The 56,244-nt window shown below is 70.8% G+C and carries 55 protein-coding genes (1 of these 55 only partly in view); 14 read left to right on the forward strand and 41 right to left on the reverse strand.

Features of this window, described 5'->3' with window-relative positions; genetic code table 11:
• Positions 1 to 76: 76 nt before the first annotated feature.
• From nuoN to QC283_RS30225, 14 genes are read right to left on the reverse strand one after another with little or no spacing between them, the layout of a single operon-like run.
• Positions 77 to 1,729 (reverse strand): NADH-quinone oxidoreductase subunit NuoN, encoded by a 1,653-nt coding sequence (gene nuoN / locus QC283_RS30160; RefSeq protein ID WP_279564899.1) that lies wholly within the window; start codon positions 1,727 to 1,729, stop codon positions 77 to 79.
• Complete coding sequence (locus tag QC283_RS30165) at positions 1,726 to 3,297, reverse strand: NADH-quinone oxidoreductase subunit M (RefSeq protein ID WP_279564900.1); 1,572 nt, start codon at positions 3,295 to 3,297, stop codon at positions 1,726 to 1,728. The genes nuoN and QC283_RS30165 overlap by 4 nt, the downstream gene beginning before the upstream one ends.
• Positions 3,298 to 3,302: 5 nt before the next feature.
• Positions 3,303 to 5,294: an NADH-quinone oxidoreductase subunit L gene (gene nuoL / locus QC283_RS30170; protein ID WP_279564901.1), complete on the reverse strand. Its 1,992-nt coding sequence runs from the start codon at positions 5,292 to 5,294 to the stop codon at positions 3,303 to 3,305.
• 14 nt (positions 5,295 to 5,308) lie between these two features.
• On the reverse strand, positions 5,309 to 5,608 hold the full coding sequence (gene nuoK / locus QC283_RS30175) for an NADH-quinone oxidoreductase subunit NuoK (RefSeq protein WP_279564902.1): 300 nt from the start codon (positions 5,606 to 5,608) through the stop codon (positions 5,309 to 5,311).
• On the reverse strand, positions 5,605 to 6,462 hold the full coding sequence (locus QC283_RS30180; RefSeq protein WP_279564903.1) for an NADH-quinone oxidoreductase subunit J: 858 nt from the start codon (positions 6,460 to 6,462) through the stop codon (positions 5,605 to 5,607). The genes nuoK and QC283_RS30180 overlap by 4 nt, the downstream gene beginning before the upstream one ends.
• Positions 6,459 to 7,100, reverse strand: a complete 642-nt coding sequence (gene nuoI, locus QC283_RS30185) for an NADH-quinone oxidoreductase subunit NuoI (protein ID WP_279564904.1) — start codon at positions 7,098 to 7,100, stop codon at positions 6,459 to 6,461. The genes QC283_RS30180 and nuoI overlap by 4 nt, the downstream gene beginning before the upstream one ends.
• Positions 7,093 to 8,469 carry an NADH-quinone oxidoreductase subunit NuoH gene (gene nuoH, locus QC283_RS30190; RefSeq protein WP_279564905.1) on the reverse strand — a complete coding sequence of 459 codons (1,377 nt, stop codon included), beginning with the start codon at positions 8,467 to 8,469 and terminating at the stop codon, positions 7,093 to 7,095. The genes nuoI and nuoH overlap by 8 nt, the downstream gene beginning before the upstream one ends.
• A complete protein-coding gene (locus QC283_RS30195; RefSeq protein ID WP_279564906.1) occupies positions 8,466 to 10,997 on the reverse strand; it encodes an NADH-quinone oxidoreductase subunit G in 2,532 nt (843 codons plus the stop codon). Before QC283_RS30195 ends, nuoH begins: the two co-directional genes overlap by 4 nt.
• The gene (gene nuoF / locus QC283_RS30200) at positions 10,994 to 12,343 is read right to left on the reverse strand and encodes an NADH-quinone oxidoreductase subunit NuoF (RefSeq protein WP_279564907.1); all 1,350 of its coding nucleotides are present in this window, start codon (positions 12,341 to 12,343) and stop codon (positions 10,994 to 10,996) included. Before nuoF ends, QC283_RS30195 begins: the two co-directional genes overlap by 4 nt.
• Complete coding sequence (gene nuoE / locus QC283_RS30205; protein WP_279564908.1) at positions 12,340 to 13,212, reverse strand: NADH-quinone oxidoreductase subunit NuoE; 873 nt, start codon at positions 13,210 to 13,212, stop codon at positions 12,340 to 12,342. Before nuoE ends, nuoF begins: the two co-directional genes overlap by 4 nt.
• On the reverse strand, positions 13,209 to 14,543 hold the full coding sequence (locus QC283_RS30210) for an NADH-quinone oxidoreductase subunit D (RefSeq protein ID WP_279564909.1): 1,335 nt from the start codon (positions 14,541 to 14,543) through the stop codon (positions 13,209 to 13,211). The genes nuoE and QC283_RS30210 overlap by 4 nt, the downstream gene beginning before the upstream one ends.
• On the reverse strand, positions 14,540 to 15,295 hold the full coding sequence (locus QC283_RS30215; RefSeq protein WP_279564910.1) for an NADH-quinone oxidoreductase subunit C: 756 nt from the start codon (positions 15,293 to 15,295) through the stop codon (positions 14,540 to 14,542). Before QC283_RS30215 ends, QC283_RS30210 begins: the two co-directional genes overlap by 4 nt.
• The gene (locus tag QC283_RS30220) at positions 15,292 to 15,846 is read right to left on the reverse strand and encodes a NuoB/complex I 20 kDa subunit family protein (RefSeq protein ID WP_018528252.1); all 555 of its coding nucleotides are present in this window, start codon (positions 15,844 to 15,846) and stop codon (positions 15,292 to 15,294) included. Before QC283_RS30220 ends, QC283_RS30215 begins: the two co-directional genes overlap by 4 nt.
• Before the next feature lie 12 nt (positions 15,847 to 15,858).
• Positions 15,859 to 16,218 carry an NADH-quinone oxidoreductase subunit A gene (locus QC283_RS30225; RefSeq protein WP_003974383.1) on the reverse strand — a complete coding sequence of 120 codons (360 nt, stop codon included), beginning with the start codon at positions 16,216 to 16,218 and terminating at the stop codon, positions 15,859 to 15,861.
• A 753-nt stretch (positions 16,219 to 16,971) separates the two neighbouring features.
• Here QC283_RS30225 and QC283_RS30230 point away from each other — a divergent pair.
• Together QC283_RS30230 and def are read left to right on the forward strand one after the other, a co-directional pair.
• On the forward strand, positions 16,972 to 17,820 hold the full coding sequence (locus QC283_RS30230) for a C40 family peptidase (RefSeq protein ID WP_279564911.1): 849 nt from the start codon (positions 16,972 to 16,974) through the stop codon (positions 17,818 to 17,820).
• A gap of 148 nt (positions 17,821 to 17,968) precedes the next feature.
• A complete protein-coding gene (gene def, locus QC283_RS30235; protein WP_279564912.1) occupies positions 17,969 to 18,595 on the forward strand; it encodes a peptide deformylase in 627 nt (208 codons plus the stop codon).
• A gap of 27 nt (positions 18,596 to 18,622) precedes the next feature.
• Here def and QC283_RS30240 read toward each other — a convergent pair whose 3' ends face one another.
• Positions 18,623 to 19,957, reverse strand: coding sequence for a geranylgeranyl reductase family protein (locus QC283_RS30240; protein WP_279564913.1), 1,335 nt, complete (start codon positions 19,955 to 19,957; stop codon positions 18,623 to 18,625).
• Between the two features lie 47 nt (positions 19,958 to 20,004).
• Here QC283_RS30240 and QC283_RS30245 point away from each other — a divergent pair, with 47 nt between their 5' ends.
• Positions 20,005 to 20,523, forward strand: a complete 519-nt coding sequence (locus tag QC283_RS30245) for a GNAT family N-acetyltransferase (protein ID WP_279564914.1) — start codon at positions 20,005 to 20,007, stop codon at positions 20,521 to 20,523.
• Positions 20,524 to 20,919: 396 nt separating this feature from the next.
• Here the strand turns inward: QC283_RS30245 and QC283_RS30250 are convergent, their stop codons facing one another.
• The 4 genes from QC283_RS30250 to QC283_RS30265 form a co-directional block, all read right to left on the reverse strand.
• Positions 20,920 to 21,615 carry a demethylmenaquinone methyltransferase gene (locus QC283_RS30250; RefSeq protein WP_279564915.1) on the reverse strand — a complete coding sequence of 232 codons (696 nt, stop codon included), beginning with the start codon at positions 21,613 to 21,615 and terminating at the stop codon, positions 20,920 to 20,922.
• Positions 21,616 to 21,851: 236 nt separating this feature from the next.
• Positions 21,852 to 22,301 carry an imidazolonepropionase-like domain-containing protein gene (locus QC283_RS30255; RefSeq protein ID WP_279564916.1) on the reverse strand — a complete coding sequence of 150 codons (450 nt, stop codon included), beginning with the start codon at positions 22,299 to 22,301 and terminating at the stop codon, positions 21,852 to 21,854.
• A gap of 7 nt (positions 22,302 to 22,308) precedes the next feature.
• Positions 22,309 to 23,508, reverse strand: a complete 1,200-nt coding sequence (gene mqnC / locus QC283_RS30260) for a cyclic dehypoxanthinyl futalosine synthase (protein ID WP_279564917.1) — start codon at positions 23,506 to 23,508, stop codon at positions 22,309 to 22,311.
• A gap of 88 nt (positions 23,509 to 23,596) precedes the next feature.
• Positions 23,597 to 24,346 (reverse strand): prepilin peptidase, encoded by a 750-nt coding sequence (locus QC283_RS30265; protein WP_279564918.1) that lies wholly within the window; start codon positions 24,344 to 24,346, stop codon positions 23,597 to 23,599.
• A 456-nt stretch (positions 24,347 to 24,802) separates the two neighbouring features.
• On the opposite strand from QC283_RS30265, the gene QC283_RS30270 reads away from it, so the two are divergent.
• Positions 24,803 to 25,090 carry a DUF6355 family natural product biosynthesis protein gene (locus tag QC283_RS30270; protein WP_279564919.1) on the forward strand — a complete coding sequence of 96 codons (288 nt, stop codon included), beginning with the start codon at positions 24,803 to 24,805 and terminating at the stop codon, positions 25,088 to 25,090.
• Between the two features lie 103 nt (positions 25,091 to 25,193).
• On the opposite strand, the gene QC283_RS30275 is transcribed toward QC283_RS30270, so the two are convergent.
• Together QC283_RS30275 and QC283_RS30280 are read right to left on the reverse strand one after the other, a co-directional pair.
• The gene (locus QC283_RS30275; RefSeq protein WP_279564920.1) at positions 25,194 to 26,972 is read right to left on the reverse strand and encodes a serine/threonine-protein kinase; all 1,779 of its coding nucleotides are present in this window, start codon (positions 26,970 to 26,972) and stop codon (positions 25,194 to 25,196) included.
• 109 nt (positions 26,973 to 27,081) lie between these two features.
• The gene (locus tag QC283_RS30280; protein ID WP_279564921.1) at positions 27,082 to 27,930 is read right to left on the reverse strand and encodes a menaquinone biosynthetic enzyme MqnA/MqnD family protein; all 849 of its coding nucleotides are present in this window, start codon (positions 27,928 to 27,930) and stop codon (positions 27,082 to 27,084) included.
• A gap of 291 nt (positions 27,931 to 28,221) precedes the next feature.
• Between QC283_RS30280 and QC283_RS30285 the strand changes: the two genes are divergently transcribed.
• The gene (locus QC283_RS30285) at positions 28,222 to 28,425 is read left to right on the forward strand and encodes a cold-shock protein (protein WP_030813734.1); all 204 of its coding nucleotides are present in this window, start codon (positions 28,222 to 28,224) and stop codon (positions 28,423 to 28,425) included.
• Between the two features lie 113 nt (positions 28,426 to 28,538).
• The gene (locus QC283_RS30290) at positions 28,539 to 29,174 is read left to right on the forward strand and encodes a class I SAM-dependent methyltransferase (RefSeq protein ID WP_279564922.1); all 636 of its coding nucleotides are present in this window, start codon (positions 28,539 to 28,541) and stop codon (positions 29,172 to 29,174) included.
• 47 nt (positions 29,175 to 29,221) lie between these two features.
• On the opposite strand, the gene QC283_RS30295 is transcribed toward QC283_RS30290, so the two are convergent.
• The gene (locus tag QC283_RS30295; protein WP_279564923.1) at positions 29,222 to 31,150 is read right to left on the reverse strand and encodes an AMP-dependent synthetase/ligase; all 1,929 of its coding nucleotides are present in this window, start codon (positions 31,148 to 31,150) and stop codon (positions 29,222 to 29,224) included.
• A 524-nt stretch (positions 31,151 to 31,674) separates the two neighbouring features.
• On the opposite strand from QC283_RS30295, the gene QC283_RS30300 reads away from it, so the two are divergent.
• Together QC283_RS30300 and QC283_RS30305 are read left to right on the forward strand one after the other, a co-directional pair.
• Complete coding sequence (locus QC283_RS30300; protein WP_279564924.1) at positions 31,675 to 32,970, forward strand: 3-oxoacyl-ACP reductase; 1,296 nt, start codon at positions 31,675 to 31,677, stop codon at positions 32,968 to 32,970.
• Entirely contained in the window at positions 32,970 to 33,872 is a 903-nt protein-coding gene (locus QC283_RS30305; protein ID WP_279564925.1) for a MaoC/PaaZ C-terminal domain-containing protein, read from the forward strand. Before QC283_RS30300 ends, QC283_RS30305 begins: the two co-directional genes overlap by 1 nt.
• Here QC283_RS30305 and QC283_RS30310 read toward each other — a convergent pair.
• From QC283_RS30310 to QC283_RS30365, 12 genes are all read right to left on the reverse strand, one after another.
• Positions 33,857 to 34,579, reverse strand: coding sequence for a TetR/AcrR family transcriptional regulator (locus tag QC283_RS30310; protein ID WP_279564926.1), 723 nt, complete (start codon positions 34,577 to 34,579; stop codon positions 33,857 to 33,859). The genes QC283_RS30305 and QC283_RS30310 overlap by 16 nt on opposite strands.
• A gap of 71 nt (positions 34,580 to 34,650) precedes the next feature.
• A complete protein-coding gene (locus QC283_RS30315; protein WP_279564927.1) occupies positions 34,651 to 35,994 on the reverse strand; it encodes a dicarboxylate/amino acid:cation symporter in 1,344 nt (447 codons plus the stop codon).
• A gap of 323 nt (positions 35,995 to 36,317) precedes the next feature.
• Entirely contained in the window at positions 36,318 to 36,617 is a 300-nt protein-coding gene (locus tag QC283_RS30320; protein WP_279565028.1) for a DUF4229 domain-containing protein, read from the reverse strand.
• Between the two features lie 131 nt (positions 36,618 to 36,748).
• Positions 36,749 to 37,273, reverse strand: a complete 525-nt coding sequence (locus QC283_RS30325; protein ID WP_279564928.1) for a GNAT family N-acetyltransferase — start codon at positions 37,271 to 37,273, stop codon at positions 36,749 to 36,751.
• A 38-nt stretch (positions 37,274 to 37,311) separates the two neighbouring features.
• Positions 37,312 to 37,971: a UdgX family uracil-DNA binding protein gene (locus tag QC283_RS30330; protein ID WP_279564929.1), complete on the reverse strand. Its 660-nt coding sequence runs from the start codon at positions 37,969 to 37,971 to the stop codon at positions 37,312 to 37,314.
• Positions 37,972 to 38,074: 103 nt separating this feature from the next.
• A complete protein-coding gene (mqnE, locus tag QC283_RS30335; protein WP_279564930.1) occupies positions 38,075 to 39,238 on the reverse strand; it encodes an aminofutalosine synthase MqnE in 1,164 nt (387 codons plus the stop codon).
• A gap of 44 nt (positions 39,239 to 39,282) precedes the next feature.
• The gene (locus QC283_RS30340) at positions 39,283 to 39,741 is read right to left on the reverse strand and encodes an Lrp/AsnC family transcriptional regulator (RefSeq protein ID WP_007443788.1); all 459 of its coding nucleotides are present in this window, start codon (positions 39,739 to 39,741) and stop codon (positions 39,283 to 39,285) included.
• A gap of 115 nt (positions 39,742 to 39,856) precedes the next feature.
• A complete protein-coding gene (locus tag QC283_RS30345) occupies positions 39,857 to 40,546 on the reverse strand; it encodes a UbiX family flavin prenyltransferase (protein ID WP_279564931.1) in 690 nt (229 codons plus the stop codon).
• A 108-nt stretch (positions 40,547 to 40,654) separates the two neighbouring features.
• The gene (locus tag QC283_RS30350; protein ID WP_279564932.1) at positions 40,655 to 41,656 is read right to left on the reverse strand and encodes a helix-turn-helix domain-containing protein; all 1,002 of its coding nucleotides are present in this window, start codon (positions 41,654 to 41,656) and stop codon (positions 40,655 to 40,657) included.
• On the reverse strand, positions 41,653 to 42,489 hold the full coding sequence (locus QC283_RS30355; protein ID WP_279564933.1) for a peptidoglycan-binding protein: 837 nt from the start codon (positions 42,487 to 42,489) through the stop codon (positions 41,653 to 41,655). Before QC283_RS30355 ends, QC283_RS30350 begins: the two co-directional genes overlap by 4 nt.
• Before the next feature lie 347 nt (positions 42,490 to 42,836).
• On the reverse strand, positions 42,837 to 43,742 hold the full coding sequence (gene mqnP, locus QC283_RS30360) for a menaquinone biosynthesis prenyltransferase MqnP (RefSeq protein ID WP_279564934.1): 906 nt from the start codon (positions 43,740 to 43,742) through the stop codon (positions 42,837 to 42,839).
• On the reverse strand, positions 43,739 to 45,196 hold the full coding sequence (locus QC283_RS30365; protein WP_279564935.1) for a menaquinone biosynthesis decarboxylase: 1,458 nt from the start codon (positions 45,194 to 45,196) through the stop codon (positions 43,739 to 43,741). The genes mqnP and QC283_RS30365 overlap by 4 nt, the downstream gene beginning before the upstream one ends.
• Before the next feature lie 91 nt (positions 45,197 to 45,287).
• Here QC283_RS30365 and QC283_RS30370 point away from each other — a divergent pair, with 91 nt between their 5' ends.
• Complete coding sequence (locus QC283_RS30370; protein ID WP_279564936.1) at positions 45,288 to 45,668, forward strand: PLD nuclease N-terminal domain-containing protein; 381 nt, start codon at positions 45,288 to 45,290, stop codon at positions 45,666 to 45,668.
• An 80-nt stretch (positions 45,669 to 45,748) separates the two neighbouring features.
• Here QC283_RS30370 and QC283_RS30375 read toward each other — a convergent pair whose 3' ends face one another.
• Complete coding sequence (locus QC283_RS30375) at positions 45,749 to 47,650, reverse strand: serine/threonine-protein kinase (RefSeq protein ID WP_279564937.1); 1,902 nt, start codon at positions 47,648 to 47,650, stop codon at positions 45,749 to 45,751.
• A 122-nt stretch (positions 47,651 to 47,772) separates the two neighbouring features.
• The gene (locus QC283_RS30380; protein ID WP_279564938.1) at positions 47,773 to 49,647 is read right to left on the reverse strand and encodes a protein kinase domain-containing protein; all 1,875 of its coding nucleotides are present in this window, start codon (positions 49,645 to 49,647) and stop codon (positions 47,773 to 47,775) included.
• 291 nt (positions 49,648 to 49,938) lie between these two features.
• Here QC283_RS30380 and QC283_RS30385 point away from each other — a divergent pair, with 291 nt between their 5' ends.
• Both QC283_RS30385 and QC283_RS30390 read left to right on the forward strand, forming a co-directional pair.
• Entirely contained in the window at positions 49,939 to 50,379 is a 441-nt protein-coding gene (locus QC283_RS30385; protein WP_279564939.1) for a peptidoglycan-binding domain-containing protein, read from the forward strand.
• 107 nt (positions 50,380 to 50,486) lie between these two features.
• Complete coding sequence (locus QC283_RS30390) at positions 50,487 to 50,930, forward strand: peptidoglycan-binding domain-containing protein (RefSeq protein ID WP_279564940.1); 444 nt, start codon at positions 50,487 to 50,489, stop codon at positions 50,928 to 50,930.
• 107 nt (positions 50,931 to 51,037) lie between these two features.
• Here QC283_RS30390 and QC283_RS30395 read toward each other — a convergent pair whose 3' ends face one another.
• From QC283_RS30395 to QC283_RS30410, 4 genes are all read right to left on the reverse strand, one after another.
• On the reverse strand, positions 51,038 to 51,958 hold the full coding sequence (locus QC283_RS30395; RefSeq protein WP_279564941.1) for a hypothetical protein: 921 nt from the start codon (positions 51,956 to 51,958) through the stop codon (positions 51,038 to 51,040).
• Positions 51,959 to 51,974: 16 nt separating this feature from the next.
• Complete coding sequence (locus QC283_RS30400; RefSeq protein WP_279564942.1) at positions 51,975 to 52,874, reverse strand: helix-turn-helix domain-containing protein; 900 nt, start codon at positions 52,872 to 52,874, stop codon at positions 51,975 to 51,977.
• A 261-nt stretch (positions 52,875 to 53,135) separates the two neighbouring features.
• The gene (locus tag QC283_RS30405; RefSeq protein ID WP_279564943.1) at positions 53,136 to 53,249 is read right to left on the reverse strand and encodes a DUF397 domain-containing protein; all 114 of its coding nucleotides are present in this window, start codon (positions 53,247 to 53,249) and stop codon (positions 53,136 to 53,138) included.
• The gene (locus QC283_RS30410) at positions 53,197 to 54,153 is read right to left on the reverse strand and encodes a helix-turn-helix domain-containing protein (RefSeq protein ID WP_279564944.1); all 957 of its coding nucleotides are present in this window, start codon (positions 54,151 to 54,153) and stop codon (positions 53,197 to 53,199) included. Before QC283_RS30410 ends, QC283_RS30405 begins: the two co-directional genes overlap by 53 nt.
• Before the next feature lie 105 nt (positions 54,154 to 54,258).
• Between QC283_RS30410 and QC283_RS39485 the strand changes: the two genes are divergently transcribed.
• Positions 54,259 to 54,885 carry a DUF7848 domain-containing protein gene (locus QC283_RS39485; RefSeq protein ID WP_336620673.1) on the forward strand — a complete coding sequence of 209 codons (627 nt, stop codon included), beginning with the start codon at positions 54,259 to 54,261 and terminating at the stop codon, positions 54,883 to 54,885.
• A gap of 45 nt (positions 54,886 to 54,930) precedes the next feature.
• Here QC283_RS39485 and QC283_RS30420 read toward each other — a convergent pair whose 3' ends face one another.
• Positions 54,931 to 55,305 (reverse strand): MerR family transcriptional regulator, encoded by a 375-nt coding sequence (locus QC283_RS30420; RefSeq protein ID WP_279564945.1) that lies wholly within the window; start codon positions 55,303 to 55,305, stop codon positions 54,931 to 54,933.
• A gap of 66 nt (positions 55,306 to 55,371) precedes the next feature.
• On the opposite strand from QC283_RS30420, the gene QC283_RS30425 reads away from it, so the two are divergent.
• Positions 55,372 to 55,707, forward strand: coding sequence for an EthD domain-containing protein (locus QC283_RS30425; protein WP_279564946.1), 336 nt, complete (start codon positions 55,372 to 55,374; stop codon positions 55,705 to 55,707).
• A 28-nt stretch (positions 55,708 to 55,735) separates the two neighbouring features.
• Positions 55,736 to 56,244, forward strand: the 5' portion of a protein-coding gene (locus tag QC283_RS30430; protein WP_279564947.1) for a MerR family transcriptional regulator. The gene runs 292 nt beyond the window's last position; 509 of the gene's 801 nt are visible here — the first part of the coding sequence; its start codon is at positions 55,736 to 55,738; its stop codon lies off the right edge, out of view.

Genomic DNA, 56,244 nt, shown 5'->3' on the forward strand with positions numbered 1-56,244 from the left:
GCCCCCCCACACCCGGCAGCGGCCCGGCATCCCCGAGAGGATGCCGGGCCGCTGCCACAGAGGCGCGAGCGCCGCGTCAGCGCACGAACACCCCCGCCTGCCCCGCCAGATCCAGGAAGTACTGCGGTGCCACTCCGAGCACCACCGTGACCGCCACACCGACGCCGATCGCCGTCATCGTCAGCGGTGACGGCACCGCGACGGTCGGGCCCTCCGGGCGCGGCTCGCTGAAGAACATCAGGACGATCACTCGGATGTAGAAGAACGCCGCGATCGCCGACGAGATCACACCGATCACGACCAGCGGGGCCGCACCGCCCTCCGCCGCCGCCTTGAACACGGCGAACTTCCCCGAGAAGCCGGAGGTCAGCGGGATGCCCGCGAAGGCCAGCAGGAACACCGCGAACACGGCCGCCACCAGCGGCGACCTGCGCCCGAGCCCGGCCCACTTCGACAGGTGCGTCGCCTCGCCGCCCGCGTCGCGCACCAGCGTGACGACCGCGAAGGCGCCGATCGTCACGAAGGAGTACGCGGCCAGGTAGAAGAGGACGGACGAGACGCCGTCCGGCGTGGTGGCGATGACACCCGCGAGGATGAAGCCCGCGTGCGCGATCGACGAGTACGCCAGCAGCCGCTTGATGTCGGTCTGCGTGATCGCGACGATCGCGCCGGCCAGCATGGTGACGATCGCCACGCCCCACATCACCGGCCGCCAGTCCCAGCGCAGGCCGGGCAGAACGACGTAGAGGATGCGGAGCAGCGCGCCGAAGGCCGCCACCTTGGTCGCCGCCGCCATGAAGCCGGTCACCGGTGTCGGCGCGCCCTGGTACACGTCCGGCGTCCACATGTGGAACGGCACCGCGCCCACCTTGAACAGCAGGCCCATGACGATCAGCGCGGAGCCGACGAGCAGCAGCGCGTCGTTGCCCATGGTGTCGGCGAGCGCCGGAGTGACGTTCTGCACGGTGCCGTCGACGACCTGCGCGATCGTGCCGTACGACATGGAGCCCGCGTAGCCGTAGAGCAGGGCGATGCCGAACAGGGTGAACGCGGAGGCGAAGGCGCCGAGCAGGAAGTACTTGACGGCCGCCTCCTGCGACATCAGCCGCTTGCGGCGGGCCAGCGCGCACAGCAGGTAGAGCGGGAGGGAGAAGACCTCCAGGGCCACGAAGAGCGTCAGCAGGTCGTTGGCCGCCGGGAAGACCAGCATGCCGGCGACGGCGAAGAGCAGCAGCGGGAACACCTCGGTGGTGGTGAACCCGGCCTTCACCGCCTTCTGCTCGCTCTCGCTGCCCGGTACGGACGCGGCCTGCGCGGCGAAGGAGTCGACGCGGTTGCCGTGCGCCTCCGGGTCGAGGCGCCGTTCGGCGAACGTGAAGAGGCCGACCAGGCTCGCCAGCAGGATCGTGCCCTGAAGGAACAGGGCCGGTCCGTCGACGGCGATGGCGCCCATCGCCGCGATGCCCGCCTTGGTCGTGCCGTATCCGCCCGCCGCGAGCGCGACGACCGCGGCGAAGGCGGCGACGAGCGCGACGGCGGACACGAACGTCTGCACGTGGTAGCGGGCTCTGCGCGGCACGAAGGCCTCGATCAGGATTCCGATGATCGCCGCGCCGAGGACGATGAGCACGGGCGACAGCTGCCCGTACTCGATCTTCGGTGCGTCGATCTTCGAGATCGGGTCGGCCGCCGCCGTTGTCCACAGGCTGTGGACGGCTGTTGCGCTCACTTGGCCGCCTCCACCTCAGGCTCGGGGTCCTTCTTCTGTACGTCGGACATGGTCTGCTCCACCGCGGGGTTGACGATGTCCGTGAGGGGCTTCGGGTAGACGCCCAGGCCGATCAGCAGTGCCACCAGCGGCGCCACGACCACCAGCTCACGCACCCGCAGGTCGGGCATCGCGGACACCGCGGGCTTCACCGGGCCCGTCATCGTCCGCTGGTAGAGGACGAGGGTGTAGAGCGCGGCGAGGACGATGCCGAAGGTGGCGATGATGCCGATCACCGGATAGCGCGTGAAGGTGCCCACCAGGACCAGGAACTCACTGACGAAGGGCGCGAGACCCGGCAGGGAGAGGGTCGCCAGGCCGCCGATCAGGAAGGTGCCGGCGAGCACCGGGGCGACTTTCTGCACTCCGCCGTAGTCGGCGATGAGCCGCGATCCGCGCCGCGAGATCAGGAAACCGGCGATCAGCATCAGGACGGCGGTCGAGATCCCGTGGTTGACCATGTACAGCGTGGCGCCGGACTGGCCCTGGCTGGTCATCGCGAAGATGCCCATGATGATGAAGCCGAAGTGGGAGATCGACGCGTAGGCGATCAGTCGCTTGATGTCGCGCTGGCCGACCGCGAGCAGCGCCCCGTAGATGATGCTGATGACCGCCAGGACGAGGACGACCGGCGTCGCCCACTTGCTCGCCTCCGGGAACAGGCCGAGGCAGAAGCGGAGCATCGCGAAGGTGCCGACCTTGTCGACGACCGCCGTGATGAGCACGGCGGTCGGGGCGGTGGACTCCTGCATGGCGTTGGGCAGCCAGGTGTGCAGCGGCCACAGCGGCGCCTTCACGGCGAAGGCGATGAAGAAGCCGAGGAACAGCCAGCGTTCCGTGCTGGTCGCCATGTTCAGCTCGCCGCTCGCCCGGGCCTCGGCGATCTCGGTGAGCGAGAAGTTCCCGGCGACCACGTAGAGCCCGATCACCGCGGCCAGCATGATCAGGCCGCCGGCCAGGTTGTAGAGGAGGAACTTCACGGCGGCGTACGACCGCTGGGTGGCGGCCGTCTTCTCGCCGTGCTCGTGGGCCCGGTCCCCGAAGCCGCCGATCAGGAAGTACAGCGGGATCAGCATGGCTTCGAAGAAGATGTAGAAGAGGAAGACGTCGGTGGCCTCGAAGGAGATGATCACCATCGCCTCGACGGCCAGGATCAGGGCGAAGAAGCCCTGCGTCGGCCGCCACCGGCTGCTGCCGGTCTCCAGCGGGTCGGCGTCGTGCCAGCCCGCGAGGATGATGAACGGGATCAGCAGGGCGGTCAGCGCGATCAGTGCCACCGCGATGCCGTCCACGCCCAGCTCGTACCGGACGCCGAACTCCGCGATCCAGGAGTGGGACTCGGTGAGCTGGTAGCGGTCGCCGTCGGGGTCGAAGCGGATCAGGACCGTGACCGCCAGCGCGAGCGTGGCCAGCGAGACCAGCAGCGCCAGCCACTTGGCCGCGGTGCGTTTCGCGGCCGGCACGGCTGCCGTGGCGATCGCCCCGACGGCCGGCAGCGCCGCCGTGACTGTCAGCAGGGGAAAGGACATCGGTATCAGACCGCCCTCATCAGCAGGGTCGCGGCGACGAGGACCGCCGCACCGCCGAACATCGAGACCGCGTAACTGCGCGCGAACCCGTTCTGCAGCTTGCGCATCCGCCCGGACAGGCCGCCGACCGAGGCCGCCGTGCCGTTGACGACCCCGTCGACCAGGGAGTGGTCTACGTAGACCAGGGAGCGCGTGAGGTGCTCGCCGCCGCGGACCAGGACGACGTGGTTGAAGTCGTCCTGGAGCAGGTCGCGCCGGGCGGCCCGGGTGAGCAGCGACCCTCGCGGGGCGACGGCCGGCACCGGACGGCGGCCGTACTGCGCCCAGGCGGCCGCGACGCCGATCACCATGACGGCGACCGTGGAGACGGTGACCGTCAGGGCGCTGATCGGCGCGTGGCCGTGGTCGTGTCCGGTGATGGGCTCCAGCCAGTGCAGGAAGCGGTCTCCGACGCCGAAGAAGGCACCCGCGAACACCGAGCCGAAAGCGAGCACGATCATCGGGATCGTCATGAGCCCCGGCGACTCGTGCGGGTGCGGCGGGCCCGCCGCGGCAGCGGCATGTCCGGAATCGGTCTCGCCGCGTGTCTCGGCGGCGGGCTCCACGTCGGGCTTCGCGGGCGACGGCGTCGGGGCGTTGCGCCAGCGCTCCTCGCCGAAGAACGTCATCAGCATCACGCGCGTCATGTAGTACGCCGTGAGGGCCGCGCCCAGCAGGGCGCAGGCGCCGAGGATCCAGCCCTCGGTGCCGCCCTTGGCGAACGCCGCCTCGATGATCTTGTCCTTGGAGAAGAAACCGGACAGACCCGGGAAGCCGATGATGGCCAGGTAGCCGAGGCCGAAGGTGACGAACGTGACCGGCATGTACTTGCGCAGTCCGCCGTAGCGGCGCATGTCGACCTCGTCGTTCATGCCGTGCATGACCGAACCGGCGCCGAGGAACAGCCCGGCCTTGAAGAAGCCGTGCGTCACCAGGTGCATGATCGCGAAGACGTAGCCGATGGGGCCGAGTCCGGCGGCCAGCACCATGTAGCCGATCTGCGACATGGTCGAGCCGGCCAGTGCCTTCTTGATGTCGTCCTTGGCACAACCGACGATCGCACCGAACAGCAGCGTGACCGCGCCGACGATGGTGACCACCAGCTGCGCGTCGGGCGCGCCGTTGAAGATGGCGCCGGAGCGGACGATCAGGTACACGCCCGCCGTCACCATGGTCGCGGCGTGGATGAGGGCGGAGACCGGGGTCGGGCCCTCCATCGCGTCCCCGAGCCAGGACTGCAGCGGCACCTGGGCGGACTTGCCGCAGGCGGCGAGCAGCAGCATCAGCGCGATCGCGGTGAGCTTGCCCTCGTCGGCTCCGCCTGCGAGTCCGGCCTCTCCGTGGTCGCCGAGCACCGGCCCGAAGGCGAAGGTGCCGAACCACAGGAACATCAGCATGATCGCGATGGACAGGCCCATGTCGCCGACGCGGTTGACCAGGAAGGCCTTCTTCGCGGCGGTGGCGGCGCTGGGCTTGTGCTGCCAGAAGCCGATCAGCAGGTAGGAGGCGAGACCGACGCCCTCCCAGCCGACGTACAGCAGCAGGTAGTTGTCGGCGAGGACGAGCAGCAGCATCGCCGCGAGGAACAGGTTCAGGTAGCCGAAGAAGCGGCGGCGGCGCTCGTCGTGCTCCATGTACGCGATCGAGTACAGGTGGATGAGCGAGCCGACGCCGGTGATCAGCAGGACGAACGTCATCGACAGCTGGTCGAGCCGGAAGGCGACGTCGGCCTGGAATCCCTCCACCGGGATCCAGCTGAACAGGTGCTGCGTCAGGCTGCGGTCCTCGGCGCCGCTGCCGAGCATGTCGGTGAAGAGGACGACACCGATCACGAAGGACGCGGCGGCCAGCAGTGTGCCGATCCAGTGGCCGACGGCGTCCAGCCGTCGTCCGCCGCACAGCAGGACCGCCGCTCCGAGCAGGGGCGCCGCCACCAGCAGCGCAATGAGATTCTCCACGATTCAGCGACCCCTCACAGCTTCATCAGGCTGGCGTCGTCGACCGAGGCCGAGTGGCGGGAACGGAACAGGGACACGATGATCGCGAGCCCGACCACGACCTCCGCGGCGGCGACGACCATCGTGAAGAAGGCCATGATCTGGCCGTCGAGGTTGCCGTGCATCCGGGAGAAGGCGACGAACGCGAGGTTGCAGGCGTTGAGCATGAGCTCGACGCACATGAAGACCACGATCGCGTTGCGCCTGATCAGCACGCCGGTGGCACCGATCGTGAACAACAGGGCCGCGAGGTAGAGGTAGTTGACGGGGTTCACTTCGACGCCTCCTCGGACCGCTCGGAGTCGGCCGGATCGACCGCCTTGCGCTCCAGACGCTCCTCGGACCGCTGCTCCAGCGCCTTCAGATCGCCCAGCGCCTCCATCGACACGTCACGGATCTGGCCCCGCTCGCGCAGCGTCCTGCTGACGGTGAGCTCGGACGGGGTGCCGTCGGGCAGCAGGCCCGCGATGTCGACCGCGTTGTGCCGGGCGTACACGCCGGGTGCGGGCAGCGGCGGCAGGTGCTTGCCTTCGCGGACGCGCCGCTCGGCCAGCTCGCGCTGGGTCGCCGCCCGTTCGGTGCGCTCGCGGTGGGTGAGCACCATGGCGCCGACTGCGGCCGTGATGAGCAGGGCGCCGGTGATCTCGAAGGCGAAGACGTACTTGGTGAAGATGAGGGAGGCGAGGCCCTCCACGTTGCCGTTCGCGTTCGCCTGGGCCAGGCCGCTGAACTCCGTGACGGACGCGTTGCCGATGCCGGCGATCAACAGGATGCCGAAGCCGAGCCCGGACAGCAGGGCCAGCCAGCGCTGGCCCTTGATGGTCTCCTTGAGGGAGTCCGCCGCGGTGACACCGACGAGCATCACCACGAACAGGAACAGCATCATGATCGCGCCGGTGTAGACGATGATCTGCACCACGCCGAGGAAGTACGCGCCGTTGGCGAGGTAGAACACCGCCAGGATGATCATGGTCCCGGCGAGGCAGAGCGCGCTGTGCACGGCCCTCTTCATGAAGACGGTGCACAGGGCGCCGATCACCGCGACGGTGCCGAGGATCCAGAACTGGACGGCCTCTCCGGTGGAGGTGCCGGCGGAGAGAGTCGCCGCGGCGGCGAGCTGCCCGGTCATCGGCGGATCACCTCCTCCGACGCCGGTTCGGTCCCGCCGAAGGTCGAGTCGCCCTCCTGGACGACCTCGCCCTTGGAGTGAGCTACCTGCTGGACCGTGCCGGGCGCGGCCTCGGTGACAAGGCCCCGGTAGTAGTCCTGCTCGTCCGTCCCGGGATAAATGGAGTGGGGCGAGTCGACCATGCCCTCCTCCAGGCCGGCCAGCAGCTGCTCCTTGGTGAAGATGAGGTTGGCGCGGCTGGAGTCGGCCAGTTCGAACTCGTTGGTCATCGTCAGCGCGCGCGTGGGGCACGCCTCGATGCACAGGCCGCACAGGATGCAGCGGGCGTAGTTGATCTGGTAGACGCGGCCGTACCGCTCGCCCGGGGAGTAGCGCTCCTCGTCCGTGTTGTCCGCGCCCTCCACGTAGATGGCGTCGGCGGGGCAGGCCCAGGCGCACAGCTCGCAGCCGACGCACTTCTCCAGGCCGTCCGGATGGCGGTTGAGCTGGTGCCGTCCGTGGAAGCGCGGTGCGGTGGTCTTCCGCTGCTCCGGATACTGCTCGGTCAGCCGCTTCTTGAACATGGCCTTGAAGGTCACGCCGAAGCCGGCCACGGGGTTCATGAAACCGGGGTCGGTCTCCTTGGGTTCCTCAGCCATCGGACGCCTCCTTTCCATCCGTGGATCCACCCACAGATCCGTCACTCTGAGTATCGGGCCCACCACTGACAATCAGCTCCCGCTCCCGGCGCGGACGGCGCCTGGGCACCGGCGGCAACTCCTGTCCGGGCATCGGCGGTACGGGGAACCCGCCGGCCATCGGGTCGAAGGCGGCCGGTTCCTCGGCGGGCGGTTCGGCCCGCTTGCCCTTCTCCCGGTACATGTCCACGACGAAGGACAGCACCAGCAGGGCCAGGACGCCGCCGCCGATGTAGAGGGCGATGTCGGTGAAGTCGTAGCCCTCGTTCCTGAGGGCCCGCACGGTCGCGACCAGCATCAGCCAGACCAGGGAGACCGGGATGAGGACCTTCCAGCCGAGCTTCATCAGCTGGTCGTAACGGACCCGGGGGAGGGTGCCGCGCAGCCAGATGAAGAAGAACAGCAGCAACTGGACCTTGACCACGAACCAGAGCAGGGGCCACCAGCCGTGGTTGGCGCCCTCCCAGAAGGTGCTGATGGGCCAGGGGGCCCGCCAGCCGCCGAGGAACAGCGTGGTGGCGACCGCCGAGACCGTCACCATGTTCACGTACTCGGCGAGCATGAACATCGCGAACTTGATCGACGAGTACTCGGTGTTGAAGCCGCCCACCAGGTCGCCCTCGGACTCGGGCATGTCGAAGGGGGCGCGGTTGGTCTCGCCGATCATCGTGACGATGTAGAGGATGAAGGAGACCGGCAGCAGCACGATGTACCAGCGGTCGTTCTGCTGGGCGACGATCTCCGAGGTCGACATCGACCCCGAGTAGAGGAACACCGAGGCGAACGCGGCGCCCATCGCGATCTCGTAGGAGATCATCTGCGCGCAGGACCGCAGTCCGCCGAGCAGCGGGTAGGTGGAGCCGGAGCTCCAGCCCGCGAGCACGATGCCGTAGATGCCGACCGAGGCGACCGCCAGGATGAACAGCATCGCGATCGGCAGGTCGGTGAGCTGCATCGTGGTGCGCTGACCGAAGATCGAGATCTCGTTGCCGGCCGGCCCGAAGGGGATCACCGCGATCGCCATGAAGGCCGGGACGGCCGCGACGATCGGCGCGAGGACGTACACCGCCTTGTCGGCGCGCTTGACGATGACGTCTTCCTTGAGCATCAGCTTGATGCCGTCGGCGAGCGACTGGAGCATGCCCCAGGGGCCGTTCCGGTTCGGGCCGATGCGCAGCTGCATCCAGGCGACGACCTTGCGCTCCCACACGATGGAGAAGAGCACGGTCACCATCAGGAAGGCGAAGCAGAACACCGCCTTGATGACGACCAGCCACCAGGGGTCGGTGCCGAACATCGAGAGGTCTTCAGCGGCGAGGTACGGGCTCATGCCTCCACCTCCTTGGGGGCCACGCCCGCGAGCGTCGCCGGACCGATGCGGACGAGGGTTCCGGGCAGCACCCCGGCGTCGGAGGCGACGCCGGTGCCGGCGGAGTTCAGCGGGAGCCAGACCACCCGGTCGGGCATGTCGGTGATCCGCAGCGGGAGTTCGACGGCTCCGGCGGGGCCGGTCACGGCCAGCAGGTCCCCGTCCTTGACGCCCGCCTCGGCGGCCGTGGCGGCCGACACGCGCGCGTGTGCGGCATGCCGGGTGCCGGCCAGCGCCTCGTCGCCCAGCTGGAGCAGGCCCTGGTCGAGCAGCAGCCGGTGCCCGGCCAGTACGGCCTCTCCGGCGGCCGGCCTCGGCAGGGCGCTCGCGCTCCCCAGCGGTTCGCCGGCCCGCGGCCCGTCCCAGGTACCGAGCCGGTCGATCTCCGCGCGCGTGGTGCGCAGATCCGGCAGGCCCAGGTGTACGTCCATGGCGTCGGCCAGCATCTGGAGCACACGGGCGTCGGCGGGCGCGAGGCGGCGGGTCATCTGGTCGGGCTTGAGCGCGGCCTCGAAGGACCGCACCCGGCCCTCCCAGTTCAGGAAGGTCCCGGCCTTCTCGGCGACCGCGGCGACGGGCAGCACGACGTCGGCGAGTTCGCTGACCTCGCTGGGCCGCAGCTCCAGCGACACCACGAAGCCGGCCTCGGCGAGTGCCGCACGCGCGCGTGCCGGGTCGGGCAGGTCGGCGACCTCGACGCCCGCCACCAGCAGTGCCTGGAGTTCTCCGCGGGCCGCGGCCTCGACGATCTCGCCGGTGTCGCGGCCGTAGCGGTGCGGCAGGTCGGCCAGGCCCCAGACGGCGGCGACCTCCTCACGCGCGCGCGGGTCGGTCGCCGGGCGCCCGCCCGGCAGCAGCGACGGCAGCGCACCCGCCTCGATCGCGCCGCGCTCCCCGGCCCGGCGCGGGATCCACACCAGCCGGGCGCCGGTCGCGGCAGCGGTCCGTACGGCGGAGGTGAGGCCGCCGGCCACGGCCGCCAGCCGCTCGCCGACGACGATCACGGCTCCCTCGGCGCGCAGCGCCTCCGCGGCCTGGGCGCCACCGGCCTCCAGGCCGACACCGCTCGCGAGGGCGTCCAGCCATTCGGTCTCGGTGCCCGGAGCGGCGGGCAGCAGGGTGCCGCCGGCCTTCTCCAGGCCGCGCGTGGCGTGCGTGGCCAGGGCGAAGACCTTCTGCCCGTGCCTGCGCCAGGCCTTGCGCAGCCGCAGGAAGACGCCGGGCGCCTCCTCCTCGGCCTCGAACCCGACCAGCAGGACGGCGGGCGCCTTCTCCAGCGTGGTGTACGTGACTCCCGTGGCCTGCCCGGACTCGGTCCGGGAGCCGCCCCCGAGGTCGTGGCCGCGTCCGGCGATCCGGGAGGCCAGGAAGTCGGCCTCCTCGGCGCTGTGCACGCGCGCGCGGAAGTCGATGTCGTTGGTGTCGAGGGCCACGCGCGCGAACTTGCTGTACGCGTAGGCGTCCTCGACGGTGAGCCGCCCGCCGGTCAGGACACCGGTGCGGCCCCGCGAGGCGAGCAGTCCCTGCGCGGCGATCTGCAGTGCCTCCGGCCAGGAGGCCGGCTCCAGGTCGCCCTCGGCGTTGCGCACCAGGGGCGTCGTCAGCCGGTCCCGCTGCTGCGCGTACCGGAACCCGAAGCGCCCCTTGTCGCAGATCCACTCCTCGTTGACCTGCGGATCGTTGGCCGCCAGGCGCCGCATGACCTTGCCGCGCCGGTGGTCGGTGCGGGTCGCGCAGCCGCCGGCGCAGTGCTCGCAGACGGACGGCGAGGAGATCAGGTCGAAGGGGCGGGAGCGGAACCGGTACGCCGCCGAGGTGAGCGCGCCGACCGGGCAGATCTGGATGGTGTTGCCGGAGAAGTACGACTCGAAGGGGTCGCCCTCGCCGGTGCCGACCTGCTGGAGCGCGCCCCGCTCGATCAGCTCGATCATCGGGTCGCCCGCGACCTGGTTGGAGAACCGGGTGCAGCGGGCGCACAGCACGCACCGCTCACGGTCGAGCAGCACCTGCGTGGAGATCGGCACGGGCTTCTCGTAGGTCCGCTTCTTGCCCTCGAAGCGGGAGTCGGCCTGGCCGTGCGACATGGCCTGGTTCTGCAGGGGGCACTCGCCGCCCTTGTCGCAGACCGGGCAGTCCAGCGGGTGGTTGATGAGCAGCAGCTCCATCACACCGTGCTGGGCCTTCTCGGCGACGGGTGAGGTGAGGTGGGTCTTCACCACCATTCCGTCGGTGCAGGTGATGGTGCACGACGCCATGGGCTTGCGCTGGCCCTCGACCTCGACGATGCACTGGCGGCAGGCGCCGGCCGGGTCGAGGAGGGGGTGGTCGCAGAACCGGGGGATCTCGATGCCGAGCTGTTCGGCGGCCCGGATGACCAGGGTGCCCTTGGGCACGCTGATCCCGACGCCGTCGATGGTCAGCGATACCAGGTCCTCCGGCGGGACCGCCGCCTCTCCTCCGCCCGAGGGGGCGTTGGTGGTCACAGTCATGCCTTCACCTCCGTGCGGTCGGCCCAGGCCGTCGACTTGGCCGGGTCGAAGGGGCAGCCGCGGCCCGTGATGTGCTGCTCGTACTCCTCGCGGAAGTACTTGAGCGAGGAGAAGATCGGCGAGGCGGCACCGTCGCCGAGGGCGCAGAAGGACTTGCCGTTGATGTTGTCGGCGATGTCGTTCAGCTTGTCGAGGTCGGACATCCGGCCCTTGCCGGCCTCGATGTCGCGCAGCAACTGGACCAGCCAGTACGTCCCTTCACGGCACGGTGTGCACTTGCCGCAGGACTCGTGCGCGTAGAACTCGGTCCAGCGCGTGACGGCGCGCACGACGCAGGTCGTCTCGTCGAAGCACTGGAGTGCCTTCGTGCCGAGCATGGAACCCGCGGCGCCCACTCCTTCGTAGTCGAGGGGGACGTCGAGGTGTTCCTCGGTGAACATCGGCGTCGAGGAGCCGCCCGGTGTCCAGAACTTCAGCCGGTGACCGGGGCGCATGCCGCCGCTCATGTCGAGGAGCTGGCGCAGCGTGATGCCGAGCGGGGCCTCGTACTGGCCGGGGCCCGCGACGTGTCCGCTGAGCGAGTAGAGCGTGAAGCCCGGGGACTTCTCGCTGCCCATCGACCTGAACCAGTCCTTGCCCTTGTTCAGGATCGCGGGAACCGATGCGATCGACTCGACGTTATTCACCACAGTCGGGCACGCGTAGAGGCCCGCGACGGCAGGGAAGGGGGGACGGAGCCGCGGTTGACCCCGGCGGCCTTCGAGCGAGTCGAGCAGTGCGGTCTCCTCACCGCAGATGTACGCGCCCGCGCCCGCGTGCACGGTGAGTGTGAGGTCGAGTCCGCTGCCCAGGATGTTCTCGCCGAGGAAGCCGGCCGCGTAGGCCTCGCGCACGGCCTCGTGCAACCGCCGCAGCACTGGGACGACTTCACCACGCAGGTAGATGAAGGCATGCGAAGACCTGATGGCGTAACACGCGATGACGATGCCCTCGATGAGGCTGTGCGGGTTCGCGAAGAGGAGCGGGATGTCCTTGCAGGTCCCCGGCTCCGACTCGTCGGCGTTGACAACTAGATAGTGAGGCTTGCCATCCCCCTGGGGAATGAACTGCCACTTCATCCCCGTCGGGAACCCCGCGCCGCCGCGTCCGCGCAGACCGGAGTCCTTGACGTACGCGATCAGGTCGTCCGGCGACATCGCCAGCGCCTTGCGGAGCCCCTCGTACCCCTCGTGCCTCCGGTAGACGTCCAGAGTCCAGGACTCGTCCTCGTCCCAGAAGGCCGACAGCACGGGTGCGAGCAGCTTCTCCGGGCTGGTGCCCTTGATCTCGGCTGCCACGGTCATCACTCCCCCTCCTCGGCGGTAGGCCCTGCCGGGTTGGAAGGGTCGGATGCCGATGTGTCCTGCGGCGCGTCGTGCGAGCTCAGGTGTTCCGTCGGGGACGGGTCGTGCACGGCCCGGTCCTGCGGCGCGTCGTGCGGTCCGCCGTCCCGCGGGTGCACCACGCGCGCGGCGGACGCCTCGCCCTTGGCCAGCTTCAGCCCGGCCAGGGAGGCGGGACCCGCGCTGCCGCCGGCCGCGACGGCGCCGTCCCGCTCGTCGGGGAAGCCCGCCAGGATCCGGGCGGTCTCCTTGAAGGTGCAGATCGGCGCACCGCGCGTGGGCGTCACCGGCCGTCCCGCGCGCAGGTCGTCGACGAGGCTCTTGACGCTCGCCGGGGTCTGGTTGTCGAAGAACTCCCAGTTGACCATCACGACCGGCGCGAAGTCGCAGGCCGCGTTGCACTCGATGTGCTCCAGGGTGACCTTGCCGTCCTCGGTGGTCTCGCCGTTGCCGACGCCCAGATGCTCCTGGAGGGACTCGAAGATCGCGTCGCCGCCCATGACCGCGCACAGTGTGTTGGTGCAGACGCCGACCTGGTAGTCGCCGCTCGGCCTGCGCCGGTACATGGTGTAAAAGGTGGCGACCGCGGTGACCTCGGCCGTGGTGAGGTCCAGCATGTCCGCGCAGAACCGCATCCCGGTGCGCGTGACGTGCCCCTCCTCGGACTGCACCAGGTGCAGCAGGGGCAGGAGGGCGGACCGGGAGTCCGGGTAGCGGGCGATGACCTCGCGCGCGTCGGTCTCCAGCCGGGCCCGGACGTCGTCCGGGTAGGCGGGCGCGGGCAGTTCCGGCATGCCCAGGCTGACGCCCCGCTCCGAAGAAGAGGTGGTCACCGGTCGACGCCTCCCATCACGGGGTCGATGGACGCCACCGCGACGATGACGTCGGCGACCTGGCCGCCCTCGCACATCGCCGCCATGGCCTGAAGGTTGGTGAAGGACGGGTCACGGAAGTGGACCCGGAAGGGGCGGGTGCCGCCGTCGGAGACGACGTGCACGCCGAGTTCGCCCTTGGGTGACTCGACCGCCGTGTAGGTCTGGCCAGGCGGGACGCGGAAGCCCTCGGTGACCAGCTTGAAGTGGTGGATCAGGGCCTCCATGGAGGTGCCCATGATCTTCTTGATGTGGTCGAGGGAGTTGCCCAGTCCGTCCGGTCCCAGGGCGAGCTGGGCGGGCCAGGCGATCTTCTTGTCGGCGACCATGACCGGGCCGGGCTGGAGCCGGTCCAGGCACTGCTCGACGATCCGGAGCGACTGGCGCATCTCCTCCAGCCGGATCAGGAAGCGGCCGTAGGAGTCGCAGGTGTCGGCGGTCGGGACGTCGAAGTCGTACGTCTCGTAGCCGCAGTACGGCTGGGTCTTGCGCAGGTCGTGCGGCAGGCCGGTGGACCTGAGGATCGGGCCGGTGGCGCCGAGGGCCATGCAGCCGGCCAGGTCGAGGTGGCCGACGTCCTGCATACGGGCCTTGAAGATGGGGTTCCCAGTGAAGAGCTTGTCGTACTCCGGGAGGTTCTTCCTCAGCTTCTTGATGAGCTCGCGGATCTGGTCCACCGCGCCGGGCGGCAGATCCTGGGCGAGTCCGCCCGGGCGGATGTACGCGTGGTTCATCCGCAGGCCGGTGATGAGTTCGTAGATGTCGAGAATCAGTTCACGATCACGGAAGCCGTAGATCATGACCGTGGTGGCGCCCAGCTCCATGCCGCCGGTGGCGACGCACACCAGGTGGGAGGAGAGCCGGTTCAGCTCCATCAGGAGGACCCGGATGACCGAGGCCCGGTCCGGGATCTCGTCCTCGATGCCGAGGAGCTTCTCGACGCCCAGGCAGTACGCCGTCTCGTTGAAGAACGACGTCAGGTAGTCCATGCGCGTCACGAACGTGGTGCCCTGCGTCCAGGTCCGGTACTCGAGGTTCTTCTCGATGCCGGTGTGCAGGTAGCCGATGCCGCAGCGGGCCTCGGTGACCGTCTCGCCGTCGATCTCCAGGATGAGGCGGAGCACGCCGTGGGTGGAGGGGTGCTGGGGGCCCATGTTGACGACGATGCGCTCGTCGTCGGTGCGGGCGGCGGACTGGACGACCTCGTCCCAGTCGCCGCCGGTGACCGTGTAGACGGTCCCCTCGGTGGTCTCGCGCGCCGAAGCCGCGGACGTTGACTGTGTGCTGCTCACGAGTACGACCTCCGCTGGTCCGGAGCCGGGATCTGGGCACCCTTGTACTCGACGGGGATGCCGCCGAGGGCGTAGTCCTTGCGCTGCGGGTGGCCTTGCCAGTCGTCCGGCATCATGATCCGCGTCAGGGCCGGATGACCGTCGAAGACGATGCCGAAGAAGTCGTACGTCTCGCGCTCGTGCCAGTCGTTCGTCGGGTAGACGGAGACCAGCGACGGGATGTGCGCGTCGTTGTCGGGCGCGCTGACTTCGAGGCGGATCAGCCGGTTGTGGGTGATCGAGCGCAGGTGGTAGACGGCGTGCAGCTCGCGGCCCTTGTCGTGCGGGTAGTGGACGCCGCTGACGCCGGTGCAGAGCTCGAAGCGCAGGGCCGGGTCGTCGCGCATGGTGCGGGCGACGCGGACCAGGTGCTCCCGCTCGATGTGGAAGGTCAGCTCGTCGCGGTCGACGACCGTCTTCTCGATGGCGTTGTCGGGCAGGAGTCCCTGCTCCTCCAGTGCGCCCTCGAGTTCGTCGGCGACCTCGTCGAACCATCCGCCGTAGGGCCTGCTCGCCGGCCCGGGGAGCCGGACGGAGCGGACCAGGCCGCCGTAGCCGGAGGTGTCGCCGCCGTTGTTGGCGCCGAACATGCCGCGCTGGACGCGGATCTCCTCGCCGCCCTGGCCGCGCTGGCCGGGGAGGTTCTCCGCGGAGAGGTCCTTCTCCGGGTTCACCCCGTTCGCGTCACCCGGCGTGCCGTTCGCGTCACTCACCGCAGCAGCCCCTTCATCTCGATGGTGGGCAGGGCCTTGAGCGCCGCTTCCTCCGCCTCGCGGGCCGCTTCCTCCGCGTTCACCCCGAGCTTGGAGCTCTGGATCTTCTGGTGGAGCTTGAGGATGGCGTCCATCAGCATCTCGGGCCGCGGCGGGCAGCCGGGGAGATAGATGTCGACCGGGACGATGTGGTCGACGCCCTGGACGATCGCGTAGTTGTTGAACATGCCGCCCGAGGAGGCGCAGACCCCCATGGAGATCACCCACTTCGGGTTCGGCATCTGGTCGTAGACCTGCCGCAGCACCGGCGCCATCTTCTGGCTGACCCGGCCCGCGACGATCATCAGGTCCGCCTGCCGCGGCGAGCCCCGGAAGACCTCCATGCCGAAGCGCGCCAGGTCGTAGCGGCCGGCGCCGGTGGTCATCATCTCGATGGCACAGCAGGCGAGGCCGAACGTGGCGGGGAAGACGGACGACTTGCGCACCCAGCCCGCGGCCTGCTCGACGGTGGTCAGCAGGAAGCCGCTCGGCAGTTTTTCTTCGAGTCCCATGTCAAAGGCCCCTCAGTCCCATTCCAGGCCGCCGCGCCGCCATACGTACGCGTACGCGACGAAGACGGTGAGCACGAAGAGCAGCATCTCCACGAGCCCGAAAATCCCCAGGGCGTCGAAGGTGACGGCCCAGGGGTAGAGGAAGACGATCTCGATATCGAAGATGATGAAGAGCATCGCCGTCAGGTAGTACTTGATGGGGAAGCGCCCGCCGCCGGCCGGCGTGGGGGTCGGCTCGATGCCGCACTCGTAGGCCTCGAGCTTCGCCCGGTTGTACCGCTTCGGACCGATCAGCGTGGCCATGACCACGGAGAAGATCGCAAAGCCTGCCCCGAGGGCTCCCAGTACGAGGATGGGCGCATACGCGTTCACCGCTCCTCGCTCCTCTCAGTCGGCACTGACTGCTGGCGTTTGCAGCGGACTCACAGCCGCCCCAACAGCCCCACGAGCCCCGCTCGTCCCGGCGAAGATCGCGAACATGTGAAGCAGGTCACAAGCCCAACTGCCTCGCATCCTATGCCCGCCACTCTGTGATCTGCGACACGGGGTATTGCACAAGCTTTGTGATCTCCACCACCTGACGAACGATCATGAAGTCGGATGAGCGGTGATCTTCACACAGGAAGCGTTCAGGTGATCACCAGAGGTGACATTTTCGCTCGTCACCGCTGGCCAGAGGGTGGCAGCAGCGGGCGTCTCAATATCAAGATGCTTCTCTTGCATGCAAATTGGCGCTGGACTCGTCGGCTTGATAGAGGACGCGTTCACACCTCGGAGGGAGGGGCGGACGCGATGTGGACACGTGCACGCGTTCACGAGCGCCACGGGACCCGGCCGCGCGCCATGGACGCGGCCGACGGGACAAGCGTTCCGTGACCTGCGTCACACGCATGAGAGGTGTCTGAGAACCGGGCTTGGCCAACTGTCCCAACAAGTGGTAAGCGCGGGGCAATTCGGGCGTAACGATCAAAGTCCGTGATCACAGCCTGGTTACGGGCCGCCCACAATGTCCGTTAGGGCGTCAATAAGAGACGACACGCCCGGGATTCGAGGCTCGATTGAACAACTGTGGCGGAGCACACGTTTCTTGAAGGTATGGAGGAGCTCCTGATACCGGTTGTCCCTATGTCCCACACCGCTCACATACGCAGCCACCGGAAGCCCCGCCGCAGCGCGTCGACCATCGCGATGCGGGCCGGAGTTGCCGGTGGCGTCCTCAGCACCCTGGCAGTGGCCGGGGCGTCGGGTGCGGCCCACGCGGCCGAACCGGTGACGCAGACCCTCGAACTGCCCACCCTGACGGCTGACCTGGCCGCTCAGGTCGCCCAGTCCGCGGACGTCACGCAGCAGGCGGCCGCGAGCTACGAGCTGCAGGCCGAGCGTGACGCGGCCGCCGCCCAGGCCGCCAAGCAGGCCAAGACCGACCTCGCCGAGGCCAAGAAGAAGGCCGAGGAGGAGAAGAAGAAGAAGGCCGAGGAGGCCGAGCGCAAGGCGGCCGCCGAGCGCGCCTCCCGCAACGCCGAGCGCGCCACCCTGAGCGCCTCGGTGGACACCGGGTCCTCCGACAACAGCTCGGACAACTCGGGCAGCAGCATCGGCAGCAACTCGTCCACGGCCACCGGTTCGGCCGCCGCGGTCGTCGCCTTCGTGCAGTCCCAGGTCGGCGACGCCTACGTCTCCGGCGGCACCGGCCCCAACTCGTGGGACTGCTCCGGTCTGGTGCAGGCCGCCTTCAAGTCGGTCAACATCGACCTGCCGCGCGTCTCCCAGTCCCAGTCGACCGCCGGCACCCAGGTCGGGCTGGGCAACCTCCAGCCGGGCGACATCCTGTACTGGGGCGGCGCGGGCAGCGCGTACCACGTGGGCGTCTACGTCGGCGACGGCATGTTCGTCGGCGCGCAGAACTCCTCCACCGGCGTCGTCAAGGCGTCGCTGGACTACGACCCGCCGAGCGGCGCGGTGCGCGTGCTGTAGTCCACGCACGCACACACCCGCACCACGCGGACACATCCGCACGAAGGGCCGCAGCCACTCAGGGGCAGCGGCCCTTCGGCCTCTCCTGGCATGCTCGGCGCGGGCCGGTCTCCCACCGGCCCGTCCACGAGCCGGAGGAGAGAACGTCATGCCGAGTGTGTTCGTACAGGGCCGGCCCACCGCCGCCTCCTACCCGCCGTTCGCGCCCGAGGCCCGGCGCGGGTCGGTACGGCGGGTCACCGAGGTCGGCGAAGAGGTGCTGCACAAGCCGTGCCGGGACGTCACCGAGTTCGGGCCGGACCTCGCCGCGCTCATCGACGACATGTTCCGCACGATGTACGTGGCCGAGGGGGCCGGGCTGGCGGCGAATCAGGTGGGCGTGGCGCTGCGCCTGTTCGTCTACGACTGCCTGGACGACGACGGTGTCCGACATGTCGGGCACATCGTCAATCCGGTGCTGGAGTCCCTCGATCCGTCCGGCAGGCGGCTGCTCGACGAGGGCGAGGCGTGTCTGTCCGTGCCGGGCGCCGTCGTGACCGTACCGCGGCCCGACCGGGCCGTCGTGCGGGGCCTCGACAGGGACGGCGAGCCGCTTCTCGTCGAGGGCACCGGCTACTTCGCCCGCTGTCTCGCCCACGAGACCGACCACGTGAACGGGCACGTCTACCTGGACCGGCTCTCCGCCCGGGAACGGAAGGCGGCGCTGCGGCAGTCGGCGGACCGGCGCGAGGAGGTCCTCGCACGCCGGGCCGCCAACGCCGCGGCTCTCGACTGACCAGGCCGGTCAGGCCGAGCAGGCTGGTCAGGCCTTCGGCGCGACCTTGCTCAGTCCGTTGATGATGCGGTCCATCGCGTCGCCGCCCGTCGGGTCCGTCAGGTTGGCGAGCATCTTGAGGGTGAACTTCATCAGGATGGGATGGGTGAGGCCGCGCTGGGTCGCGATCTGCATGACCTTCGGGTTGCCGATGAGCTTCACGAAGGCGCGGCCCAGCGAGTAGTAGCCGCCGTAGGTGTCCTTCAGGACGCGCGGGTAGCGCTGGAGGGCGATCTCGCGCTGGGCCGGCGTGGCCCGCGCGTGCGCCTGGACGATGACGTCGGCGGCGATCTGGCCGGACTCCATGGCGTAGGCGATGCCCTCGCCGTTGAAGGGGTTCACCAGTCCGCCGGCGTCGCCGACGAGCAGCAGGCCCTTGGTGTAGTGGGGCTGGCGGTTGAAGGCCATGGGCAGGGCGGCGCCGCGGATCGGGCCGGTCATGTTGTCGGGGGTGTAGCCCCAGTCCTCCGGCATGGACGCGCACCAGGCCTTCAGGACCTCGCGCCAGTCCAGCTCCTTGAAGGAGTCCGAGGTGTTGAGCACGCCGAGGCCGACGTTCGAGGTGCCGTCGCCCATGCCGAAGATCCAGCCGTAGCCCGGCAGGAGGCGGTCCTGGGCACCGCGGCGGTCCCACAGCTCCAGCCAGGACTCCAGGTAGTCGTCGTCGTGGCGGGGCGAGGTGAAGTACGTACGGACCGCGACGCCCATCGGGCGGTCCTCGCGGCGGTGCAGGCCCATCGCCAGGGACAGGCGCGTGGAGTTGCCGTCGGCGGCCACGACCAGCGGGGCGTGGAAGGTGACCTCCCGCTTCTCCTCCCCCAGCTTGGCGTGCACGCCGATGATGCGGCCGGTGCGGTCGTCGAGGACGGGGGCGCCGACATTGCAGCGCTCGTACAGGCGCGCGCCGGCCTTCTGGGCCTGCCGGGCGAGCTGCTCGTCGAAGTCGTCGCGCTTGCGGACGAGTCCGTAGTCAGGGAAGGAGGCGAGTTCCGGCCAGTCCAGCTGGAGGCGGGAGCCGCCGCCGATGATGCGCAGGCCCTTGTTGCGCAGCCAGCCGGCCTCCTCGGAGATGTCGATGCCCATCGCCACGAGCTGCTTGGTGGCGCGCGGGGTGAGCCCGTCGCCGCAGACCTTCTCCCGCGGGAACGCGGTCTTCTCCAGCAGGAGGACGTCGAGTCCGGCCTTGGCCAGGTGGTACGCGGTCGTGGAGCCGGCTGGCCCCGCGCCCACGACGATCACATCGGCGGTGTTGTCGGAGAGGGGCTCGGTCACGGCGGGATCTCCCCAGAGTTCGGAATATGCGTGCCGACGGGCACTGGACATGGGCAGTCTATTCAGCGTTACCGATCACCCGGCTGAAGGGCTGCCCCGTGAACCGAGCCACCCCCGCTGTACGGTTGCGCGTCCCCACCGACGAGGACGCCGTCGCCTGGCACCGGATCTTCGACGACCCGGACGTCATGGAGTTCCACGGCGGGAGGTCCGCGGAGCTGTCCGTCTACGAGGAACTCACCGCCCGCCAGCGCCGGCACGACGCCGAGCACGGCTTCTGCCTGTGGACCATGGTGGACGAGGACGGGCGGGTCATCGGCTTCACCGGCGCCCAGCCGTGGCCGCAGGACTGGGGCCCCAAGGGCGACATCGAGATCGGCTGGCGCCTCGGGCGGGCGCACTGGGGCAAGGGGTACGTCACGGCGGCGGCCCGGCAGACGCTGGAGCGGGTGCGGGCGGCGGGTGTGGCGGAGGTGGTCGCGATGGTCAACGCCCGCAACACGCGGTCCATCGCGGTCACGGAGCGGCTTGGCATGACGCTCGCCGAGGTCTTCACCACCCCCGCCTCCCAGCAGCAGGGGCACTGCTACCGGCTCCCGCTGCGACACAGCGCATGACGGAATGTGACCTACTGTCACAGTGAGCCACTTGGCGCTTCCGGCCGGTGCGCGGCGGAGTTACTCTGCCGGGTACCGCTGGGGGGTGACGTCCGTGCGCCTGGTAGCCAAGAAATCCGACGTTCGTGTACCGCGCCTGGTCGGCCTGATGGCCGTGGACGCGTGGGAGGCGGCCCGGGAGCGGGGACTGACCCCGCACGCGACGGACCGGCCGGGCCCGCCCCGGGGCGGGCCGCGGAGGGAGCTTGCCGAGCCGGGCGGACCACCGAAGGAGCCGGGCGGACCGGGGGAGCCGAGCGAGGCCGGGCCGTCCTACTGCGCGGTCCTCGGCTCGCCTCTAGGTTCATCGGGTCCCGCTCAGCGGCTACAGCCCGCCCTGAGGGTCCTCGAGCCCCCTCAGCTCTCCTTGAAACCCCGGTGCAGCGCCACCACGCCGCCCGTCAGGTTCCGGTACGCCACCCTGGACCAGCCGGCCTTGCCCAGCCGTTCCGCGAGCGCCGGCTGGTCGGGCCAGGCGCGGATGGACTCGGCGAGGTAGACGTACGCGTCGGGGTTGGACGACACCGCGCGGGCCACCGGCGGCAGGGCGCGCATCAGGTACTCGGTGTAGACGGTCCGGAAGGGCGTCCAGGTCGGGTGCGAGAACTCGCAGATGACGACCCGCCCGCCGGGCCGCGTCACCCGGTACATCTCGCGCAGTGCCGCGTCCGTGTCCTGCACGTTGCGCAGCCCGAAGGAGATGGTGACCGCGTCGAAGACGTCGTCCTTGAACGGCAGCCTCATACCGTCACCCGCGGTGAACGGCAGCCACGGGTGCCGCTGCTTGCCGACCTGGAGCATGCCGAGGGAGAAGTCGCAGGGGACGACGTAGGCACCGGTGCGGGCGAAGGGCAGGGAGGAGGTCGCGGTACCGGCCGCGAGGTCCAGGATCTTCTGCGCGGGGCGGGCGTCGACGGCTCTGGCGACCTCCTTGCGCCATGCCCGGTCCTGGCCGAGCGACAGCACGGCGTTCGTCAGGTCGTACCGTTCCGCGACGTGGTCGAACATCGAGGCGACTTCGTGCGGCTGCTTGTTCAGGGAAGCGCGGGTCACGGGCCCATTGTTGCAGCACGGGCTCACCTCACCACCGCACGGGCTCGCCTCACGGCAGCGGGCGCGGCCTGTTCCGACCGGCGGCGTCCTCGACCCACCCAGGGACGACGCGGACACGGACGACGCGGACACGGACGACGCGGCGACCGACCGCAGCGGCGTGACGCAGGAGGCGGGGGCTTTCGGGGAAGCGTTCGGGGAAGCGACCGAGTAGACGTCCGGCTGACGAGCGCCGTTCAGCGACGCCGGTGCACCAGGCGTCCCGCACACACGGTGGCGATGCACGCGCCGCCGTCGTCGAGGACGGCGAGGTCCGCCCGGCCGAGGTCGACGAGGGCGGTGGGGCGGGACCGGGCGAGCACCACGACGTCGTTGCGCTCGGCCGCCGCCCGCAGTCCGGGCGCGCCGGCGTGCTCCTCCAGGACCGCCACCGCGCCGAGTTTCAGCACGGCGTGGATCCGCTCGCGCGGCGTCGGGGCGTCCGGCAGCGGTCCCTCGTGGACCCGTGCGGGGCCGAGCACACCGGGCCAGCGCCGTACGCGCCCGCCCGGGAACCGCTCCACCAGTTCGGCGAGCGGTCCCACGGCGGCGATCCGGACCCCCTCGACGGCGACGGCGCCGTCCCTGACCGGTTCCGGATCGTCCCAGACGTACCGGACCTCGTCGGCGGCGTGAATCGTCAGCACGGCGGCGTCAGTTGGGGGCCAGCAGCTTCAGCTCGGGGTGGGCCGTGCCGCCCTCGATGGCCGTGGACGAGATGTGGGACACGACGCGCTCGTCGACGGGGTCGTTCGCCGGGTCGTCGTGCACGACGAGGTGCTCGTACGTGGTGGCGCGCTGCGCCGGTACGCGTCCCGCCTTGCGGATCAGGTCGATGATCTCCAGCCGGTTGGAACGGTGCTTGGCACCGGCCGACGACACCACGTTCTCCTCCAGCATGATCGAGCCGAGGTCGTCGGCGCCGTAGTGCAGGGAGAGCTGGCCGACCTCCTTGCCCGTCGTGAGCCAGGAGCCCTGGATGTGGGCGACGTTGTCCATGAACAGCCGGGCGATGGCGATCATCCGCAGGTACTCGAAGAGCGAGGCCTGCGTGCGGCCCTTCAGGTGGTTGTTCTCGGGCTGGTAGGTGTACGGGATGAAGGCGCGGAAGCCGCCGGTGCGGTCCTGCACGTCCCGGATCATGCGCAGGTGCTCGATGCGCTCGGCGTTGGTCTCGCCGGTGCCCATGAGCATGGTGGAGGTCGACTCGACACCCAGCCGGTGCGCGATCTCCATGATCTCCAGCCAGCGCTCGCCGGACTCCTTCAGCGGGGCGATGGCCTTGCGCGGACGCTCCGGGAGGAGTTCCGCGCCGGCGCCGGCGAAGGAGTCGAGCCCGGCCTGGTGGATCCGGGTGATGGCCTCCTCGACCGACACCTTCGAGATCCGCGCCATGTGCTCGACCTCGCTCGCCCCCAGGCTGTGGATGACGAGCTCGGGGAACTCCTTCTTGATGGCGGCGAAGTGCCTCTCGTAGTACTCGACGCCGTAGTCCGGGTGGTGGCCGCCCTGGAACATGATCTGCGTGCCGCCCAGCTCGACGGTCTCCGCGCAGCGGCGCAGGATGTCGTCGAGGTCGCGGCTCCAGCCCTTGGCGGTGTCCTTGGGCGCGGCGTAGAAGGCGCAGAACCTGCACGCCGTGACGCACACGTTCGTGTAATTGATGTTGCGCTCGATGATGTACGTGGCGATGTGCTCGGTACCGGCGTACCTGCGCCTGCGTACGGCGTCGGCGGCGGCGCCCAGCGCGTGCAGCGGGGCGTCGCGGTAGAGCGCGATCGCCTCTTCGGGAGTGATCCGCCCACCGGCGGCGGCGCGGTCGAGGATGGGCTGAAGGTCGGCCTTCTCGGTCACCGGCGTCCCTTTCGCAGAGTTCGTAAGGGTTGTGGACGGACCAGGCCAGCCTACGCCAGCCCTTTCGGCCGGTGATCCGCAGGCGTCCTCAGGCCGCGTAGGCCCCCGCGAGGACGCCGAGGAAGGCGCCCGCGATCAGGAACGGCCCGAACGGGATGGCCGTCCTGCGCCCCGCCCGCCCGGCGACGACCAGGGCGCCGCCGTAGAGCGCGCCGAGCAGGAACCCGGCGAAGGTGCCCAGCATCACCGTCGCCCAGCCGTACCAGCCGAGCATCGCACCGGCGCCCAGCGCGAGTTTGACGTCGCCGAAGCCCATGCCGGCCGGGTTGATGAGGAACAGCACCAGGTAGCCGGCGCCGAGGGCGAGGGCGCCCAGCAGGGCGGTGGTCCACTCCCCGGCGTGCTCGGGCACGAGCGCGGTGAGCCCGAGCAGGACGAGTGCCGCGCCGGCGAGCGGCAGCGTGAGGGGGTCGGGCAGGCGTCGTACCCGCAGGTCGACGACGGCCAGCAGCACGCCGGCCGGCGCGAGCAGTAGCCAGACGGCCACCTCGGGCCGGGTCCCGGTGGCGGCGGCGAGGGCGGCGCAGACGAGGGCGGTGACGGCGGCGAGGGCGGCGGGACCGGGGCCGTACGACGCCTCGTCGGCCGGGCACTTCCCGCACCGCGCCCGCCCGAGCCAGCCCCGGACGGGATGCGCGCCGCCGGGACACCGGTCCCGCCACGCCTGGCCCGACGGGACGGAGAAGCGGTAGGCGGCGCGGGGCAGCAGCGTTCCGGTCACCGCGCCCCAGAAGGCGGCGACGACGATGACGACGACGGCGAGGAGATCGAGACTCATCCGGCCGCTCGGCTCAACCCGCCGCCGGGACGCCGTCGCGTCAGGTCGGCGGCGGCTCGTCGAGCAGCGCCTCGGTACGCGGCGGGCCGCACCGGCCGGGCGGAGCAGTTCACGCCGGACTCCCCTTGCGGTGAGGGACTGGGTGAGGGACCACTGGAGCGAACCAACGCTATCCAACGGGCTGGTGCGGACACCAGACGGGCATCCGTCACGGCTGCTCCGCGAGCCCTCGCGCTCGGCCGGCAGGGCCGGCACACCCGCCCTCGGCCCGGCGCACGAGGAACCGGCGAAGACCAGCCGCTCGGCGCAGCAGCGAATCGATTCGCCGGGTGAACGGTGCCACCGAGGACCGGAACGGCTGCTCCGAGCTGCCACTCTCGGGCGTCGACACCGGATCGGCCGGCACACGATCGCCGATCCGGACTCCCGTCCCTCTCCTACTGTCTGGAGCTCCCCATGCGTCTTCGTCGCCTCGCGACCGGTGCCCTTGGTTCCGTCGCTCTCCTTCTCGCTTCCGCCGGTGCGGTCACCATGAGCGCCGGTCCGGCCGCGGCGAACCCCTGCGGCTTCTACGAGACCCACTCCGACGCCTACTACAACCACTGCACCTCGGACGGCTCACGCATCGTCATCGAGATCGACGACTGGGGTCCGAACAGCGAGCAGTGTGTGGGTCCGGGCGTGACCTGGATCGGTCCCGCTTCCGGTGTCGACGGCGCTTGGTACACCGGCCGTACGTGCTGATCCGGGTGGTTTGAAAGCACTCGGGCGGATCCGTTCGGGGAACGGTCACCACGACCGTTCCCCGAACTGCCGGCGGCGCGCCCCGGTGGGTGGGCGCCGCCGTCTACTCGACCTTCGACAGCCGCGCCTTCGGCCGCCCCGAGCCCTTGCTGTCGGACTGGTACTGGAGGTCGTCGCCGACCGGTGTGAGGCGGACGGCGTGGAGGGCCTGGACGCAGACCCCGCGGTTGCCCTTGGCGCCCACGGCGCTCGTGACGATCTCCTTCTCCGTCACCTTCTTCAGGGTCAGTACGTCGTCGCAGATGCCGTCCAGGAGGTCGGTGTGGCGCAGGGTGCCCACTTCCTCGCCCACCTCGGCGTCGCGGACGGTCAGACGGAAGGTGCCGAGCGGCAGGTTGCCGTCGACCGCGATGGCCTGGCCCTCCCAGGTGCCGACGTAGCGCTGGGGGACGGCGCGCGGGGAGGACGGCGCGTGGGTGGCGGTGTCACCGGTTCCCGGGGTGTTCTCTCCGCCCTGACCCGGCAGCAGGTCCAGGACGAAGACCGACCCGACCGTCACCGCCGCCAGTGCTCCCGCCACCGCGAGCGCCACGGTGCAGCTGAACCGCCGCCCGCGTCCGGCGACGCCTCGTGTGGAGGTCGCCGCGACGGAGAGGGCGAGCCTGCCCGGTGCGGGGTCGCCGTCCCTCGGCCCGGGTACGGGCGCGCCCGGCGAGGGCATCACCGGCGGTGGCCCGAAGGCACCGGCGGTGGGCGCCGCCGCGTCCTCCGCCCTCGCCGATCCCGCCGTTCCCTCCGCTCCCTCCGCTCCCGCCGTGACCGACGGGCGGCTGAACCCCAGCGGGCCCGAGGCCGAGGCCGGTCCCGCCGCCCACTCCGAGGCGTGATCCGAGGCGTGATCCGAGGCCGGTCCCGGGACCGGTCCCGAGGCCGGTCCTGCCGCCCGCTCGGGTGACCGCTCGGGCGCCCGCTGGGCGGCCTCCAGGTTCAGCAGTCGCACGGCGCTCCGGCTGACCTGCTCCACCAGCTCCCCCGGCAGCCAGCCGCCGGACACGAGCCGCGCCGCGCCCTCGGGTGCGAGGCGTCGGGCCAGGTCGCCCGGGGCGGGGCGGGCGGCCGGGTCCTTGGCCAGGCACGCCGCCACCAGCTCCCGTATCTCGGCGTTCGCCTCCCCGTCCAAGGCGCCGAGCTGCGGCTCCTCGTGGACGACCTTGTAGAGGAGCGCGGCCGACGAGTCTCCCGGGAAGGGCGGCGCGCCCATCGCCGCGAAGGCGAGGACGGCACCCAGCGAGAACACGTCCGCCGCGCCCGTCACGCCCTTGCCCAGGATCTGCTCGGGCGACATGTAACCGGGCGAACCGATCGAGACGCCCGTCGAGGTCAGGGAGGCGGTGCCGTCCGTCGCGCGGGCGATACCGAAGTCGATCAGGAGGGGGCCGTCGAGGGTCAGCAGTACGTTGGACGGCTTCACGTCCCGGTGGACGAGGCCCAGCTCGTGCACCGCCGCCAGCGCCTCGCCCAGACCGGCGCCGAGCGCCCGTACCGAGTGGGCCGGCAGCGGGCCGTGGGCCGCTACGGCCGCCGTCAGGGACGGACCGGCCGCGTACGCCGTGGCGACCCACGGCACGCGTGCGTCGGGGTCCGCGTCCAGTACGGGCGCGGTCCAGGCGGCGCCCACCCGGCGCGCGGCCTCCACCTCGCGCCGGAAGCGGGCCCGGAACTCCTCGTCGAGCGCGAAGTGCGGATGCACGATCTTCACGGCGACCGTGCGGCCGCCGGCGCTGCGGCCCAGGTAGACCCGGCCCATGCCGCCGGAGCCCAGTCGGCCGAGCAGCCGGTAGGGCCCCACAGCGGTGGGTTCATCGACTTCGAGCGGCTGCATGGCGTCCACCTCTCCCCCGTACGCCAGCCAGTGCCTGCCGGTACCTGCCGGTACCTGTGTGCAGGGTAGTGGGCCGCCCGCCCGGAACCCCGTGCGAATGCCGTACGCGTCAGGGCTGGAGCAGGTCCACCTTCACGTCCGCCGGGAAGCCGGTGCTCGGGCCGACCCGGCGGGCGAACTCGGCGACCGCGTCCAGCTGCGGGGCACCGAGGCGGAAGTCGAGCGTGGTGAAGTACTTCGCGAGGGTCTCCTCGTCGAAGGCCTCCCAGCGGGCCGCCTGCTCGGCGACCTTGTCGACCTCCTCCAGGGAGAGGTTGCGGGAGGCGAGGAAGGCCTCGTGCACCTTGCGGGTGATGACCGGCTCGCGCTCGGCGTAGTCGCGCCGGGCCGCCCAGACCGCGAAGACGAACGGCAGTCCCGTCCACTCCTTCCACAGCGCGCCCAGGTCGTGCACTTCGAGGCCGTAGCGCGGGCCGTCGATCATGTTCGCGCGCAGGGCCGCGTCGCCGATGAGGACGGCCGCGTCGGCCTCCTGCATCATCAGGCTCAGGTCCGGCGGGCAGGTGTAGTAGTCGGGCTGGACGCCGAACCGCTCGGCCAGCAGCAGCTGGGCGAGGCGCACGGAGGTGCGCGAGGTCGACCCGAGGGCGACCCGGGCACCGTCCAGCCGGTCCAGCGGGACCTGCGAGACGATCACGCACGACATCACCGGGCCGTCGCAGCCGACGGCGATGTCGGGGAAGGCAACCAGATCGTCGGCGTTCTTGAGGAATTCGACCAGGGTGACGGGACCGATGTCGAGATCGCCCTGCACCAGCTGCTCGCTGAGCTTCTCCGGGGTGTCCTTCGTCAGCTCGAAGTCGAGGAGCGTGCCTGTTCTCGCGAGCCCCCAGTACAGAGGCAGGCAGTTCAGGAACTGGATGTGGCCGACGCGCGGCCGGGTGCGAGAATTGTCCACATCGCGAGGCTAGCCCTCCCCCGGTATCCGCCCGCCGCCGACCCCCGGCGTCAGCCGAACGGCCCAGGTGTTCAAACATTCGGGTGAAGTGATCTTGGCCTCTGTTGCGCTCGGGGCCCTGCGTGCTAGGCTCACAGCAAGTTGCAGTTTGGTTTCCCTTGCAGTACAGAGCCTGCGGAGCATGTGACCGCGGGCTCTCGTCGTTCTCAGACATATGCAGTTGTGCAGAATTCCAGTCTTCACACTTGCTGGTTCTGGAGCAGGGCAACCCTTTGGGCCCAAGGAGGGCTTATGGCTACCGGAACCGTGAAGTGGTTCAACGCCGAAAAGGGCTTTGGATTCATCGCCCAGGAAGGCGGCGGCCCCGACGTCTTCGTCCACTACTCCGCGATCAATGCGACCGGCTTCCGGTCCCTCGAGGAGAACCAGCAGGTGAACTTCGACGTCACGCAGGGCCCGAAGGGTCCGCAGGCGGAGAATGTCACTCCTGTCTGATTGACAGCAGTACCCAAGGAGCCCCGCGCCGACTTCGGCGACGGGGCTCCTGCCCTTTGGATGAATTCTCGGTGACGTATCCGGTTGTCGGCGCCCGCCGCTAGGTTCCCGCCATGACCGGCTTCCTGGACACCACCCGGACCTTCTACGACACCATCGCCGAGGACTACGCCGACCGCTTCCGTTCCGCGGGCGCCGGCGGCCCGCTGGACCGGGCGCTGATGGGCGCCTTCGCCGAGCTGGTGGGAACGGCGGGGCAGGTGGCCGACCTCGGCTGCGGTCCCGGCCGGGTCACCGCCCATCTCGCCTCGCTCGGCCTGCGGGTCTTCGGCCTCGACCTCTCCGCCGCGATGCTCGCGATCGCCCGCCGCGAGAACCCGGGCCTGCGGTTCGAGCAGGGTTCCATGCTGGAGCTGGACCTGCCCGACGGCGCCCTCGCGGGAGCCGTCTCCTGGTACTCGTCGATCCACACGCCGCGGGAGCGGCTGCCGGACCTCTTCGGTGAGGTGCGGCGGGTGCTGGCCCCGGGCGGCCACCTGCTCCTCGCCTTCCAGGCCGGCGACGAGCCCCTCCGCCTCGACCGCCCCTTCGGCCCCCCGGTCGCCCTGGACTACGAACGGCGACGGCCCGAGGCGATGGCGGAGCTGCTGGAGAAGGCCGGGTTCACCGTCCTGTCCCGGACGGTGCGGGTGCAGGAGGAGGACACCTCCTCGAAGGCCCCACAGGCCTGCCTGATCGCCCGCCGCTGACCGCCGGTGGCCGCCCGCCACCGACCGCCCGGCGGCGGCTTGGTGGTCTACGTCTCGTACAGCGCCTCGACCGCCCCCGCGAAGTCCCGCATGATCTCCTCGCGCCGCAGCTTCATCGAGGGGGTCAGATGGCCCTCCCACTCGGTGAAGTCCCTCGGCAGGACGGCGAAGCGGCGGATGGACTCCGGACGGGAGACCAGCTTGTTGGCGTCGTCGACCGCGCGCTGGAGCACCGCCAGGACCTCCTCGTCGTCGGTCAGCAGCTCCGGCGGCACCGGGTGCTTGCCGTTCATGCGCCGCCAGTGGGTGAGGCCGTCGGGGTCGAGGGTGAACAGGGCGGTGACGTAGGGGCGGCGGTCGCCCAGCACGATGCACTGGGATATCAGGGGGTGGGAGCGCAGCCAGTTCTCCAGCGGGGCCGGGGCCACGCTCTTGCCGCCCGCGGTGATCAGCAGCTCCTTCTTGCGGCCGGTGATCGTCAGGTAGCCCTCGTCGTCCAGGCTGCCGATGTCGCCGGTGGCGAACCAGCCGTCGGGGGCGGCCGGGACGACGCCGCCCGCCTGGGTGTCCCAGTAGCCGTGCAGGACCTGGTCGCCGGCGATGAGGATCTCGCCGTCGGCGGCGATACGGACGCGGGTGCCGGGCAGTGGCCAGCCGACCGTGCCGAGGCGCGGCTTCAGCGGGGGTGTCACCGTCGCCGCGGCCGTCGTCTCGGTGAGGCCGTAGCCCTCGAAGATCTCGATACCGGCTCCGGCGTAGAAGGCGGCCAGGCGGCGGCCGAGCGGGGAGCCGCCGCAGATGACGTAGCGGACCCGGCCGCCCATGGCGTTGCGGATCTTGCGGAAGACCAGCGGGTCGTAGAAGGAGCGGGCGGTCTTCAGGCCGCGGCCCGGGCCGCCGCTCGCGCCCGTCTGGCGGTCCTCCATGGCCTCGCCGTAGCGCACCGCCACCGAGACGGCGCGGTCGAAGGCCGAGGCCCGGCCGCCCGACTCGGCCTTGGCGCGGGCGGTGTTGAAGATCTTCTCCAGCATGTACGGGATGGTCAGGAGGCAGGTCGGGCGGAAGGCCGCCAGATCCGGGAGCAGGTCCCGCGGCTTCAGGCTCGGCGCGTGACCGAGGCGGACCCGGGCTCGGACGCAGGCCACGGCGACCATGCGGCCGAAGACGTGGGACATCGGGAGGAAGAGCAGGATCGAGGGCTCCTCGCCCGTCTTCGCCTTGAAGACGGGGTAGAGCAGCTCGATCGCGTTGTCCACCTCGGCGAAGAAGTTGCCGTGGGTCAGGGCACAGCCCTTCGGGCGGCCGGTGGTGCCCGAGGTGTAGATCAGGGTGGCGAGCGTGCTCGGGCTCAGCATGCCCCGGCGGACCTCCACCTCCGCGTCCGGCACCCGCGCGCCCAGCTCCGCCAGCCGCTCGACGTGCCCCTTCTCCATGACCCACAGGTGCTTGAGGTCGGGCATGCGGTCCAGCTCGGGGCCGAGGGCCGCGGCCTGCGCGGTGGTCTCGGTGACCAGGGTGACCGCGCCGGAGTCCTGGAGGATCCAGCGGGTCTGGAAGAGGGAGGAGGTCGGGTAGACGGGGACGGTGACCAGGCCGGCCGCCCACGCGGCGAAGTCCAGCAGCGTCCACTCGTACGTCGTCCGGGCCATGATCGCGATGCGGTCGCCCGGCGCCATACCCTCGGCGATCATGCCCTTGGCCACCGCCAGCACCTGCTCGGCGAACCCGGCCGCCGTCACGTCGGACCAGGCCCCGTCAGGGGACCTGCGGCTGAGGACCACCTGGCCCGGAACCGCGGCCGCGTTGTCGAAGGGCAGGTCGGCGAGGGAGCCGCGGCGCACCGGCGGGGCGAACGGTGGTACGTACGCCTCCCGTACGGCCCCGTCCAGCCGCCGTGTCTCGGGCGCCACCAGGGTGGGGCCGGGGGCGTCGGCGTAACCGGCGGATGCTGCGAAGGAGGGAAGCGGGGTGGACACGGGCGGCTCCTGGGACGTGCAGCGGCGACAACTGCGTCCGCTGTCACCGCTGTCACTGTTGACACTGCTCTGCTGCGTGGACGTACGTACTTCAAGACGTACGCGTCTCAAGACGTACGCGTCTCAAGACGTACGTGCTTCATGACGTACGTGTCTCAAGACGTACGTGCCTCATGACGTGGGTGCCTCGCGCACCGACGTGTTCGTCGCCGGGCGCCGAGGCGCTCATCGTTCATCGCCGGGTTCCTCGGACACGGGTCCACCGGCGGTCGGTCCCGGGATCGTACGGCCCCCTCGTGGGGAGTTGGTGCGGGTTCCGGGACGGTCCCGCGCTGGGGGTGTGCAGTCTCGGGGGTTACCTGCCAGTAAGTCACATTCGTTCCGTTATGACTGCGCCACTCCGGCCGCGCACCGCGAAGGACCTCACTTCGAGCCGCCTCTCACCCGTGACTTAGACTTACCACCGGTAACCTTACTCCGGAGTAAGCAATGCCCGGAGCATGTCACGGAGCTGGGAGTCACCCATGGCCGACCGCTATCTGAGCATCACCGGCACGGCGCCCGGCCGTTTCCTCACCCGGCGCCTCGGCCTGCCGCAGCCCGCCCCACTCGAACGCCACTCGCTCAGCGGCGGCCTGCTGCACCTCACGGCCGGCGAGACGGACCTCGACCTCGCGCCCGTACTGGCCCGCACGGGACTCGGTCCGGACGACGCCGGCCACCCCGCCGCCGTCGTCCTCGACGCCACCGGCGTCCGGGACGTCGACTCGCTCGCCGGGGTACACGCCGCCCTGCACCCCGTCGTACGGTCCGTCGCGACGAGCGGCCGGGTGGTCGTGCTCGGCGCCCCGCTCGACCCGGCCGACCACCACCAGGCCGCCGCCCAACAAGCGTTGGAGGGCTTCACCCGCTCGCTCGGCAAGGAGATCGGCCGGGGCAGAACGGTCAACCTCGTCCGGCTCACCGACGCGCACGCCGCCGAATCCACCCTCCGCTTCCTCCTCTCCCCCGCCTCCGCCTACGTCAGCGGCCAGGTGATCGAGGTCTCGGCCGCGAACGGGACCGCCGCCGCGCCCGACGACTGGGAGCTGCCCCTCGCCGGACGCACCGCCCTGGTCACCGGCGCCGCGCGCGGCATCGGCGCGGCGGTCGCCGGGACCCTGGCCGGGCAGGGCGCACATGTCGTCGTCCTCGACGTGCCGCAGGCCGAGGAGGAGGCGCGCAAGGCCGCCGAGCGCCTCGGCGGCACCGCTCTCGCCCTCGACATCACGGCCGCCGACGCGGGTGGACGCATCGCCGCCGCCCTGCCCGGCGGACTCGATGTCCTGGTCCACAACGCGGGTGTCACCCGGGACCGGCGCCTGGTCAACATGCCCGCCGAGCGGTGGACTTCCGTCCTCGACGTCAACCTCGCGAGCGTCCTGCGCACCACGGACGCGCTGCTCGCGGCGGGCGCGGTGAACCGGGGCGGCCGGATCGTGGCGACGGCGTCGATCGCGGGCCTCGCGGGCAACGCGGGCCAGACCAACTACGGTGCGAGCAAGGCGGGGATCGTCGGCCTGGTCCGCTCCCTCGCGCCGCGCGCGCTCGCCGGGCACGGGGTGACGGTGAACGCGGTCGCCCCGGGCTTCATCGAGACGAGGATGACGGCAGCGGTCCCGCTGTTCATCCGCGAGGCCGGCCGCCGTATGAACTCCCTCGCGCAGGGCGGGCTGCCGGTGGACGTCGCCGAGACCACCGCCTGGCTCGCCCACCCTGCCTCGGGCGCGGTCAACGGCCAGGTCGTACGGGTCTGCGGCCAGAGCCTGCTGGGGGCGTGATGACACCCGCGGCAGCCACGCCACCCACCTCCCCCACCCCACCCACGAAGACGACGCACACGCTGACCGGCGTCCCCGCCCTCGCGCCGCTCCTCGCGCGCGGCGCCCTGCTGTCGCCCCTCAAGCAGCCCCGCCCGGACGCGGACTTCCCCCGCACCCGGCTGGTACTGCCCGGCCTGCGCGTGGACCTCGCGCGGCTGGCCGCGTACGAGCGGGTGTGCGGATTCCCGACCGGCGCGGACGCGCTCGCGGTGACGTATCCGCACGTGCTGGGCTTCCCGTTGGCCATGCGTCTGATGAGCGGCCGGGACTTCCCGCTGCCGCTGCTGGGGCTCGTCCACACGTCGATCGGCATCATCCGGCGGGCCGCCATGCCCGCGAGCGGGGAGTACGAACTCACCACGTACGTCGAGGGCCTGGTGCCGCACCGACGCGGTACCGAGGCGTCGGTGGTGACGGAGGTGCGGGCCGGCCGGGACCTGGTGTGGGAGTCGCGCAGCACGTACCTGGCGCGGCACAGCACAGCCGGACACGCTCCCGCGGAATCGTCCGCCACGCCCCCCGGCCCCCTCCCCACCCGCGCCGAGTGGCACCTCGCCGGTGATGTCGGGCGGCGCTACGGTGCCGCCTCCGGTGACCGCAACCCGATCCACCTGCATGCGCTCACCGCCCGCCTGTTCGGCTTCCCCCGGGCCATCGCACACGGCATGTGGACCGTGGCCCGGTGCCTCGCCGAGCACGGGACGCCGGACGCGGCCGTGGTACGGGCGGAGTTCCGTGCGCCGGTACTGCTGCCGGGGACGGTGACGTACGGGGCGCAGGGCGGGCGGTTCGAGCTGCACGGCGGTGCGGGGCGGCGGCCGCACCTGTCGGGCGAGGTCGGCCCCTACCCGGCGACCTGAGCCACCGGGTCCGGCTCGGCCTGGTCCGCATCGGACTGATCCGGCTCGGACTGATCCGGCTCGGGTTCCTCCGGTGGGGACCAGGGCCGGCCCGTCATCAGGTCGCCCAGGCCCGCCCAGGCGAAGTTCATCAGGGTCGCCGCCGCCTGCTTCGCGGTGACGCCCTCCGTGGCGCCCGCCCAGTCGGCGAGTGACTCGGCGGCGCCGACCAGCGCCTCGGCCAGTCCGGCGACCTCACCCGCGGGCAGGTGCGGGTCCCGGTGCGCGTCCCGCGCCGCCGCGGCGATCAGCTGCGTCACGAAGGCGACGATCTCCTCGCGCATCGACGCGACCTCGGCCGCGAACCGCTCTCCGTGGGTACGGGCATGGAGGTGCAGCACCCGCCAGGCGTCGGGGTTTCGCGCGGTGTGGGTGAAGAACGCCCGCAGCCCCGACCAGAGTTGCCCGTCGGGCGGCAGCCCCGGACGCACCCCGGCCCGGACCGCCTCGGTGAGGGCCCGGGCCTCGCGGCGGATGCAGGCGGAGAAGAGGTCGTCCTTCGAGTTCAGGTAGAGGTACACCAGCGGCTTGGAGACACCCGCCAGTTCGGCGATCTCGTCCATCGACGCCGCCATGTATCCGCGTCGACCGAAGACGCTCACGGCGGCGTCCAGCATCTGCTGCTCACGGACCGCACGCGGCATCCGCTTGGTCTTCCCTGCACCCATGCGAATCAGCGTACGGTCCGTGCGGCGGTGATCCGGACGTCAGCGCGACGCCGGCACCCGGTGAACGTCGGTCAGACAGCGGCCGGAACCGCGTCCGACGTCTGCTTCTCCTTGTCCGACTCCTTGCCCGACTCCTTCTCGGGCTCCCGCTCCGGCTCGTCGATCGGCGAGCTGTGCGCCGCGTCGTAGGCCTTGTGGTCCAGCAGTCCCTCGCGGGCCGAGACGATGACCGGGACCAGCGCCTGTCCGGCCACGTTGGTCGCCGTGCGGATCATGTCCAGGATCGGGTCGATCGCCAGGAGCAGGCCGACGCCCTCCATGGGCAGGCCCAGGGTGGACAGGGTCAGGGTCAGCATGACCGTGGCGCCGGTGAGGCCGGCCGTGGCGGCGGAGCCGACCACCGAGACGAAGGCGATCAGCAGGTAGTCGCCGACGCCGAGGTCGATGCCGAAGATCTGCGCGACGAAGATCGCGGCGATCGCCGGGTAGATCGCGGCGCAGCCGTCCATCTTGGTCGTCGCGCCGAACGGCACGGCGAAGGACGCGTACTCCTTCGGCACGCCGAGGCGCTCGGTGACCTTCTGGGTCAGCGGCATGGTGCCGACGGAGGAGCGGGAGACGAAGGCCAGCTGGATCGCGGGCCAGGCGCCCTTGAAGAACTGCAGCGGGCTGACCTTGGCGACGGTGGCGAGCAGCAGCGGGTAGACCACGAACATCACGATCGCGCAGCCGACGTAGATGTCGGCGGTGAAGGTGGCGTACTTGCCGATGAGGTCCCAGCCGTAGGTGGCGATGGCGTTGCCGATGAGGCCGACGGTGCCGAGCGGGGCGAGGCGGATGACCCACCACAGGGCCTTCTGGAGGAGTTCGAGGACGGACTCGCTCAGGTTCAGGATCGGCTGGGCCTTCTCGCCGAGCTGGAGGGCGGCGATACCGGCGACGGCGGCCATGAAGACGATCTGGAGCACGTTCAGCTCGGTGAACGGCGTGATCACGTCGGTCGGCACGATGCCGGTCAGGAAGTCGATCCAGGACCCGGTGTTCTCGGGCGCCGCGCCGTCGGCCGGGGTGAGGCCGGTGCCGGCGCCGGGGTTGGTGACCAGGCCGATGGTCAGGCCGATGGCCACCGCGATCAGCGAGGTGATCATGAACCAGAGAAGGGTGCGGGACGCCAGGCGGGCCGCGTTGTTGACCTTCCGCAGGTTGGTGATCGACACCAGGATCGCGAAGAAGACGAGCGGTGCGACGGCCAGCTTCAGCAGGCCGATGAAGGTGCCGCCGACCTTGTCGAGGGTGGTGACCAGCCAGGAGAGGTCCTGGCTGCGGGCCAGCCAGCCCAGCAGGACGCCGAGGACGAGACCGGCGAGTATCTGGGCCCAGAAGGGCACCTTGAAGTACTTCGTGAGGGAAGACACGGACGGGCTCCGTAAGGGGGGACGGGACGCTGGACGGACGCGCGGGGCTGACGTGGAGAAACGACGGATTCGGGGGGAACGTCAGGGGCGACAGTTCGCGGACGCGCACCGACAGAGGTCCACGTGCAGGCGCGCCACGAGCGCGAGGCTCGGCGGCGTGTGGGGCGCGGCTGCGTGCTTCATGCACACGACTTTAACACCTGCGCTTTGAGTCCCCCAAAGCCTCACTTTGAGAGGCGAGAGGCGCCTATTGCCCGTAAAACGCAGATCGCCCCGGTTTCCTGTGCAGGGGGAAACCGGGGCGTGCGTGTGCGTGACGTTCGTTACGAGGTCTGGCCCTGCGCCCGCGCCGCGTCGTCGGCGGTGTCTTCCTGGCCGCGGTTGGCCTCGAGGTTGGCCTTCATCCGCTCCACGCGGCCGACGACCTGGACCGAGGCCCGGTCCCGTTCCTTGCGGAGCGCGACGTAGCTGATGGGGGCCGAGAGCAGCAGGGAGAGCAGGAGGATCCAGATGCCGTTGGAGTCGCCGAGACCGCGCGGGAACACGCCGGCGTAGACGAGCCCCCAGACGGCCACGAGGCAGCCCACGAAGATCCCGAGGCGCATCAGCGTGTAGCGGAGCATCTCAATCCACTCTTCCGTTTCTGGCACAAAGAGGCACTGTCCAGTGAAACATGCCGGGCTGCCGGTCCCGCACGCGGGTCGGACGTCCTGCGGACGGGTCCCTGCGGACGGGTCCTGCGGGCGGGCCGGACTCAGGCCAGTGGCAGCAGCATGAAGACGTCGTCGCGGTCGTCGCCCGGCGCCACCCGGATCGCGCCGGGCACCCGGCCGACCTCCTTGTAGCCGCAGGACTCGTAGAACCGCTCCAGGCCGAGGCCGCCCCGGCAGGTGAGCCGGATCGCCTCGACGCCGCCGACGGTGCGGGCCGCGTCCGCGGCGGCGGCCATCAGGTCCCGGCCGTAGCCCCGGCCCTGGTGGCGGGGGTGGACCATCACCGTGTAGAGCCACAGCCAGTGGGCCATCAGCCGGTGCGTGTTGAGGGCGAGGAACGCGGTGGCGGCCACCCGCCCCTCCTCGTCGTGGCCGACGAGCAGGCGGATACGGCCCTCGGCCATCCCCACCATGTGCTTGACCAGCTCGGGGCGGATGTCCTCCCGCGTCACGGGGGGTACGAAGCCCACGGAGCCGCCCGCGTTGGAGACGTCGGTCCACAGGTCGAGTACGCCGTCGCGCAGGTCGGGGGTGACGGGCGGATCGAAGGCAAAAGTAAGGGACACAAGCCCATCTTAACCATTACGAGAGTGTTGTGCCGCCCTTACGCGAGTGCTTGTGCCGCCACCCGCAGATCCGAGACCAGACCCCGGTACGCGCCGTCCCGGTCCTCGGTGGGCGCCCGCAGTACCGCCGACGGGTGCACGGTCGGCACCAGCCGTTCCGGGTGACCGTGGATCTCTTCCTCCAGCACCGTGCCGCGCACCTGTGTGACGCGGAAGGAGGAGCCGAGCAGCGCCTTGCCGGCCGTGGCGCCGAGCACGACGATCAGTTCGGGTTCCACGCGGGCCAGCTCGGCGGCCAGCCAGGGGCCGCAGGCGGTCATCTCGCGCAGGGTGGGCGCCTTGTGGATCCGGCGCTTGCGGGGCTCGGCCCGCGTGAACTTGAAGTGCTTGACGGCGTTGGTGACGTACGCGTCCGCCGGGTCGATGCCGGCTTCCGCCAGCGCGCGGTCGAGGAGTTTCCCGGCGGGCCCGACGAAGGGTTCGCCCTGCCGGTCCTCCTGGTCGCCGGGCTGCTCGCCGACCAGCATCACGCGGGCGTCCGCCGTTCCGGCGCCGAACACGGTCCGGGTGGCGTCCCTGTGCAGCGGACAGCCCCGGCAGTCGGCGGCGGCCTTGCGCAGGGCGGGCAGGCCGCCGCGCGCGGGGACGAAGGGTTCTGCGGTGTAGCGGTCCTCTGGGGCGGTCGTCCGTGGGTTCACGGCTACCGGGTACCCCGCTTCTCACCGACCGAGTCGGGTGGTGAGTGGGCGAGGAGGGCCCTCCAGGGGGCGGAACCCTGGAGGGCCTTAGGGCTGAGGCCCTTCACACCCGCATCGGCTGCGGCGAGTCCCTGCGTGCCGCGTCGGGGCCCTCGAACTCCCGGAGGATCTCGTACCGCGTGTTGCGCTCGACCGGCCGGAAACCGGCGTCGCGGATCAGGTCCAGCAGATCGTCGCGGGTCAGTTTGTTCGGCGTGCCGAAGTCGTCCGCGTCGTGCGTGATCTTGTACTCGACCACCGAGCCGTCCATGTCGTCGGCGCCGTGCTGAAGGGCCAGCTGGGCGGTCTGCACGCCGTGCATGACCCAGAAGACCTTGACGTGCGGGACGTTGTCGAACAGCAGCCGCGACACCGCGAAGGTCTTCAGCGCCTCGGCGCCGGTCGCCATCTGGGTGCGGGCCTGGAGCCGGTTGCGGACCTTGCCGTCCTTCATGTCCACGAAGTCGTGCTGGTAGCGCAGCGGGATGAAGACCTGGAAGCCGTTCGTCTCGTCCTGGAGCTCGCGCAGGCGCAGCACGTGGTCCACGCGGTGGCGCGGCTCCTCGATGTGGCCGTAGAGCATGGTGCACGGGGTCTTCAGACCCTTCTCGTGCGCCAGGCGGTGGATGCGCGACCAGTCCTCCCAGTGGGTGCGGTGGTCGACGATGTGCTGCCGCACCTCCCAGTCGAAGATCTCGGCGCCGCCGCCGGTCAGGGACTCCAGACCGGCGTCGATCAGCTCGTCGAGGATGTCGGAGGCGGACATCCCGGAGATGGTCTCGAAGTGGTGGATCTCGGTGGCCGTGAACGCCTTCAGCGAGACGTCGGGCAGCGCGGCCTTCAGTTCCCGCAGCGAGCGCGGGTAGTAGCGCCACGGCAGGTTCGGGTGCAGGCCGTTGACGATGTGCAGCTCGGTGAGGTTCTCGCCCTCCATCGCCTTGGCGAGCTTCACCGCCTCCTCGATGCGCATCGTGTACGCGTCCTTCTCCCCCGGCTTGCGCTGGAAGGAGCAGTACGCGCAGGAGGCCGTACACACGTTGGTCATGTTGAGGTGGCGGTTGACGTTGAAGTGGACGACGTCGCCGTTCTTCCGCGTCCGCACCTCGTGCGCGAGGCCGCCGAGCCAGGCCAGGTCGTCCGACTCGTACAGCGCGATGCCGTCCTCGCGGGTCAGCCGCTCCCCGGAGCGGACCTTCTGCTCCAGCTCCCGCTTGAGCCCGGCGTCCATGCGATACCTCTTTCTGAGACTGACTCGTCAACCGTACGCCCCTGCTACTGGACCTCTTCCGGCAGCTCGCCCACCCGGTTCTCCCACTTGGTGGAGAGCACGATGGTGGTGCGGGTCCTGGACACGCCCTTCGTGCCCGACAGCCGGCGGATGATGCTCTCCAGGCCGTCCACGTCGGCCGCGCGCACCTTGAGCATGTAGGAGTCGTCGCCGGCGATGAACCAGCAGTCCTCGATCTCCCGCAGCTCCTTGAGCCGCTGCGCCACGTCCTCGTGGTCGGCGGCGTCGGAGAGGGAGACGCCGATCAGGGCCGTGACGCCGAGGCCGAGCGAGGCGGCGTCCACGGTGGCCCGGTAACCGGTGATGACGCCGGCCGCCTCCAGCCGGTTGATGCGGTCGGTGACGCTGGGTCCCGACAGTCCGACGAGGCGCCCCAACTCCGCGTACGAGGCCCGGCCGTTCTCCCTCAGGGCCTGGATGAGCTGCCTGTCCACCGCGTCCATGCGATCGAAGCCTTCCACTGAAGAGTTCTGAAGATGTGGGTAACAAACGTGTGGGGGGAGGTGGTGCGGTTCTCGGGTGTTGTTCGGTGATCCGCGGCTGGTGCCCGGATGGTGCTCAGCCGGTGGCGCGTGCCCCGCCGAGGTCACCGCGCCAGCGGCGGTAGAGGTCGTGCCCGACGTCCGCCGCGTCGAGTACGCGCCCGGCGACGAAGTCCACCAGGTCCTGGATGTGCGTCGCCCCCGCGTAGAAGGCCGGCGAGGCGGGCACCACGGTCGCGCCCGCGTCGTCCAGTGTCACCAGGTGCCGCAGCGTCCGGCCGTCCAGCGGGGTCTCCCGTACGGCCACGACCAGCTTGCGACGCTCCTTCAGGGTCACGCTCGCGGACCGCTGCAGCAGGTCCTTCGACAGCCCGAGCGCGACGCCCGCGACGCAGGCCGTCGACGCGGGCACGATCAGCATGCCCTTGACGGGGTACGACCCCGAGGACGGCCCGGCCGCGAGGTCGCCCGCGCTCCAGTACCGCACCCGGTCGCCGGTGAGGTCGACGTCGAAGGTGTCCGGCTTGCCGTCGGCGCCGCGGGCCAGCCACTCCCGCAGGTCTTGCTGCCAGTGGGCGTCCCGGAAGGAGATGCCGGTCTCGTCGAGCAGGGTGAGCCGCGAGGCCCGGCTGACCACCAGGTCGACGCTTTCACCGGCGTCGAGCAGCGCGCGCAGCACCGAGGCGGCATACGGGGTGCCGGAAGCGCCGGACACCCCCACGATCCAAGGCTTGCGCGGCGTCTTTCCTGGCTTGACTGGGTTCACGGCACCGAGCCTATCCGGCGTCGCGGAGTGTGAACCCGCCAAGGGTGCCCGGCCGTACCGGACCGGGTTGCCCGCTGTGCCTTCCGCCGTTCCGAGACGGGTCCGGGGTCAGGTGCCGAAGCACTGCTCCGGCCCACCGTCCACGGGCAGCAGGCAGGCCTGCGCCGCCGTCGGTTCGCCACCGGTCATCAGGGTGTAGACGTAGCCCTCGGCGTCGTGCCGGTCCCGGATCACCGCGTGCCGGGTGGGACGGCCCGGGACCCTCAGCTCGATCCGGTCCCCGACCCGGCCCAGCCAGACCCGCGCCCAGAACGCGTCACAGTGCTCACTGTGCCGGATCTCCATGCGGGCCCCGCCGGAAAGACTCGCCTGCGCCACGGCGCCGAACGCGGAGCCCGGCTCGGTACAGCCCTGGGACTCGGAGTCCTCCCCGTCGCACGCCGTGCCCCGGCAGCCGGGCGGTGCCGGAGCCGGCTCGGCGGGCCCCCGGACCAGCGGGACGGCGGTGAGTACGACGGCGGACAGCAGGGCGGAGAGCCCGACCGGCCACCAGCGCTTCCCGATCCGGCGCCAGTGGTGCCAGTGGCGCCATCGGCGGGGCGCCACCGCGCCCGGCTCCGGGGCCGTCGACGAGCCGGCCCCGGAGCGCTCTGGTGCCCGCGCAGTCCGTGTGGCCCCCGTCGCAGGCATCGCAGGCATCGCAGGCATCAGGGGAGTGGGGGGAGTCGGAAGCGTCAGGGGTGTCGGGGGTGCCGGGGGTGTCAGGGGCGTACGGTCCGTGTCCTCGTCGGCCGCCCGCTGCGGTGGGCGGCGCGTCTCTGGCGCGTCGGTGCCCGGTTCGGCCCCGTCACCGCCCCGCTGCCTGCCGCTGCACTCGGTCTCGGCCACCTCCCACAGGGCCATCAGGTGCGCGGGCGGCTCGTCGGCGAGGGCACAGAACTCGGCGACCGTTTCGCGTGGCGGCAGATTGCGCCCGGTGAGATAGCGGTGCCAGGCCGACTTGCTGGCCGAGGTCCGGTCGGCCAGCGCCCCCAGGCTGAGCCCGGTCCGCTTCTTCAGCGCCACCAACTCCGCCGCGAGCCCGGCCAACTCCGTACGCCGCCCGCTCATCGGCGCAGCACCTCCCAGGTGTGCTCACCGATGATCCCGTCGACCACCAGACCGCCGCGGTCCTCCTGGAAACGCTTGACGGCACGTTCCGTCATCGCGTCGTAGGCGCCGTCGACCTCGGCCACCGGGTAGCCGTGGTACTCCAGCAGGCACTGGGCCTCCACCACGTCCCAGCTGATCACCAACTGGTGCAGGTAGGTCCGCCGGGTGTCGCTGTAACCGGCGGTGAGCGAGGCGCCCTTCCGTTCCACCGGGCAGTCGTAGGTGGTGCCGGGCTCGAAGACGAAGTCGTCCGGCCGTTCCCGGTGGCTCGTCCCGCCGCGGTCCCAGGTCGCGGCGACGGTGACGGCCGTACTGGCCAGGATCAGAAGCGATATCAGGTAGGGCGCCCGGCGCCGGGCCCACGCCCCAGGCCCTCTCCCGCCCTGCCGGACCGCCCCGTCCTGCCGGACCGCCCCGTCTGCCGGAGCCGGGCCGTCTGCCGGAGCCGGGCCGTCGGCGGGCACTGCCCCGTCGGCCTCGTCCCGGCCCGGTGCGGTCGGTAAGGAGGCACTCGGTGGAGGAGCACGGAGCCAGTCACCGGCCGCGAGGCCGTGCAGCGCGCACATCCGCTCGCCGTCCTCGCCCGCCAGCGCGGCCAGCTCCGCGACCGCCTCGCGTGGCGGGAGCTTCTTGCCGTTGAGGTACCGCTCCCAGGACGACCTGCTGTACCGGGTGCGCCGCTCCAGCGCGGCCAGACTCATCCCGGTGCGGTCCTTCAGCTCCCGAAGCGCGGTCACCAGGCGCCGGGCGGGCGGGCTGAGTTCTTCGGGCAGAGATCTCCACGGCGCCATGACAGGAGGAAATCCTCTCGTTGCGGGCGTGCTCCCGGGCCTTCTTCCCTTGTGTCCTCTCCCGTGGTGCCCGCTTCCAACGGAAGCGTCCCGGGCCGTGCCCCGGGACAAGGCGTCCGGGGCCGGTCCCCGCTGGTGGGCGGCGGGGACGTCCCGGATCATAGCGCCGCCAGGAAAACAGCCGACAGGCTGGCTCGCGCCTGAACCCCCCGTCCGACCGACCTGACGGGCAGTCAGTCCTCCTCGTGCAGAAAGCGTTTGCGATGCGCACTCACCGGAAGGTGGCTCTACTGGGCGTGGCCCGCCTCACCCGTCACCTGAGTCGCACCCATCCCACGGCCAGGCCTTCACACCGTCAGGCCCCGCACGAGCAGATCCAGCAGCGCGCACACGAACAGGGCGATGCCGATGAAGCCGTTGACCGAGAAGAACGCCCTGTTCAGACGGGACAGGTCGTGCGGGCGCACGATGGTGTGCTCGTAGACGAAGGCGCCCGCGACGATCAGCAGGCCGAGCCAGAAGAGGACGCCGGCGTCGGTGGCGACGGCGTACCAGGCGAACAGCGCCGTGGTGACCGTGTGGCAGGCGCGGGCGCCCCAGATCGCCGCCGGGATGCCGAAGCGGGCCGGGACCGACTTCACGCCGACCTGCCGGTCGGTCTCGACGTCCTGGCAGGCGTAGATCAGGTCGAAGCCGCCGATCCAGATGCCGACTGCGAGGCCGAGGATCACGGCCTCCCAGGACCACTCACCGGTGATCGCCAGCCAGCCGCCGATCGGGCCCATCGCCTGGGCGAGACCGAGGATGGCCTGCGGGAAGTTCGTGAACCTCTTGCCGTACGGGTAGACCACCATCGGGATCACCGCGACGGGGGCCAGGGCCAGGCACAGCGGGTTGAGCAGGGCCGCGGCGCCCAGGAAGACGACGAGGGCGACCAGCGCGCCGGTCCAGGCGTGCCTGACCGACATGGCGCCGGTGACCAGTTCGCGGTGGGCGGTGCGCGGGTTGCGGGCGTCGATCTCGCGGTCGATGATCCGGTTGACCGCCATCGCGAAGGTGCGCAGGCCGACCATCGCGACGGTGACCAGGAGCAGCCGGCCCCAGTGGATGTTCTCGTCCCACTCGTACATCGCGGTGAGGGCGGCGATGTAGGCGAAGGGCAGCGCGAAGACCGAGTGCTCGATCATCACCAGGCGCAGGAACGCCTTGGTGCGCCCCGGCTGCTGCGGTAGCGCGGCGGAAGCCGACGTCACAGTCCGTACTCCTTCCAGCGGCGGTCGACCTTCGCCGCCGTCTCGGGGTCGGACAGCACCATGTCCGGCCAGCCCCCGTCCCGCGTGTACCCCTCCTCGGGCAGCTTCTTCGTGGCGTCGATACCGGCCTTGCCGCCCCAGAACTGCTGGTAGGAGGCGTGGTCGAGGTGGTCGACCGGGCCTTCGACGACGGTGAGGTCGCGGGCGTAGTCGGTGTTGCCGAGCGCGCGCCAGGCGACCTCGTGCAGGTCGTGGACGTCGCAGTCGGAGTCGACGACCACGATCAGCTTGGTCAGGGACATCATGTGGGCGCCCCAGATGGCGTGCATCACCTTCTGGGCGTGCTTGGGGTACTTCTTGTCGATCGAGACGATCGCGCAGTTGTGGAAGCCGCCGGCCTCGGGGAGGTGGTAGTCCACGATGTCCGGGACGATGATCTTGAGGAGCGGGAGGAAGAACCGCTCCGTGGCCTTCCCCAGCGGGCCGTCCTCCGTCGGCGGGCGGCCGACGACGATCGACTGGAGCAGCGGGCGCTTGCGCATCGTCACGCAGTCGATCTTCAGGGCGGGGAACGGCTCCTGCGGCGTGTAGAAGCCGGTGTGGTCGCCGAACGGGCCCTCGGGCAGCATCTCGCCGGGCTCCAGCCAGCCCTCGATGACGACCTCGGCCTGGGCCGGGACCTGGAGCGGGACCGTCTTGCAGTCGACCATCTCGATCCGCTTGCCCTGGAGGAACCCGGCGAAGAGGTACTCGTCGATGTCGCCGGGGAGGGGGGCGGTGGAGGCGTAGGTCACGGCGGGCGGGCAGCCGAAGGCGATGGCGACCGGCAGGCGCTCGCCGCGCCGGGCGGCCACCTGGTAGTGGTTGCGGCTGTCCTTGTGGATCTGCCAGTGCATGCCGATGGTGCGCTTGTCGTGGCGCTGGAGCCGGTACAGGCCGAGGTTCCGGATGCCCGTCTCCGGGTCCTTGGTGTGGGTGAGGCCGAGGTTGAAGAAGGAGCCGCCGTCGTCCGGCCACGTGAAGAGCGCGGGGAGGCGGTCGAGGTCCACGTCGTCCCCGGTCAGGACGACCTCCTGGACGGGGGCGCTGTCGCCCTTCACCTTCTTCGGCGGAACGTGCGTCATCGCGCCGAGCTTCCCGAAGGCCTCGCGCAGCCCGACGAAGCCCTGGGGCAGCTCGGGGCGGAGCAGCCCGCCGATCTTGTCCGAGATGTCGGAGTACGACTTCAGGCCGAGGGCCTTGAGCAGGCGGCGGTCGGTGCCGAAGACGTTCATCGCGAGGGGCATGTCGGAGCCCTTCACGTTCTCGAAGAGCAGGGCGGGGCCGCCGGCCTTGTTCACTCGGTCGACGATCTCCCCGATCTCCAGGTGGGGATCCACCTCGGCCTTGACGCGCTTGAGGTCACCGTCGCGCTCCAGGGCCCTGAGCAGGGAGCGAAGATCGTCGTAAGCCATGCCGTCCAGTATCCCCGAGCGGCTACCCTGGCCCTGTACCTGGGGGCCGTGACGCGTCCCCCACCCCTCGCTTCCGCTGGAGAGAGGCCCCATGCTCCGGGTGCTCATGTTCCTCGTGCCACTCGCGTTGAGCGTCTACGCGTTCATCGACTGCATCAGCACGAAGGACGCCGACATCCGTCACATGCCCAAACCGCTGTGGGCGATCCTCGTGCTGCTGTTCCCGCTGGTCGGCTCGATCTCCTGGCTCATCGCCGGCAAGAAGCGGCAGCCGGCCGGGACCCCGGGAACGGCGCGCGGCGGGCGGCGGCAGTGGGTCGCGCCGGACGACAACCCGGACTTCCTGAAGTCCCTGGGCGACCGGCCCGGTGACGCGGACGAGAGCCGGGGCGAGGACGGCCCCCGGGAGTCCGGCCGGAGCGGCCCCGAGGACGACGAGGACCGCAAGGGTGGCAGGCGGGACGAGACCTGACGCTCCTTCCCGTCAGACCCTGATCAGACCCTGATCAGGACCTGGACCTGGACCTGGACAGGAGCCGATTCGGGGCCTGGTCAGATCCTGGTCCAGCGCTGGGAGGCCGAGCCGGTGCACGTCGTGGTCGTCAGGCCGATCATGGACGCCCGGCGGTTGAGATCGAGGCAGCCTCCCGTGTTGAGGTTCCTGAGCGAGCCGTTCGCCCCCTCCCGCCACTCTCCCCCCGCCTGGCCGCAGGCGGCCCTGACGAGCCAGGCGTTCGCGCTCCTGGCGTGGATGCACTGGGCCGTTCCTACGCTGAGGATCCTGAAGGCCCCGCCCGAGGTGCTCTGGAAGCGGAAGACGGCGTTGTCCCCCGAGCAGTTGCCGTCGTCGATGGGCATACCGACGTACATGCACTTCCCGCTCGATCCGTTCTTCAGCATGAAGCTGCCCGACGCGGAGCCGCCGTCTCCCGAGCCGCCGGGGGCCGGCCCACTCGTCCCGGACCCGGTTCCGGAGTCGGCGGACTCTCCCGATCCGGACGACCCTCCCGCGCCGGATACCCCTCCCGCGTCGGAGGATCCCGAGTCGGAGGAGCCGCCGGAGCCACCGGAGCCCGAGCCGCCGCCGGACGCCTCTTCCCCGGCAGCCGCGTCCCCGTCCCCGCCGGGCGCGGTGCCGTTCCCGCCCCGCTCCCCGTCCTTCTCTTCTTCCTCGCCCTTGTCCTTGTCCTGCTTGTCCTTCTCCCCGTCGTCAGGACTGCCGGAAGCGGAGGCGCTCGGGCCGGTCGAGCCGGTGGCGGAGTCCGCGGGGCCCGGAGTGGCGGTTCCGGCGGCCGCGGGCGGCACGCCCGCGTCCCGGCCCTTGTCCGAGTCGTTCATCACGTACGGCAGCAGCGTGAAACCGAGCGTCGCCCCCGTCACGACGACCGGCACCACGAACGCCAGCACCTTCGTACGGCCACGCCGCTCGCTCTTCTCCGGTTTTCCGCCCGCGACCACGGGGACGGACGGCAGGGAAGGTGTGGGCGGTGCCTCCTCCTTCGGCTCGGGCAGTTGCCCGGGCTCCGGGACCGTCGCGGCGAAAGCCGCCCGCTCGACCAGCGGACCGCTCACCGCCTCGGGCCACAGGGGCGGAGTGAACGGCCCGTGCCGCTCCGCGATCTCCACCAGCTCGGCCGCCGTCGGCCGGCCCTCGTGGTCCTTGTCGAGGCAGGACTCGACGACATCGGCGAGTTCGGCGTCCAGCTCCCGCAACGGCTGGAGGTCGGGTTCCTCGTGCACGATGCGGTACAGCACGGCGTGCCCGGACTCGTCGCCGAAGGGTGGCCGGCCGGAGGCCGCGTACGCGATCACCGAGCCGAGCGCGAAGACGTCGACGACACCGCTCGACGCCCGTTTCCCCGAGGCCTGTTCGGGCGACATGTAGGCGGGCGTGCCCACGACCATGCCGGTCCTGGTCAGCTGGCTCTGCTCGGCGGCCCGGGCGACGCCGAAGTCGATGAGGGTGAGGCCTTCGAGGGTGAGCATGGCGTTGGACGGTTTGAGGTCGCGGTGGACCATGTCCAGCGCGTGCACCGACGCCAGCGCGGTGGCGGCGTCCCGCAGTATGAGCCACAGCGCCCGTGCGGGCAGGGGCCCGTGCAGGTCGACGGCCTCACGCAGGGTGATGCCGGGCACGTAGGCGGTGGCGAACCACGGCGGCCGGGCATCCCGGTCGCCCGCGAGCAGCGGCGCGGTGGCCTCGGCGGGCAGCCGGGAGAGGTTGTCCAGCTCGTGTCCGAAGCGGCGCAGGAAGTCCTTGTCCTCGCCGGCCACCGAGGGCAGCACCTGCTTGACGGCCGCGTACCGGCCCTCGTGGACGCCGAGATAGACGCGCCCCATTCCGCCGACCCCGAGCCGTCCCAGCAGCGGGATCGGCCCGATCCGGCGTGGATCGTCGTTCTCCAGCGGCTCGGCGCCACTGCCCGTGAGGCCGAATCCGGCTTCCCCGCTCAACTCTCTCCCCGTTCACCGGCTGCCGCGAGCTCCAGTGTGGGCCGTCACGGCCACAGATCGAAAGCTACATCTTTAGCATGGCAGCCCCAAGTAAAGCTCTGGGCAGACTTGGTGAGTGACCGTCAGGTGTGTTGTGTCAGCGATTTGATCCGGGCGGGGGCGAGCGCCCGGTCGAAGGCCCGTACGTCCCGGACGGCGCCGGGGAAGAAGTCGGCGGGCTGCCCGTCGTAGGACGCCCGGCCGATCATGAAGGCGCCGGTGGCGGGGATCGGGTCGGTGTCGTCGACGACCGCCTCCTGGACGCCGTTGACGTACAGCCGCAGTGTGCGGGCCTGGCCGTCGCAGACTCCGGTCAGGTGGGTCCAGACGCCGGGGGCGGGCTCGGTCCGGCCGACGGCGCGCAGGCCGGGGCGGGCGAAGGCCCAGCCGTTGTCCGCGCTGGAGTACTGGAGGTAGAAACCGCTGGCGGTGCCGCCGTCCTGGCTGACGGCGGTGGCGAAGACAGCCGGCACGGTGGAGAGCCGGACCCAGGCCGCGACCGTGAAACTCCGCCCCGCCCCCGTCTTCAGCACCGGCCCCTCGGTCACGATCTGGCTGCCGGTCCCGTCGAAGGCGGCGCCGCCCCCGCCGGGCTGCCACGCGACGCCGGTCGCGGCGCCTGGGTGTCCGCCGGCGGTGTCCCGCGCGACCGCCCCCGACGCCTCGTCGAGGGGCCAGTGCCCGACGGGGCCCGGGAGGGGGGCGGCGGAGGACGGCGGGGACGAGGGTGCGGGCGCGGGCGCGGTGCCGGTTTCGTCGGAGGCCCCCGACCGGTTGAGCCAGAACCCCGTCCCGACGCCGAGCGCGGCGACCGCTCCCGCGCCGGAGAACAGGAAGGCGCGCCGGCTGCGGCCTCCGCGCGCGCTCGGCGCGGTCGGGCGTACGTCCGGAGGGCCGGCCACCGGCGGCCGCGCGGTGTCGACGCGGGTGGCGGGGTGCGCCCGGTCCACCCGGGTCGCCGGATGCCCCGGATGCGCCTGGTCCACCCGGGACGCCGGATGCGCCGGATGCGCCGGGGGCATCGCGGGAGACGGGTTGACCAGGGTGGGCATCGCGGGGGACGGATTGACCGCGGTGGGCGTCGCGTCCGTACCGGTCGGACGGAGGAACGCCGTCCGCTGACCGGCGTACGGCAGGGCCGTCGCGCTCTCGTCGGCCGGCGGGCCGATCCGGGCGAGGATCTCGCGCGGCGTCGGACGGCGGGCCGGGTCCTTCGCCAGGCAGTCGCCGATCAGGGCACGCAGGGCCGGATCGGTGACGGCGTCCACGTCGGGGGCGTTGTGCACGACGCGGTAGAGGAGCGCGGGGGTCGGCCCGCTGCCGAAGGGGTTGGCGCCGGTCGCCGCGAAGGCCAGGACCGCGCCGAGGCAGAAGACGTCACTGGCCGAGGTGACCTGGTCGCCGTTGACCTGCTCCGGGGACATGAATCCCGGGGAGCCCGCCATGTGCCCGGTCCCGGTGATCGACTCGGCGTCGACGCTGCGGACGATCCCGAAGTCGATGACGCGCGGCCCGTCCTCGGCGAGCAGCACGTTGGAGGGCTTGAGGTCGCGGTGGACGAGGTGGGCGGCGTGGATCGACACCAGTGCCTCGGCCAGTCCGGCCGCCAGCGCGAGCACCGCCCGCGGGTCGAAGGGACCCCGTTCGGCGACCGCCTGGTCCAGCGACGGCCCGGCGATGTAGCTGGTGACCAGCCAGGGCAGGGGCGCGTCCGGGTCCGCGTCGATGACCGGTGCGGTGAAGGCCCCGCTGACCCGCCTGGCCGCCTCGACCTCGCGGCGGAAGCGGTCGCGGAACTCGGGCCGGCGCAGCAGTTCGCCGTGCACCACCTTGACCGCGACGAGCCGTCCGCCCGGGGAGCGGCCGAGGAAGACCCGGCCCATGCCGCCCGCACCCAGCCGGCTCAGCAAGCGGTACTCCCCGACGGAGCGCGGATCGTCCGGCTCCAGCGCTGACACAGATGCCTCCCGGCGTGCGGTTGCCGCCCGTTCTCTCCCCGTACGGGCAGGCCAAGCATAGGGGCAGCCGCACCTCGTCCCCCGAACCCGACGCCGTCCCCCGTCCCAGCTCCGGCGGAATCGGCACAGGTCACCGGGTGGGACGTCTCCGAGGCTTCCCGAGACGTCCCGGAGTCTCCCGGGACGTCTCGGAGTGCTTGCTCATCGGTGGGTGCGAACCCAGGATCGACACCGCCGGGCGAGGGTCCCGCCGGCCGGGCCCTCGACACAGGAGCAGGAGTCTGGAGACGAATGAACCTCAGAAAGAAGCTCGTCGGTGCCACCAGTGTCCTCGCGGTCTCCGCGGGCCTCCTCGGAGCAGGCATCGCCACCGCGCCCGCCGCGCACGCCGCCTCGACCTGCACGACGGCGGTGCTGACGAACATGGGCAGCCACTACTACGCGAACCAGCCGTCCACGAACAGCTGGTCCACGAACTGTCTCCTCTCCCAGGGCAACCAGGGCTACGCGGTGGAGGCCCTCCAGCGGTCGTTGAAGCGGTGTGTGAACTCGTGGACGCAGAACAACGTCGTCGTGGACGGCATCTACGGACCGAAGACCGCACAGGCGGTGAGGTACGCGCAGGCGAAGTACGGCGTCGCGGTGGACGGCGTGTACGGGCCCGACACCCGTGACGCCATGCGCTGGTGGTCGGAGAACTTCGGCAGTGGCGGCGACGCGTGCCGTAGCTGACGTAGCTGACGTAGCTGACGGGACCGCCCGCACGGGCCGTCCACCACCTCGGCCTCGCCCACCGCGAGGCGGGCCCCACCGATTCCGTTCTTGATGGAAGGACCTCCATGAACATACGCCGTACCGCGGCATCCCTCGCCACCCTCGGACTGGTCGCCACCGGCGCGGTCGTCGGCACGGCGGGTACCGCCCAGGCCGCCACCCACTGCCAGGGAACCTCGACGTACTCCAACCAGTACGGCGAGTACCTCAAGCCGACCACGGCGAACGGCAGCCGCAACGTCAACTGTCTCCTCTCCAGCGGTGACGGCTTCAACGGTGGCAGCCAGAACACGGCCGTCAAGCAACTCCAGCGGTCGCTGAACAGGTGCTTCCCCGGCGCTGACGTGGACGTGGACGGCATGTACGGGCCTGCCACCGTCAACAAGGTGAAGGAGGCACAGCGGAGCAAGGGCATCGCCGCGGACGGCGTGTTCGGCCCGGAGACCTCCCGGTACATGAACTGGGCGATGAAGGGCGCGACCGGCTGCACGTACGGCGGCGTCGCCTAGCGCCGACCGCTCGTGGCGGCCCGCCTACGGGGGTGGCGGGCCGCCGGATCAGCGGGTGTACGCGGCGGACGTCTCGATGGTGCCCGGCCCTCGACCGGGACGCCGGGTCACTCGTCTCGGAAGACCGCTTCGGCCGCTGACACGGTGACCGCGCGGGCGAGCCAGTGCCGGAGGACCTCGGGGTCACCGCAGTCCGTGATGCGCGTGCGCACGTCGTCGGAGACGTCGAGACCTCGCTGCTCCAGGACCAGCAGGACATCCAGTGCGCCCTGCTGCGCGCGGCCTTGCTCACGGCCTTGCTCACGGCCCTGCTCACGGCCCTGCTCACGGCCCTCATCGCGGATTTCTTCGGAGATGTAGGACTTGTAGAAGGAGAGGTCCACGGCCACCAGGTTCCTCCAGAGGTGCTTGGCCGGGCGGTTGCCCATGCCCTGAGCGGTGAATTCGATGATGGGGGACGCGACGTCTTCGGGCGCGTCCTGCAACGCGGTGGACAGGGCCTTCAGTATCCCATTGATGACCGGTTCGGCGGCGTGTGTGATGGCCGCCAGACTGGCCAGCACCAGGTCGGCTCGGGCCTCGTCCGGGTCGGTGATCACCGGCATGTTGTGCGGGCCGGCGACCAGGGGCCGCAGGGTGAGCGTGGGCAACTGGGCCGGTCCGCTGCTCACCGCCTGCTGGGCCCACTTCGCCGTCCGGTGGTCCTGGCAGACGACCAGGAGAGCGGTGGGCAGTCGGTACTTCGTCCACAGGTACGAGACGTAGTACGCCCAGCTCGCCGGCTTGTCCGGATCCTTCTTGCCCTGGGCCTCCACGGCCAGGAGGAACGCGTCCTGCTCTGCCGTCTCGAAGCGCAGGAGCGTGTCCACGCGGCGTTCGACGGGGCTGGCCTCGGTGAGGTCGGTCGGCAGAGCCGTTGCACCGACGGGCTTGGGGATGTCGATTCCGAGATAGTGCGAGACACGGCTGAACAGGCCGGGGTCGTGCTGGAAGATGCGGTGCATCGCCTCGTGGGGCGGGCTGACCATGGGTTTCCTTACTGGTTCAGGACTGGGCTGCGGCCAGGTCTCGGCAGGCACGGCAACGGGGTTCGGTCTCGGGGGCCCGGAAGCCTCGGTCGCAGCCCTCGCAGTTCTGGAGCGGATGTCGGACGGGATGCGGTGACGCAGCCGCCGGGGCGCGGTAGGGGGCCGGGGGCGGCAGTCCGTCGGTGAGGCGGTGAGCGAGGAGAGCGGCAGGACGGCGCAGAGGGTCGTCCGGCAGGCCGGTGGTCAGGGCGTGTCGTACGGCTGTGGTGCGGATGTCCCGTTCCAGCCAGGCGGCGACGCCGGGAGCCAGGTGGGCCGTGTCGGTCGCGGAGAGCAGCAGTCTGGAGTCGTGTCGTCGCAGGTCGGCGAGGAGATCGACCGCCGCCTGGAGAAGCACGGGTGCCTTGCTGCTGGGCTGCGGTACGGCGGGGAGCGCCTTGCGGACGCCGCCTGTGCCACTCGGGCGAGGCGCTCGCTCGGACGCCGTGCGTTCGGGTCGTGCCGGGTTTGCCGGCCGGGCGGGACAGGCGGGGCCTGTTGCTCGGCGCCGGGCCCGAGGGTCGTTGCAGGAGACGGTGCGGGTGACGACACGGCCGTCGGCGGCGCGTTCGCGTTCCCGGCGGAGGTAGCCGTGGGCCTCCAGCTCGCGCAGGGCCGCGCCGATACGGACCGCGCCCTCCTTGAAGCGGGCGGTGAGGCTCTTGATGTCCACGGGGGTGCCGACGCGCACCGACTGGATGTACAGGCCCAGGCCTCTCGCCAGCAGGGAGAGGTCCGGGTGCTGGGCGAGGTGGTTTCCGACCACGGTGAAGTTGGCGGTGTGTCGGACGTTGTCGTGGACGACGCCCGAACGGGGCGGGTTGTCGCCATCGGCGGACTGGGCGCGCGGAGGCACGCTAAGGTTTTGGGTACCCATCAGGAAGCCCTAACTTCCTCGGTGGTCAGGCCCTCGTCGAGGACGCAACTCCGCGACGGGGGCTGACATATGTCAGCGGTTAATGCGCTGAGCGTAAGGGAGTTGGGGACCCCGAAAGCCAGCCCAACCGGCGATGTTCACCCGAGCGAGTGAGCCGACGCCGTGGGCGGGAGGGGTGGGGCTTGGTGGGGTTCTTTCTCCCAAGTGGTTCTTATTGGAAATCGCCCGAATCTCCGTGACGCGGAAACCCGAGTGCCGGTGTCAGCGCAGCGCCGAGGTGAACGCGGACCAGGCCTCGCGGGCGATGAACAGGGCGGGACCGTCAGGGTTCTTGCTGTCCCGGACGGGGACGGCGGCGGGGATACCGAGGGCCACTTCGACGCAGTTTCCGCCGTTTTCCCCGCTGTAGCTGCTCTTGGTCCAGGTCGTCGCGCCGGCTTCGTGGCTTCCCATGCTTCTCGTACCCTTCCATCGCGTCGCCGATGACGGCGACCGTCTGGCGAGCCGAAAGTGAGTCCGCCCTGAGCACATCATAGGTGTGGCTGTGCTGCGTGTAAGCGGTCGGATCGCTGTTGAAATGGCCTCGGTCGAGCGATTCCGAGTACACCCAACGCTCCCCCTCGGGCAGCTCGATCAAGGACATGGAGACGTTGGGGCGCAAGAGCTCCGGATAGGCAGCCGGAGCGATCTGGATACGGATGTTGGGACGGCGCCCGAGCTCCAGCAGCGCCGCGCACTGATCCCGCATGACCTCAGGGCTGCCCACCATGTTGCGCAAGCAGCTCTCGTCCATGACGACGACGTAGGAGGGGCCGCCGTCCGCCAGGAAGCGTTGCTGTCGACTCAGTCGTGCCCGGACACGTTCCTCCAGTTCCTCGCCGTCCGTCACCCGCCCGAAGAGTGCACGCGCGTAGCTCTCCGTCTGCAACAAGCCGGGTACCAACCGCTCCTGGTACTCCCGCAGAGCGACGACGACGGCGTCCATCTCCGCTCTGCGCCGGAACCAGTCCGGATGCTCCACCTCCGGATACCAGTCGATCCGCCCCCACAACCGCGCCAGCACTCCACCCGTGCTCAACAACTCGTCGCACGTCTTCGCGAACGTGTCCTGAGGCACCCGCGTCCCCGCCTCCACCCGGGCGATGTGCGACCGGTCGCAGGGGATGCGGACCGCCAGCCCCTCCTGCGTGAGCCCCTCGGCCTCGCGGAAGTGCCGCAGCACCTCGCCGAAGACCGCGGCCGTACTGGCGCCCGAGCCACCGGTGTTGCGTCGGCCCACGGCCTCTCCTCCTTCGTGACAAGGGGCGAGTGTCACGCGTCAAGCGTTGATGGCGACGATCCCCCTCGGCGAACCTCAATACACCCAGAGTGACGGAGGTTGAGGATGGAACCGGTGGAATCGGTGAAACCCGGCACGCTCGTCTACGACCCGCGCACCCGCAGGGTCGGCGAGTACCGGGGAACGGCGGGTCCCTGCGCGATGCTGCGGCCCATCGGCGGTGGCCGGGAGTGGCAGGCGGACCCGGCGCTGATCCGGGCGGCGACGGCCGAGGAACGGCTGAGCGCCGGCGTCTGGGCGGCCAACAACCGTTTCCTTACCGGCGCGTTGACAGCCGAACCGCTGGTCAAGGCCGGACCGCCGCCCGAGCCGGTCACCGGCTGCGCCACCTGTGCCCGGCTGGCCGAGCGGCGCGCACACGCGCGTGCCACCGGTGACGGCAGCGCCGAGACCGACGCCGATGTACTGCTGGCCCGGCACCAGCGTCATGAACACCGTGGCCGTCGGCTCTTCCGCTACGTACCGTTCACGATCGTCCAGGACCCGTCGGCGCTCCCCGAGTACCAGGCGCACTGCGTGTCCGGCGACGAAGCCGACTGCGGTGCCACGTCCGGCCCGTGCCCCGCCCCGGCGGATGTCGAGGAGTGGCAGCGCGGGCACACGCAGGAGACCCGGCACACCCGCTACCGGCGCTGCTTCGCCGACTACGCGGTACTGGAGTGCCGCGCCTGAGCCGGGCGGCGTCCACTGGTCCACACGGTGACCCGAACCCCCGGTTCAGGCGCGGTCGTCCGCCGACCGTGCCAGGTACGCGTGGTTGTCCTGGATGAGGCGGTCCAGCGCGTCCCTGGCGGCCGCGAGGCCGTCGATGGCGCCGGACAGCCGGGCCCGCTCGCGGGCCATGATCTCCAGCGCCTGCCGTGCCCCGTCCTCGCTCGGCTCGGACATGCAGGGCACCATCTCGGCGATGGTGCCGCTGGAGATGTCCGCCGCCAGGAAGGCCCGCACCAGGCGCACCCGCTGGACGTGCTCCTCCTCGTAGTGGCGCTGTCCGCTGGGCGAGCGGGAGCTGACGAGCAGGCCCTGCTCCTCGTAGTAGCGCAGCGACCGGCGACTGGCTCCCGTCCGGGCGGACAGTTCACCGATCCGCATGCCGAAATCCTTCCAGACTGCCGCGCACTTGACCCTCACATTGATGTGAGCTTTTAGGTTAACTCCATGCTGAAGCTCATCTTCATGATCAACCGCGTCGAGGGAATGTCGTACGAGCGTTTCGTCGAGCACCACCGGGACCGGCACGCGCCGCTGTTCACCTCCATCCCGGAGGCGGAGCGCCACGTGCGCAAGTACACCGTGTCCCACCCGGTCCCCGCCGGGAACTATCCGGACCGGGCCTACGACGGCCTGACGGAGATCTGGTTCGAGGGCTGGGAGGACCACGACGCCTTCTTCGCCTCCGACAACTACCGGACGCTGGTCAACCCCGACGAAGCACGCTTCATCGACATGGACTCGGTGGCCGTGATGGTCACCGAGGAGAAGGAGATCATCTGACGGACCCGGCTGCCCTAGGCTGCGGGCCGTGACGCCAGACGACCGCCGTCTCCGCACCGTCGACCTGGCCCGGTCGGCCGGTCTCTCGACGCAGCAGATCCGCAACTACGAGGACGCCGGTGTCCTGCCCCCGGCCGAGCGGACCGAGTCCGGGTACCGCGTCTTCGGCGAGGTGCACCGGCACGCGCTGCTGACGTACCGGACCCTGCGCAAGGGGTACGAGCCGTTGACGGCGACGCGGATCATGCGGACCGTGCACGACGGGGACGTCCCCGGCGCGCTCGCCCTGGTCGACGCCGCGCATGCCGCCCTGCACGAGGAGCGGGTCTCGCTGCGGGCCGCGAGCGAGGCGCTGGAGGCGCTGGCCCGGGAGGAGCCCGAGCCGTCGGCGGAGCGCTCGGCCGGGGACGCGTTGCGTGTCGGCGAGGTGGCCGCGCTGATCGGCGTACGGACGTCCGCGCTGCGGGTGTGGGAGGCGGCGGGGCTGCTCGCGCCGGGGCGGGAACGCGGCACCGGGTACCGCGTGTACGGTCCCTC

This window comes from Streptomyces sp. DH41 (genome assembly GCF_029813785.1).
In the GTDB taxonomy this organism is placed as follows: Bacteria; Actinomycetota; Actinomycetes; order Streptomycetales; family Streptomycetaceae; genus Streptomyces.

Bases quoted from the DNA above. Each gene is read 5' to 3' on its own strand.
- QC283_RS30270 (WP_279564919.1), top strand. From the start codon at position 24,803: ATGCGTCTTCGTCGCCTCGCGACCGGTGCCCTTGGTTCCGTCGCTCTC.
- QC283_RS30340 (WP_007443788.1), bottom strand. From the start codon at position 39,741: ATGGACGCGGTGGACAGGCAGCTCATCCAGGCCCTGAGGGAGAACGGC.
- QC283_RS30305 (WP_279564925.1), top strand. From the start codon at position 32,970: ATGACACCCGCGGCAGCCACGCCACCCACCTCCCCCACCCCACCCACG.
- QC283_RS30275 (WP_279564920.1), bottom strand. From the start codon at position 26,972: ATGCAGCCGCTCGAAGTCGATGAACCCACCGCTGTGGGGCCCTACCGG.
- QC283_RS30395 (WP_279564941.1), bottom strand. From the start codon at position 51,958: ATGGTCAGCCCGCCCCACGAGGCGATGCACCGCATCTTCCAGCACGAC.
- QC283_RS30310 (WP_279564926.1), bottom strand. From the start codon at position 34,579: ATGGGTGCAGGGAAGACCAAGCGGATGCCGCGTGCGGTCCGTGAGCAG.
- QC283_RS30425 (WP_279564946.1), top strand. From the start codon at position 55,372: ATGCTGAAGCTCATCTTCATGATCAACCGCGTCGAGGGAATGTCGTAC.
- QC283_RS30220 (WP_018528252.1), bottom strand. From the start codon at position 15,846: ATGGGACTCGAAGAAAAACTGCCGAGCGGCTTCCTGCTGACCACCGTC.
- QC283_RS30365 (WP_279564935.1), bottom strand. From the start codon at position 45,196: ATGGCTTACGACGATCTTCGCTCCCTGCTCAGGGCCCTGGAGCGCGAC.
- QC283_RS30420 (WP_279564945.1), bottom strand. From the start codon at position 55,305: ATGCGGATCGGTGAACTGTCCGCCCGGACGGGAGCCAGTCGCCGGTCG.
- QC283_RS30290 (WP_279564922.1), top strand. From the start codon at position 28,539: ATGACCGGCTTCCTGGACACCACCCGGACCTTCTACGACACCATCGCC.
- QC283_RS30240 (WP_279564913.1), bottom strand. From the start codon at position 19,957: ATGTCCAGTGCCCGTCGGCACGCATATTCCGAACTCTGGGGAGATCCC.
- mqnE (WP_279564930.1), bottom strand. From the start codon at position 39,238: ATGGACGCCGGGCTCAAGCGGGAGCTGGAGCAGAAGGTCCGCTCCGGG.
- QC283_RS30300 (WP_279564924.1), top strand. From the start codon at position 31,675: ATGGCCGACCGCTATCTGAGCATCACCGGCACGGCGCCCGGCCGTTTC.
- QC283_RS30180 (WP_279564903.1), bottom strand. From the start codon at position 6,462: ATGACCGGGCAGCTCGCCGCCGCGGCGACTCTCTCCGCCGGCACCTCC.
- QC283_RS30390 (WP_279564940.1), top strand. From the start codon at position 50,487: ATGAACATACGCCGTACCGCGGCATCCCTCGCCACCCTCGGACTGGTC.
- nuoI (WP_279564904.1), bottom strand. From the start codon at position 7,100: ATGGCTGAGGAACCCAAGGAGACCGACCCCGGTTTCATGAACCCCGTG.
- QC283_RS30400 (WP_279564942.1), bottom strand. From the start codon at position 52,874: ATGGGTACCCAAAACCTTAGCGTGCCTCCGCGCGCCCAGTCCGCCGAT.
- def (WP_279564912.1), top strand. From the start codon at position 17,969: ATGCCGAGTGTGTTCGTACAGGGCCGGCCCACCGCCGCCTCCTACCCG.
- QC283_RS30195 (WP_279564906.1), bottom strand. From the start codon at position 10,997: ATGACTGTGACCACCAACGCCCCCTCGGGCGGAGGAGAGGCGGCGGTC.
- QC283_RS30385 (WP_279564939.1), top strand. From the start codon at position 49,939: ATGAACCTCAGAAAGAAGCTCGTCGGTGCCACCAGTGTCCTCGCGGTC.
- QC283_RS30320 (WP_279565028.1), bottom strand. From the start codon at position 36,617: ATGCTCCGCTACACGCTGATGCGCCTCGGGATCTTCGTGGGCTGCCTC.
- QC283_RS30265 (WP_279564918.1), bottom strand. From the start codon at position 24,346: ATGAGTCTCGATCTCCTCGCCGTCGTCGTCATCGTCGTCGCCGCCTTC.
- QC283_RS30285 (WP_030813734.1), top strand. From the start codon at position 28,222: ATGGCTACCGGAACCGTGAAGTGGTTCAACGCCGAAAAGGGCTTTGGA.
- QC283_RS30355 (WP_279564933.1), bottom strand. From the start codon at position 42,489: ATGGCGCCGTGGAGATCTCTGCCCGAAGAACTCAGCCCGCCCGCCCGG.
- QC283_RS30230 (WP_279564911.1), top strand. From the start codon at position 16,972: ATGTCCCACACCGCTCACATACGCAGCCACCGGAAGCCCCGCCGCAGC.
- QC283_RS30350 (WP_279564932.1), bottom strand. From the start codon at position 41,656: ATGAGCGGGCGGCGTACGGAGTTGGCCGGGCTCGCGGCGGAGTTGGTG.
- QC283_RS30165 (WP_279564900.1), bottom strand. From the start codon at position 3,297: ATGTCCTTTCCCCTGCTGACAGTCACGGCGGCGCTGCCGGCCGTCGGG.
- QC283_RS30370 (WP_279564936.1), top strand. From the start codon at position 45,288: ATGCTCCGGGTGCTCATGTTCCTCGTGCCACTCGCGTTGAGCGTCTAC.
- nuoH (WP_279564905.1), bottom strand. From the start codon at position 8,469: ATGAGCCCGTACCTCGCCGCTGAAGACCTCTCGATGTTCGGCACCGAC.
- QC283_RS39485 (WP_336620673.1), top strand. From the start codon at position 54,259: ATGGAACCGGTGGAATCGGTGAAACCCGGCACGCTCGTCTACGACCCG.